Below are 56,558 nucleotides of genomic sequence, written 5' to 3'. Positions count from 1 at the left end.
GTTTATCTTCATTCCGCCCCAACAGAATGACGTGTGCGCCATGGCGGGCGTAAGTCAACGCCGCCTCACGGCCAATACCGTCGCTGGCGCCGGTGACCAGGATGATACGGTTTTGCAGTAGATCTTTTTTGGGTTGATAGTGCAAAGTCACTCCTCTGGCGCGCGTTGGCGCGGCCCATGCTGTGCGGTCTCTTTTCGGCTTTATGCCCGAAAGTGAGCAGGATATCAATCAGTCATCCGGAGAGTTCACTGTAAAATTAACAATTTGCAAACATTTTTCCGTGAAATGCCAATTCCTGAAGACGCCTCGCAAGGGTATCGTCAGGTGCGAGACGCCTGGCGAAGGCTGTTGTACACTGGGTGTGAAAACAAGTGGTTAAACCAAGGTGGACGCGTGGAATTACTTTCTGAATACGGTTTATTTCTGGCCAAAATAGCAACGGTAGTGATTGCCATTGCGGTGGTCGCAGTTCTGATTGTCAACCTGACGCAGCGTAAACGTCAGCGCGGTGAGTTGCGGATCACCCGGTTAAGCGAGCAGTACACGGAAATGAAGGAAGAGATGTCGGTGGCGCTGCTTGACCCGCATCAACAAAAGCTGTGGCACAAAGCGCAGAAGAAAAAGCTCAAGCTTGACGCGAAAGCGGCAAAGCAGAAAGCAAAGCAGGAGCATCGCGCCGAGGTGTCAAAACCGCGGGTCTATGTGCTGGATTTCAAAGGCAGCATGGATGCGCATGAGGTCTCCTCCCTGCGCGAAGAGATCACCGCCGTGCTGGCTGTGGCCAGAGCTGAAGACCAGGTTGTCCTGCGTCTTGAAAGCCCGGGTGGGGTGGTGCACGGCTACGGGCTGGCCTCCTCGCAGCTGCAACGCCTGCGTGACAAGCAGATCCCACTGACGGTGGCGGTAGATAAAGTTGCCGCCAGCGGTGGTTACATGATGGCCTGCGTGGCCGATAAAATCGTCGCCGCGCCTTTCTCTATTATTGGTTCGATTGGCGTAGTGGCGCAGATCCCCAACTTCAATCGTTTCCTGAAAAACAAAGATATTGACGTTGAGTTGCACACGGCGGGTCAGTACAAGCGCACCCTGACTCTGCTCGGTGAAAACACCGAGGAAGGGCGACAGAAGTTCCGTGAGGATCTTAACGACACGCACCTACTGTTTAAAAGCTTTGTGAAGCAGATGCGTCCAACGCTTGATATCGAGCAGGTGGCCACCGGTGAACACTGGTACGGCACCCAGGCACTGGAAAAAGGGCTGGTGGACCAGGTGGGGACCAGCGACGATCTGCTGTTGGGGCTGATGGAGGGCCGCGAGCTGGTAGGCGTGCGCTATATGCGACGGAAAAAGTTGATGGACCGCTTTACCAATAGCGCCGCAGAGAGTGCGGATCGTCTCCTGCTACGCTGGCTGCAGCGTGGACAAAAACCCCTGCTGTAAACAAAAACGCGAGGCCAGTGCCTCGCGTTTTGCTTTAATCGACCAGGTGATACTTTTCCGATAGCGCATGGGCCAGGTATTTAAACATGTTAAATACCGCCGTGCTGCGTGGGGTAGGTAGCCCCTGCTCATCGAGATAATACTCGCCGCTGAACACCAGCACGCCATTACGCTGTTCCACTCCAGTGGCTTCGATCCCTGCCAGAGTGTCTTCATGTTCACGAATGAGTTTATTTGCTTCGGCAAGTAACGTTGCGCGGTCAATTGGTTGGGTAGTTTGCTGCATTATCCCCTCCTTAAACAGTGATATTAGTCTACGCTGACGCGGTCCCGGGAGCAAATTTTCCCCGTTTTCGGGCATGCTGGGCAAGACGGACAGCGCTGGCGTGATTTGCTTTTGCATGCTAATAAAGTTGCGTAACGGATTTTATCAGGTAGAGTGTGCGCTTTCGTCATTCTGGCAATAGATTTGCTTGACATTCGACCTAAATCTCGTCGTGCAGTCACACCGGAGCGAGAAAAAGCCCGTAATCTCAACCACCTGGCTGAGGTCGTTTTTGGCGACTGGTCCGAATGGGGGTTGATATCCACTGATGACGTCGTTATATAGATGACTCGTCGCCAGTGGAAGGTGAACTCACGCGACGTATTCCTGGAAGAAACAAATTAGGTAAAGGTGAATATGGGTAAAGCTCTCGTTATCGTTGAGTCCCCGGCAAAAGCCAAAACGATCAATAAGTATCTGGGTAGCGACTACGTGGTTAAGTCCAGCGTCGGTCATATCCGCGATCTGCCGACCAGTGGCTCAGCCAAGAAGAGCGCCGACTCTACCTCCACCAAAGGGGCCAAAAAGCCTAAAAAGGATGAACGTAGCGCGCTCGTAAATCGCATGGGGGTTAACCCGTGGGATAACTGGCAGGCACAGTACGAGGTGCTGCCGGGTAAAGAGAAAGTCGTCTCCGAGCTGAAACAGCTGGCGGAAAAAGCCGACCACATCTATCTCGCAACCGACCTTGACCGCGAAGGGGAGGCCATTGCATGGCACCTGCGGGAAGTGATCGGGGGAGATGACACCCGCTACAGCCGCGTGGTGTTTAACGAAATTACTAAAAACGCGATCCGTCAGGCTTTTGAAAAGCCGGGTGAGCTGAATATCGATCGCGTTAACGCTCAGCAGGCGCGCCGCTTTATGGACCGCGTCGTGGGTTACATGGTCTCTCCACTGCTGTGGAAAAAGATTGCCCGTGGCCTGTCAGCGGGCCGCGTACAGTCTGTTGCCGTGCGGCTGGTGGTTGAGCGTGAACGCGAAATCAAAGCGTTTGTGCCAGAAGAGTTCTGGGAAATTGACGCCAGCGTGACCACGCCAGGCGGCGATACGCTGCCGCTGGAAGTCTCGCACCAGAACGATAAGCCGTTCCGCCCTGAAAACCGTGAGCAGACGATGGCTGCGGTTGCGGTGCTGGAAAAGGCCCGCTATCAGGTGCTGGATCGTGAAGACAAACCGACCAGCAGCAAGCCGGGCGCGCCGTTTATCACCTCCACGCTGCAGCAGGCGGCAAGTACCCGTCTGGGTTACGGCGTGAAGAAAACCATGATGATGGCTCAGCGTCTGTATGAAGCCGGTCACATTACCTATATGCGTACTGACTCCACCAACCTGAGCCAGGACGCAGTGAACATGGTGCGTGATTACATTGGCGATAACTTCGGTAAGAAGTATCTTCCGGAGAGCGCCAACCAGTACAACAGCAAAGAGAATTCACAGGAAGCGCACGAAGCGATTCGTCCTTCTGACGTTGCTGTGGTGGCGGAATCCCTCAAGGATATGGAAGCCGATGCGCAGAAGCTGTATCAGCTGATCTGGCGCCAGTTTGTTGCCTGTCAGATGACGCCAGCGCAATACGACTCCACCACCCTGACCGTCGGTGCGGGTGATTTCCGCCTGAAAGCGCGTGGCCGTATTCTGCGTTTCGATGGCTGGACCAAAGTGATGCCTGCGCTGCGTAAGGGTGATGAAGACAAAACCCTGCCAGCGGTCAACGCCGGGGATGAACTCTCTCTGGTTGAACTGACGCCAGCCCAGCACTTCACCAAGCCACCGGCTCGCTTCAGCGAAGCTTCGCTGGTGAAAGAGCTGGAAAAACGCGGCATCGGTCGCCCGTCCACCTATGCGTCGATCATTTCGACCATCCAGGATCGCGGCTATGTGCGTACGGAAAACCGCCGTTTCTATGCAGAGAAAATGGGTGAAATCGTAACCGATCGTCTGGAAGCTAACTTCCGCGAGCTGATGAATTACGACTTTACCGCGCAGATGGAAAACAGCCTGGACCAGGTGGCGAACCACGAAGCCGAGTGGAAGAAAGTGCTCGACAGCTTCTTCGGCGACTTCACCAACCAGCTGGAAAAAGCGGAAAAAGACCCTGAAGAGGGTGGCATGCAGCCGAACCAGATGGTGCTGACCAGCATCGACTGCCCGACCTGCGGCCGCAAGATGGGGATCCGTACCGCCACTACCGGCGTGTTCCTCGGCTGCTCAGGCTATGCTTTATCACCGAAAGAGCGCTGCAAAACCACCATCAACCTGGTGCCGGAAAACGAAGTGCTGAACGTGCTGGAAGGCGATGATGCGGAAACCAACGCATTACGCGCCAAGCGCCGCTGTAATAAGTGCGGCACAGCGATGGACAGCTACCTGATCGATCCGAAGCGTAAGCTGCACGTCTGTGGTAACAACCCGACCTGCGACGGTTACGAGATCGAAGAGGGCGAGTTCCGCATTAAGGGCTATGACGGCCCGATCGTGGAGTGTGAGAAATGTGGTTCTGAAATGCACCTGAAGATGGGGCGTTTTGGCAAGTACATGGCCTGTACCAACGACGACTGCAAAAACACGCGTAAGATCCTGCGTAACGGTGAAGTGGCACCGCCGAAGGAAGATCCGGTTCCCTTGCCGGAGCTGCCGTGCGAGAAGTCTGATGCCTACTTCGTCCTGCGTGACGGTGCGGCGGGCGTCTTCCTGGCGGCTAACACCTTCCCGAAATCACGTGAAACGCGTGCGCCGTTAGTGGAAGAGCTGTTCCGCTTCCGCGATCGCCTCGCAGAGAAGCTGCGCTATCTGGCCGATGCGCCACAGCAGGATCCTGAAGGCAACAAAACGGTTGTACGTTTTAGCCGTAAAACCAAGCAGCAGTATGTTGCTGCTGAAAAGGACGGTAAAGCCACCGGCTGGTCAGCATTTTATGTTGACGGCAAATGGGTTGAAGGCAAGAAATAAGCCTTAATTACCGTAACTTACCTGTAAAAGGGCCGGACATCCGGCCCTTTTTTATTGCCTGTTTATTATTTTTTGTTACGGGCTATACAGCAATGATATAAATGATATAGTGGTTATAGTTAATCCTTTTCTTATTATCAAATCGTCTTAAGCGATTGCCCGTGTGCGCTCAATCGGATGGTCCCGCATGAAACTACAGCAGCTTCGCTATATCGTTGAGGTGGTCAACCACAACCTTAATGTCTCCTCGACCGCAGAAGGTCTTTATACCTCCCAACCCGGTATCAGTAAGCAGGTCCGTATGCTTGAAGATGAGCTGGGGATCCAGATTTTCGCCCGCAGTGGTAAACATCTTACCCAGGTGACACCGGCGGGGCAGGAGATTATCCGTATCGCCCGCGAGGTGCTGTCGAAGGTCGATGCCATCAAATCCGTGGCAGGCGAGCATACCTGGCCTGACAAAGGCTCCCTGTATATCGCCACCACCCACACTCAGGCACGTTACGCCTTGCCGGGCGTGATTAAAGGTTTTATCGAGCGCTACCCTCGCGTGTCGTTGCATATGCATCAGGGCTCACCGACGCAGATTGCTGAGGCGGTCTCCAAAGGCAATGCGGATTTTGCTATTGCCACCGAAGCGTTGCATCTTTACGACGATCTGGTCATGCTGCCTTGCTATCACTGGAACCGCTCGATTGTAGTGACGCCGGAACACCCGCTGGCGGCCAAAACGTCGGTGTCGATCGAAGAGCTCGCTCAGTATCCGCTGGTGACCTATACCTTTGGCTTTACCGGCCGTTCAGAACTGGACACCGCTTTTAATCGTGCTGGGCTGACGCCACGGATCGTCTTTACCGCCACCGATGCCGACGTGATTAAAACCTATGTACGGCTGGGGCTGGGGGTAGGGGTAATTGCCAGTATGGCAGTCGATCCGGTAGCCGATCCCGATCTGGTGCGCCTGGATACCCAGGGGGTGTTCGGCCATAGCACCACCAAAATCGGTTTCCGTCGTAGCACTTTCCTGCGTAGCTATATGTATGATTTTATTCAGCGTTTCGCCCCACATTTAACCCGCGATGTGGTGGATACGGCAGTGGCGCTGCGTTCTAATGAAGACATCGAAGCGATGTTTAAAGATATTAAGCTGCCAGAAAAATAATACCCTGCGGTATCTTTCCTGCGGGAAGGATACCGTTATCCCTGCGTTTACCCGAATTAAAACCCCGCCTCACGCTTGCCATTCCTCAGAATAACCATAGAGTTTTAGCGCTTTCTGTACCTGTCCGTAACAAAAAGACAACCAAAATAGAAAATAAATAGCCGCTACGCAAATTCCTCGTTTCATTTATATATTTCCGCTCAAAAGATTAGATATTTCACGGTATACGATTGGTAAATTCGCTGGATTTTCAACTAAAGTTTCTTTAGGATTTATCTCAACCATGATTACTTATACCAATTGTTTGGTATCTAAATGATAAGCGATATCGATTGTATGAGGTTAGCAATGCCGTCAGGACGTCAGGATCCGCAACGGAACCCAGGACTTAAGCGTAAGGCCTGGCTGGCGGTGTTTCTCGGCTCCACGCTGTTTTGGGTGGTGGTGGCGTTACTGGTCTGGAAATTTTGGGGTTAACTATGACGGTACAGGGGCGCAGTGAAGCAGTGAAACCTATGTGTCAGCAACGTGACACTCGCCGCAAAGTCCGTAAAGAAGTTAAAGGGCAAGTGCCTGCTTCCTGGACACTGTCTCCGCAACAGCAAGCCTTCATTGATTCGTTCGCAGAAGACGATACCAAAAAACAATAATTCTGCCGCTCAGGCGTAGTGCATTAATAATCCAGTGCACTTTTGTACTCTTAAATAAATACACTTCAGCAATACCGAACTGAGCCAGACTCAGCCGTAAACAAATAAATAAAGACGGGTGTCACAATGATGAATAATATATCCGGAGTTAAATACTGGTCGTGGATCGCTGCGTTCTCCCTGTCGATTCTCTTCTGGTACCAGCTCATCTCCCTCACCTTACACTGAAAAATAAAGCCTCGCTAAAGCGGGGCTTTTTGTTTTTACCCTCTCCTGTAGTCTTAAATTTGTCCATTTGAGTTGTTATCAAATCGTTACGGTGACGATGTGTTATCTTTAATTACGGCCCTGATAAAGGTCAGGGTATCGCAATCCCGGTAATTAAGGAGGAGCTTATGTCGTTAACCTTACGCGAAGCCAGTAAGGACACATTGCAGGCCGAGAACAAAACCTATCACTACTACAGCCTGCCGCTGGCCGCCAGGGAGCTTGGGGACATCGCGCGTTTACCCAAGTCGCTTAAAGTGTTACTGGAAAACCTTCTGCGCTGGCAGGATGGGGACTCTGTCACCAGCGAGGATATCCACGCCCTCGCCGGGTGGCTGCAAAATGCCCATGCCGACCGGGAAATTGCCTATCGTCCGGCCAGGGTCCTGATGCAGGACTTCACTGGCGTCCCGGCGGTAGTCGATCTGGCGGCGATGCGCGAAGCGGTTAAACGCCTCGGCGGCGATACCGCCAAAGTGAACCCGCTTTCTCCTGTGGACCTCGTTATTGACCACTCTGTAACCGTGGACCACTTTGGCGACGATGAGGCCTTTGAAGAGAACGTGCGTCTGGAGATGGAGCGTAACCACGAGCGCTATGTGTTTCTGAAGTGGGGCCAGCAGGCCTTCAGCCGCTTTAGCGTTGTCCCGCCCGGCACCGGCATCTGCCATCAGGTCAATCTCGAATACCTTGGCAAAGCGGTGTGGAGCGAACTGCAGGATAAAGAGTGGGTGGCCTACCCGGATACCCTGGTCGGTACTGACTCGCACACCACCATGATCAACGGCCTTGGCGTGTTGGGCTGGGGGGTAGGGGGCATCGAAGCTGAGGCCGCCATGCTCGGCCAGCCGGTCTCGATGCTGATCCCTGACGTGGTCGGCTTTAAGCTGACCGGCAAACTGAGTGAAGGCATCACCGCAACCGATCTGGTGCTCACCGTGACTCAGATGCTGCGTAAGCATGGGGTGGTGGGCAAATTCGTTGAATTCTACGGTGACGGGCTCGATACGTTGCCGCTGGCTGACCGGGCCACCATCGCCAACATGGCGCCGGAATATGGCGCAACCTGTGGCTTCTTCCCGATTGATGGCGTAACGCTGGAGTATATGCGCCTCAGCGGGCGCAGCAGCGAGCAGGTCGCGCTGGTCGAGGCCTATGCCAAAGCGCAAGGAATGTGGCGTAACCCGGGTGATGAACCCGTGTTCACCAGCACGCTGGCGCTGGATATGGGCGAAGTGGAAGCCAGTCTTGCCGGGCCGAAACGTCCTCAGGATCGGGTGGCGCTGGCAGATGTGCCGAAGGCCTTTGCCGCCAGCACCGAGCTGGAGGTTAACACCGCCCACAAGGATAGCCGTCCCATTGATTATGTTATGAACGGCCATCAGTACCAGCTTCCGGATGGCGCGGTGGTGATCGCGGCCATTACCTCCTGTACCAACACCTCTAACCCCAGCGTGTTGATGGCGGCCGGGCTGCTGGCAAAAAAAGCCGTTACTCTTGGGCTGAAACGCCAGCCGTGGGTAAAAGCCTCGCTGGCACCGGGGTCCAAGGTGGTCTCCGATTATCTGGCCCAGGCCCGGCTGACACCGTACCTGGATGAGCTGGGCTTTAACCTGGTCGGCTACGGGTGTACCACCTGTATCGGGAACTCCGGGCCGCTACCGGAGCCTATCGAGACGGCCATCAAGCAGGGCGATATGACGGTAGGGGCGGTGCTCTCTGGCAACCGTAACTTCGAAGGCCGTATCCATCCGCTGATTAAAACCAACTGGCTGGCGTCGCCGCCACTGGTGGTAGCCTATGCCCTGGCTGGCAACATGAATATAAACCTCGCGACCGAGCCGTTGGGGCACGATCGCAAAGGAGATCCGGTTTATCTGAAGGATATCTGGCCGTCAGCACAGGAGATCGCCCTTGCGGTAGAAAAAGTCTCCACCGACATGTTCCGCAAAGAGTATGCCGAAGTGTTCGAAGGCACGCCGGAGTGGAAAACGATTGAGGTGGCGCGCTCAGACACCTACAGCTGGCAGGATGATTCGACCTATATCCGTCTGTCGCCTTTCTTCGACGAGATGCTGGCCGAACCAAAACCGCTGGAAGATATTCACGGCGCGCGGGTGTTAGCCATCCTTGGCGACTCGGTGACCACCGACCACATCTCCCCGGCGGGCAGCATTAAAGCCGATAGCCCGGCTGGACGATATCTGCAGAGTCGTGGCGTGGAGCGACGTGACTTCAACTCCTACGGTTCGCGTCGCGGCAACCATGAGGTGATGATGCGCGGTACCTTCGCTAATATCCGCATTCGCAACGAGATGGTGCCAGGGGTCGAAGGTGGGATGACCCGCCATCTGCCGGGCACGGAAGTGATCTCGATTTACGATGCTGCCATGAAGTATCAGCAGGAAGGCACGCCGCTGGCGGTCATTGCCGGGAAAGAGTACGGCTCCGGATCCAGTCGCGACTGGGCTGCAAAAGGACCTCGACTGCTGGGCGTGCGCGTGGTGATCGCTGAGTCGTTTGAGCGTATCCACCGTTCAAACCTGATTGGGATGGGGATTTTACCCCTGGAGTTCCCGCAGGGGACATCACGTAAAACGCTGGGGCTGACCGGGGAGGAGCGTATTGATATTGCGGATCTGCAAAGTCTGACGCCGGGTGCCACGGTATCGGTCAAACTGACGCGGGCGGACGGGCAAACCGAGATGGTGGAGTGTCGCTGCCGTATTGATACCGCGACAGAGCTGACCTACTACCAGAACGACGGCATCCTGCACTATGTGATTCGTAATATGTTGAATTAACGTGCTGTGACCAGCCCGGCATGCCTTGCGCTGCCGGGCTGTTATTTTTTATTCGCTAAGGAGATGCCCAAGCTTCGCCGCTTTGGTATCCAGATAGTGTTCGTTGTTCGGGTTGCGGCCCACGATCAGCGGCACGCGCTCAACGATGTTGATGCCAGCTTCGGTCAGGATCTCGACCTTACGCGGGTTGTTGGTCAGAAGACGCACTTCGTCCACGCCCAGCAGCTTGAACATATCGGCGCAGAGGGTGAAATCGCGCTCATCGGCAGCAAAGCCTAACTGATGGTTCGCTTCCACGGTATCGTACCCTTGATCCTGCAGGGCATAGGCGCGGATTTTATTCAGCAGGCCGATATTACGACCCTCCTGACGGTGATACAGCAGGATGCCACGGCCTTCTTCCGCAATGTGCGACAGGGCGGCTTCCAGTTGAAAACCACAATCGCAGCGCAGGCTAAACAGGGCGTCACCCGTCAAACACTCGGAATGGACGCGAGCAAGCACTGGCGTCTGCCCGGAGGTATCCCCGAACACTAACGCAACGTGATCCTGCCCGGTTGCCAGTTCTTCAAAACCCACCATCAGGAAATCGCCCCATGGGGTTGGCAGATTGGCTTCTGCCACACGTTTAAGCTGCATGTGATTCTCCAGAAAATGCTGACACGCCTTGTGTCTGTTGCCTGTTTGGCTGTCGGTATTGTCATATTTTGCCACAAGCTGCGCGGGTTCACCTAATCACCGCCAGCTTAACGAACGTTAAACGCACAATCCGACATTTTTACGCGGTTGTAATTTTTCGGTTATGATTGTGAGGCTTATCGAAAAAAGGAGACGACATGCTTTCTATTGCCCGCCGCACGGCAGTTGGTGCAGGGATATTACTCATTATGCCTGCGACGGTATGGATATCAGGCTGGCAGTGGCAGCCTGGCGCGGATAGCGGGTGGCTAAAGGCGCTGTACTGGATCACAGAGACGGTCACCCAACCCTGGGGCATTATTACGCATGCGCTGTTGTGCGGATGGTTTCTATGGTGCCTGCGTTTTCGCCTGCGGGCCGCCATTATGCTCTTTGCCATTCTCGCCGGCGTGATCCTGATCGGCCAGGGACTCAAATCCTGGGTGAAAGATCAGGTTCAGGAGCCGCGTCCGTTTGTCGTCTGGCTGGAAAAAACTCACCATGTCCCGGTCAACGACTTCTACAATTTAAAGCGTAAAGAACGCGGCGAGCTGGTGAAAGAACAGCTTACTGAACAACAGGCTGTTCCGACATTCTTACGTAAGCACTGGCAAAAAGAGACAGGATTTGCCTTCCCGTCAGGCCACACAATGTTCGCCGCGAGCTGGGCCTTGTTGGGGGTAGGATTGCTGTGGCCGCGTCGACGCACGTTCACTATCGCCATTCTGCTGGTGTGGGCGACGGGTGTCATGGGGAGCCGCCTGCTGCTCGGCATGCACTGGCCGCGGGATCTGGTGGTGGCCACCCTGATGTCGTGGCTGCTGATCACCTGTGCGACCTGGCTTGCTCAGCGCGTCTGTGGTCCACTCACGCCGCCAGTAGAAGAGAAGCGGGAAATAGCCGACAGGGACCAGGAAAGCTGACAGCGGTTGAAATTCTCATATTTAGCCGCAGATCTCACCGTGGCGCGATGCTTTTTCCGTTTCGCGCCCGTCCTTAAAATGGTAGTTTATAAGGCTGGCTACGCGATGTTGAACACTCTTTATTCGCTCAAACCACATAACGGGAAGTAATGTGAAATATTTACTCATTTTCTTACTGGTATTGGCGATTTTCGTCATTTCCGTCACATTGGGTGCGCAAAACGATCAACAGGTAACCTTTAATTATCTGCTGGCGCAAGGCGAATATCGGATTTCCAGCCTGCTGGCGGTACTCTTTGCGGCCGGGTTTGCGATCGGCTGGCTTATTTGCGGCCTGTTCTGGCTGAAAGTTCGGGTTTCACTTGCCCGTGCTGAACGTAAAATTAAACGTCTTGAATACCAGATTGCGCCCACGACCGACGTTCCGGTGAGTTCAGGTGTGCCGGTAGCGAAGGAATAATCAAAGATGCTGGAGTTGTTGTTTCTGCTTTTGCCTGTAGCCGCAGCCTATGGCTGGTATATGGGCCGCAGAAGTGCGCAACAAACAAAACAGGATGAAGCTAACCGCCTGTCACGCGACTACGTTGCCGGGGTTAACTTCCTTCTGAGCAACCAACAGGACAAAGCGGTCGACCTGTTCCTCGAGATGTTGAAAGAGGATACCGGCACCGTTGAGGCCCATCTTACTCTCGGCAATCTGTTCCGTTCCCGCGGTGAAGTTGACCGCGCCATTCGCATTCACCAGACCTTAATGGAAAGCGCCTCATTAACCTATGAGCAGCGTCTGCTGGCCGTACAACAGCTGGGTCGCGACTATATGGCGGCCGGGTTGTACGATCGCGCCGAAGAGATGTTTAACCAGCTGGTGGACGAAACCGATTTTCGCATCAGCGCCCTGCAACAACTCCTGCAGATTTACCAGGCCACCAGCGAGTGGCAGAAGGCGATCGACGTTGCGGAACGTCTGGTGAAGCTGGGTAAAGACAAACAGCGCGTCGAAATTGCCCATTTCTATTGCGAACTGGCTCTCCAGCAGATGGGCAATGAAGACATGGATAAAGCCATGGCGCTGCTCAGGAAAGGCGCTGCCGCCGATCGTAGCAGCGCGCGCGTCTCCATCATGATGGGGCGCGTGTACATGGCGAAAGGCGATTATCAGAAAGCGGTAGAAAGCTTGCTACGGGTCATCGAGCAGGATAAAGAGTTGGTCAGCGAAACTCTGGAGATGCTGCAAACCTGCTATCAGCAACTGGGTATGGCCGAAGAGTGGGTTGCTTTCCTGCGCCGCTGCGTGGAAGAGAACACCGGGGCGTATGCGGAGCTGATGCTGGCGGATGTCGTCCAGGAGCATGAAGGCAGTGACACGGCGCAGGTCTACATCACGCGTCAGCTGCAGCGTCATCCCACCATGCGCGTCTTCCACAAGCTGATGGATTATCACCTGCACGATGCAGAAGAGGGGCGTGCTAAAGAGAGTCTGATGGTGCTGCGTGACATGGTCGGCGAGCAGATCCGCAGTAAGCCGCGCTACCGCTGCCAGAAGTGCGGTTTTACCGCCTATACGCTGTACTGGCACTGTCCGTCCTGCCGCGCCTGGTCCACCATCAAGCCGATTCGCGGCCTCGATGGGCAGTAATTTTTAAAAAAATCTCATTTTAGTTACAACATACTCTAAGTCTGGCATCCAGGCTGGTCGGTGCGCGCTGCGGTCTGGCAGGAATGGAAATGGAACCTGTTAATTTCAGCGAGGCACAGGTAGAATGCACGCCGTTTATCATTCCCGCGCCGATGCGGCGCCCATCGACGAGAAGGTCCGGTCATGACGTCTGTAGCTCCCTCTTCTTCCCGCGCAGGTACTGAATCTCCTGTTGTTGTCGCTCTGGATTACAACAATCGCGATAACGCGCTTGCGTTCGTTGATCTTATTGACCCGCGCGACTGCCGCCTGAAAATCGGCAAAGAGATGTTCACGCTCTTTGGCCCGCAAATCGTGCGTGACATGCAGCAGCGCGGCTTTGATATCTTTCTGGATCTAAAATTCCACGATATTCCTAACACTACGGCCCATGCGGTAACCGCGGCGGCCGAGCTGGGCGTCTGGATGGTGAACGTCCATGCTTCAGGTGGGGCACGGATGATGACAGCCGCCCGGGTAGCCTTGCTGCCGTTTGGCAAAGACGCCCCCTTGCTGATTGCCGTCACCGTGCTGACCAGCATGGAAGCCAGCGACCTGCTGGATCTCGGCGTGACCCTGTCACCGGCTGAGCATGCCGAGCGCCTGGCGCGGCTGACCCATTCCTGCGGGCTGGACGGTGTGGTGTGCTCTGCTCAGGAAGCGGTGCGCTTCAAAAGTGCTATCGGTCAGGACTTTAAGCTGGTCACGCCAGGCATTCGTCCTCAGGGCAGCGATGCCGGCGATCAGCGCCGCATTATGACCCCGGAGCAGGCGCTGGCAGCGGGCGTAGACTATATGGTTATTGGTCGTCCGGTGACCCAGTCTGCGGATCCGGCTCAGACCCTGAAAGCCATCAACGCATCGCTTCACAAGGGGGTTTAATGCGCGATACCAACAGCCGCCTGGTCTATTCAACCGACACCGGGCGCATCGATGAACCGAAGGTGGAAGCTGAGCGCCCGAAAGGCGACGGCATTGTGCGCATTCAACGTCAGACCAGCGGACGCAAAGGGAAGGGCGTTTGCCTGGTGAGCGGCATTGATGCCGACGATGCCACCCTGACAGCCATTGCCGCCGAGTTGAAGAAAAAGTGCGGCTGCGGCGGATCGGTTAAAGATGGCGTGATTGAGATCCAGGGCGATAAGCGGGATCTGATTAAATCCCTGCTGGAAGCAAAAGGGATGAAAGTGAAATTAGCGGGCGGTTAATGCTTAGCAGAAACAAATAAGCCACGGTCGAGACCGTGGCTTATTGTTTTTATTTTGAGATAGCGCCAGAAACAACAGGGCGGTATCAAATGACTGCGGTGGTAATCTGTAAGTTATTTAACCTGGTGACCGATGATACCACCCACTGCAGCACCACCCAGGGTACCCAGCGTGCTACCGTCTGTTAAGACGGAACCACCGATTGCGCCTGCACCCGCACCAATCGCGGTATTACGATCTTGTCTGCTCATGCCGGAGCATGCGCTTAGTGATAACGCCAGCGTGACAGCCAGCATAGCAGCGGATAATTTTTTGCTGTTAATAGACATAACTCATTCTCCTGAAATAGTGATCCACGGAAATAGCTCTGCTTAAATAAGTGTAAAACTCTTAAGCCAGTTTTCCATGAAACTTGATTGCGCAGGCGTTACAAAATCACGCAGGTGATAGTTACTTCCTGTTATATCGCTAACAATAATTTTACGTCTTTATCACTGATCCGACAGGTAAATAGTCTTAAAGGCTGCGTCAGAATAATCTCAGAGCGAAAGGGCAGAAAAAACGCCCGACGAGGCGGGCGTAGAGGAGAGTCAGGCCGGTTTTTTGACGATATCGACGATCAGGCCTTCTTGCTGTAGCTTCTCGCTGTGGGTCGCTTTGATGCCCTCGTCAGTGATCACCCGATTGAAGCGGGAGACAGGGCCCATCGTGTAGGGATGCACTGCGCCAAACTTGGTGCTGTCGGTCAGCACAATGGCCTCAGCGCCTTTCTCAAGTACCGCGTTAACCACGTCAGAACGCATCATGTCCCGCCCGGTAAAACCAGTCTCCGGCTGCCAGCCATCAATACCGATAAAAGCCTTGCTGAAATGCACCTGCTGAACATACTGACGCGTCAGTGGGCCAACCATGCTTTCGCTTTTTTTCTGATAGATACCGCCCAACAAAATGACTTCGCTGCGCGTCTCTTTCAGGAGATGAGCAATGTAGCTGCTCACCGTCACGATGGTCACGTCCTCTTTCTGTTCAGCCAGCGTTCGCGCCAGCAGGGCATTACAACTGCCATTTTCGATAAACACCGTTTCGCCATTGTTGACCAGAGAAGCGGCAAACTCTGCCAGTTCACGTTTCAGGGCGTAGTTGTTCATCATGCGCGTTTCGACATCTTCGCTGTCCAGCGGCACGGCATAGCCATGTGCGCGGCGCAGATAACTCATCTTTTCCAGAAGATTGAGGTCCTGGCGGATGGTGACTTCTGATACGCCGGTGCTTTTAGCCAGATCAACGACGCTCATGCGACCCGTGTCGATCACCATCTGTAATATTATTTGTTGTCGGGAATTCATAGCATCCATATTAAAACGGCAGAGCCGTTAGTTGAAAACTGACATTACCATGTGGGCTGCTGCGACCCTTAAACTTCCCACGGCGATTTAGGCTGTGCTGCATCGCCGTTTTTCTGCGTGCCCGCCTGAGTCAGTAATTCTGATTTTAATATCTCGAGATTACGCAGAGCAGAGTTCACATCACCTGCAACCAGAATATCCAGCACAGTATCAATACGTTGGGCAACTTTCAGTGCATCGATATCAGACATAATCTCATCCCTAAATGAAAAGTGAATAAATTCAATGATGCAGAAATTGAAGGCAAAAGAGAAGGGAAAAAGTGTGCTAACGAAAGCACATTAATGGTAGTGATATTTTCGTACTTCTTTATACAGAGGACTTTAGTAGTGGATTAGTCTAATTCTGCGCGCAAGGCGCTTTTTTCTATGAGGAATTAGACTATGACAATTATCAATCAGGCTACCTGTAAACTGTTTACTGATTCTGTACGATTCACCCAACTCGCCGGTTACTACGAGGAGGAAAGACGCACCCTGTGGATGATGCTGCGAGCTCAGCCGCGCCCTTGCTTCAATCATGCCCTGATTGAGGAGATCATGAACCTGTCGTGGCTGGTCAGGCAGTCCGGGTTTGAGGTTGATTTTTGGGTAACCGGATCGCTGGTGCCAGATATCTACAACACCGGCGGGGATTTACGCTTCTTTGTTGAGTGCATAGAGAATGGTCGTCGCGAAGCGCTTCGGGCGTATGCTCGCGCCTGTGTGGACTGCGTCCATGCGGCGTCGCGGGGCTTTGATACCGGGGCGATCACCCTGTCGATGGTGGAGGGTAGTGCGCTTGGCGGCGGATTTGAGGCCGCGCTGGCGCACCACTTCCTACTGGCTCAGCGGGATGCGCGCTTAGGCTTTCCGGAGATCGCTTTTAATCTTTTCCCTGGCATGGGTGGCTACTCGCTGGTGGCGCGCCGTTCAGGCATGAAACTGGCAGAGGAGCTAATCTATAAAGGGGAGTCACACACGGCGGAGTGGTATGAGCAGCAGGGGCTGGTGGACGTGCTGTTCGAACCCGGTCAAGGCTACGTGGCGACACGGACCTTCATCGACACCTTACAACCTAAAATGAATGGCGTCAGAGCCATGCTGCGCGCCCGTCAACGGGTATTACAGTTGCCGCGCAGTGAGCTGATGGACATCACGGAAGATTGGGTGGACGCTGCATTCTGCCTGCAGCCGAAGGACGTGGCCTATATGCAGCGGCTGGTTCAGCTTCAGGATCGCCACACTGCATCAGGCCTGCGTAAAGCCAGCTAACGCGCGTTGCGTGCCTGGTAACGTTTAAACCATCGCTCGAATGCGACAGCGGGCATGGGCTTAGCAAACAGAAAACCCTGTCGTTCGTTGACGCCATTCTTCGTCAGAAAGGCGTCTTCTTTCGCACTCTCCACCCCTTCGGCAATGACCTGTAAATTCAGCGCCTGGGCAACGGCAACAATCGCGCGCACCAGCGATTGCGACACCGACTGCTTATGAATATCGCGGACAAAGGCCTGATCGAGCTTAATGGCATCGATGGGGAAGCGGGCCAGCTGTGATAGTGACGAATACCCGGTGCCGAAATCGTCGAGATGGATCTGTGCCCCCAGCTTGCTGAACTGCTGAATAACCGACAGCGCCAGCTCCTCGTTCTCAATCAGGCAGCTTTCCGTCAGCTCCACGTCAACCGGGCAGTACTCAAAGTCGAGATCCTTTAACGCCTGTTTCAAATCGCTAAAGATGGTTTGATCCGCCAACTGACGGGCAGAGACGTTGACCGCTACCCGCAGGTTGATGCCTTTATCACGCCATTTGGCGATCTGGCGCACCACGTCGAGCATAACCCAACGGCCCAGCGGTACGATGAGCCCGGACTCTTCCGCATAGGAGATAAACTCCAGCGGCGGGATCAGCCCGCGTTCCGGCGACTGCCAGCGAACCAGCGCTTCGAGGGTTCTGACCTCGCCCCGCCAGGTAATTTTGGGCTGATAGTGGATCACCAGTTGGTCGTTATCCAGCGCCTTGCGCAGGTTCGTGTCCAGCCACAGGTACTCAAAGACGCGCTGATTCATCTCCGGGGAGAAGACGCAGAACGTCCCGCGGCCGTTCTCTTTGGCGGTGTACATGGCGGTGTCGGCATTGCGGATCACGCTTTCACGGTCGGTTCCGTGCTGCGGGGCGAGAGAGATACCCAGCGAGCAGCCGGTATAGACTTCGATTAAACCAATCCGGAAGGGCTGGCGCAGTCGGGTCAGGATCCGCGAGGCCATGGCTTCCAGCGCGCCCTGGGAGGTGCCACTGGCCAGCACGATGAACTCATCCCCGCCAAGACGGGCCAGCACCTGCCCATCTTCCAGACAGCTGAGGATCGCCAGCGCCACGGCCTGTAACAGCTGATCGCCAAACATATGCCCGTAGGCGTCATTCACCTTTTTGAAATTATCGAGGTCAAGATAGACCACACCCACCTGGGTATCGCCGCGCGTGTCGATCGCTTCGGTGATCATATCGTGGATGGCATTGCGGTTTGGCAGGCCGGTGATGGTATCGGTATTGGCCAGGACCCGGAGTCGCTCCTGGGCGCGGCGCTCTTCGGTGATGTCCGTCCCGGAACAGATAAGGAAGATTTCGTTTTTACCGCTGCCGCTGTGCACGAATTTATTCCGAAACAGAAACAGGCGTTGCCCTTTGCGGGTTTTGATCCAGCGCTCCACTTCATAGGAGCTACCGTCGCGAAAAAAACCGCTGATATTGCGGCGGGAGGCGGCGGCTTCGCTGCGGCTCATAAACAGCTTGAAAACGTTCTGGCCGATGACCTCCTGCTCCTTCATCCCGGTGTACTCTTCGCTCAGGCGGTTAAAGCGCTGAATATTGCCGAGCCGGTCGAGGATGACAATCACCGAGTTGGCTTCGGAAACCACCTGTTCGGCAAAGGATAAACCCTGCGCCAGATCGCGGGCAACGGAGGGGGTATCATGCCAGGCGGAGGCGGTGCCAGCCCACTCTTTCTTGGTGATTTTACGGCCCACCAGATGCACCGGCACCTCGGTTCCGTACAGGGAGAGCGTCATGGTAATGCTGGAGGTGATCACCGTCATCTGGCGAATATGACTGGCCTGCTCATCGGAGAGCGCGACAACTTGCGTCGTATCGGCACTTTCACTGGCCGCAAGATGCAGAGCATTGCTGTCCGCCGTCAGTCGCCACCAGGGACTGTGGGTGCCCATGTAACGAAACAGCAAATTTTGCTCCAGATCGTCAATCATGCTCTCTCCCAGGCACACTTAATTGCACACATTGTGCATTTTCAGTCGGTTTAATCGCGTTAAAACGGCGGTGACCCCGAGCTAAACTTATTGTTTTTCCCAGTATTCTTAATAGTAGAACGAGAATAGCGAAAAAGGATACAGGCGAATGAATATTCTACAAATGCACCATAGCGTGAACCCGCCCGTCGCTAATAATTGTGATCGCTTTTTGTAATTTGTGGGAGGAAAAGGTCAGTAAAAATAGTGAGAATGGGTTTTAGTGGTAATAAAAAAGTCGGATCACCCGGGGTGGGTGAATCCGACTTTTTAGCAGACAATAATCAGACGGCTGGGCGGGCGATGACGCTGCGTGTTTCCATACGCACTTCAGCGATAGTGACGTCAATGACCTCGGTCACTTTAAAGGCCACTTCACCTTTGATCTGAACGGTGCCGTTCTCCTGGCTGCAGACCAGTTCATCACGCACGGCGTGCAGGAACGGAGCCGGAATGAAGGCCACAGCGCCGTTATCCACCAGACGAACGCGCATGCCGCCGCGGCTAATATCGATGATCTCGGCCGCAAAACGGGTATCAGTCCCGGCTTTGTCTTTCAGGAAGCGGGCATACAGCCAGTCACCGACATCGCGCTCCGCCATGCGGTTAAGGCGACGACGCTCCGCCATCTGCACGGTGGTTTCGTCCTGTGGACGGGCGATGGTGTCACCTTTAACGATCGCTTTCAGCAGGCGGTGGTTAACCATATCGCCATACTTACGGATCGGGGAGGTCCAGGTTGCATAGGCTTCCAGACCGAGGCCAAAGTGCGGGCCCGGTTCGGTGCTGATCTCAGCGAAAGACTGGAAACGGCGAATGCGGCTGTCGAGGAAGCCGGACGGCTGTGCATCCAGCTCACGACGCAGCTTGCAGAAGCCGTTCAGAGTCAGGACTTCCTGCGGATCAACGTGTACGTCGTGGGTCTTCAGCAGGGCAGCCAGCGTTTCGCTATTTGCCGGGTCAAAGCCGGTGTGCACGTTATAGATGCCGAAACCGAGTTTATCGCGCAGCACACGAGCGGCACAGATGTTCGCCGCAATCATTGACTCTTCAACAATGCGGTTAGCAATGCGACGCGGTTCAGCAACGATATCCAGCACTTCGCCTTTTTCACCGAGAATAAAGCGGTAGTCAGGGCGATCCTTGAACACCAGCGCATGGGTCTTACGCCACTCGCTGCGGCTCAGGCAGACGCGCTGCAACAGACGGATCTGTTCGGCAATGGCGTCACTGGCAGGCTGCCAGCTACCGCTGTTTTCCAGCCAGTCAGACACCTCGTCGTACACCAGTTTGGCTTTCGACTCGATGGTGGCGGCAAAGAACTCAATGTTCTCTTCGATGGTGCCATCGGCAGCAATGGTCATGCGGCAGGCGAGGACCGGACGCACTTCATTGGCGCGCAGGGAGCACAAGTCATCAGAGAGTTCGCGCGGCAGCATCGGGATGTTGAAGCCCGGCAGGTAGTTGGTAAAGGCGCGGATTTTGGCAGACTCATCCAGCGGGGTGCCTTCAGCAATCCAGGCCGTTGGATCGGCAATCGCCACGGTTAACAGCAGTTTGCCGTCAGCCTGCTCTTCCACATACAGCGCATCGTCCATATCTTCGGTGCTGGCGCTGTCGATGGTCACAAAATTGAGGGCGGTGAGATCGCGACGTTCCAGACCTTCGTCCAGCATCTCTGTCGCCGCGCCTTCTGGCGCTTCTTTTTCCAGATTATGGCGTGCCAGGGTGACCCACCATGGCACGAAGTGGTCGTCGCCAAAGGTAATAAACTGGGTCAGTTCGGCATAAAAACCGCGGTCGCCCTTCAGAGGGTGACGGCGCATCTCAGCTACCGCCCAGTCACCTTCTTTAAAATCATGCTCGACGCCGCGCTCGGCGCGGCAAGGGATGGCGTCTTTCAGCAGGGGATGGTCCGGGATGATGGACAGACGGTCATCTTTACGCTGCACCTTACCCACAAAGCGGGTCAGGAAGGGTTCAATCAGCTCTTCAGGCTCGGCGGATTCACGATCCTTTTGGCTATGGATCACGGCAGTAATACGATCGCCGTGCATCACTTTCTTCATCTGCGGAGGCGGAATGAAGTAACTTTTCTGTGCATCGACTTCAAGGAAGCCAAAGCCTTTTTCCGTGGCTTTTACCACCCCTTCAGCACGTGGCGTCTGGGAATGCAGTTGCTGTTTAAGCTGCGCTAGCAGCGGGTTGTCCTGGAGCATAGTGATCTATTTTCGTAGCCATTGAGCGGCTGACAGTTTTACGCGAATCTCACTGCTACAGCAAGCGCTCTTTAGGTAATTAGTATGGTTATTCGCCTCTGCCGATGGCGATTTTAAGCCGGTTCAACCAGCCGCAAAAAGCGCTCCAGGTCAGCAGGTTGATAGCCTGCGCCGGAGGGAGCCCCTCGTCTGTCAGCGGGGTAAATTGCGCAGCGCTGAACCGATCCGGGGAGCGCGCCAGCTGTTCCACGGCGCGTCTCACCGCCTCATCTGAAGCACCCGCTGGCTGGGCGGCATCGAGCCCGCTGACCAGGATTTCACCGGTGTAATCGAGGATCGCCGGTTCATGGCACAGCACCGGGGTGAGCTGCTGCAATAGCGGCTCGGCCTGCCAGCGTTCAAGGGAGGCCAGCTGTTGTGCATTGGCATTTCGTTGCTCAACGCCCGGGACGACTGGCTCCCAGGTATCCATGTTCAGCGCACTATCGTCAATCAGGGCGTGCGGCGGGATATGGTGCCCGGGCAGCCAGCGGACAGGATGGCCGAGCAGGGCCTGGAACACCGCCACCACCCGGGCCTGAAAGCCGACAAAGCCGATGATCTGGTTGATGGTCACAATGTCATACACCGTCAGGCCCACCTCATCGAGCTCCTGCTGCGCTTTGGTGTCGATCACGTCGGGTGAGCTGGCAAGCTGGCGGGCGTACTGGGTGATCTGGGCGAGACGGCGATTGCTTTCACGGGAGGAGTCGGGGCCGGGGAGCGGGGCGAGTAGCGCGGCGTAGTGATTACAGAGCCGCTGTACGCCACACACCTGGGCTACCGTCAGGGCGGTGCTGAATCGGTCATACGCGCTGAGCGTGCGCAGGCGATTGACCGGCACGGCGCGCGGGAAAAAGAGGTCGCACAGCGCCCGGGCCGGGGTCAACCAGCGTTCACAGGCCGCCAGCAGCGATGCCGGTATCGTGAGGTTCAGCAAAAAACGATCCGCGACCTGTGCGGCTTCGGGAACCAAAGGCAGGACTTCCGTCGGGCTGCTACTGGACTGGGTTTCGTGATACCAGTGGCCTTTGCCAGAAATACGGCGTTGTTCCATGTGCGTTCCTTGATCTCATAATGGCGATCAATATCCTGGCGTAAGGCGGATAAGCGGAAAAATATTGTTAGGTGATAACAAATAGCGGAACGGAATAACGAGGGGAAAAGCGGGGCGTAACAACAGGAAAACCTTCCCGCCGCAGCGGGAAGGTGACGAACTTATTTGATTTCCAGCTCGTTCATTGCAGCGATACTAAAACCGCCGTCAACGTGGACCACTTCACCGGAGATGCCAGCAGAGAGGTCAGAGCACAGGAAGGCCGCAGAGTTACCCACGTCTTCGATGGTGACGGTGCGACGGATCGGCGTAACCGCTTCGCAATGCGCCAGCATTTTACGGAAGTCTTTGATGCCGGAAGCGGCCAGGGTACGGATTGGACCCGCAGAGATCCCGTTCACGCGCACGCCTTCAGGCCCCATAGCGTTCGCCATGTAGCGCACGTTGGCTTCCAGAGAGGCTTTCGCCAGGCCCATCACGTTGTAGTTCGGGATGGCGCGCTCAGCACCCAGATAGGAGAGGGTCAGCAGGGCTGCGCCCGGGTTCAGCATGGTGCGGCAGGATTTTGCCATCGCCACGAAGCTGTAGGAGCTAATGTCGTGGGCAATTTTGAAGCCTTCACGGGTAACCGCGTTCACGTAGTCGCCATCCAGCTGGTCGCCTGGTGCGAAACCGATGGAGTGAACAAAACCGTCAAATTTCGGCCAGGTTTTTGCCAGCTCAGCGAACATGCCATCGATGCTTTCATCTTGTGCAACGTCGCATTCCAGAACAATGCTGGAACCCAGCTGCGCGGCAAACTCTTCTACGCGGCCTTTCAGCTTGTCGTTCTGGTAGGTGAATGCCAGCTCAGCGCCTTCGCGATGCATCGCCTGTGCGATGCCGTATGCGATGGAGAGTTTGCTGGCAACGCCGGTTACCAGAATGCGCTTACCGGAAAGAAAACCCATAGCTCTAATCCTTATAATCATTGTGGTGGCGGCTGCCGTCTTTCTGGGCACCCGTCGTTAAAACGCGGCGATAATAGCATGGGTCGCCAACAGAATTAATCCGACCACTCTGCAGAGCCGATCAGCGGTCTTTCCGCCAGGCGTCGGCGGTTAAGGCTTCGCCAAAATGCCCGGCAATTAAACGTTTGGTCAGATCGTGAAGCGGCGCGGCCAGCACCGACGCGGTACTGCCGCGTTCCACCACCGAGCCTTCATGCATCACCAGCACCTGATCGCTGATGTGCTTCATCATTCCCAGATGCTGGGTGACGTAAATATAGGAGATACCCTGTTTCTCCTGCAGCTCCAGCATCAGATTGATTAACTGAGAACGCATTGACATATCCAGCGAGGCCAGTGCTTCGTCAGCGATAATCACTTTAGGTCGCAGGATCAACGCGCGCGCCAGACCGAGACGCTGTTTCTGGCCCGGGGCCAGCATGTGCGGATAGTAGCTGACATGATCCGGCAGCAGGCCGACCATGCGCAGGGTTTCGATAATCTGCTTACGCCGCGCTTCAAACTCCAGATCGGTATTCAGACGCAGCGGGAAATCGAGGATCTGCGAGATACGCTGGCGCGGATTCAGCGAGGTCGAGGGATCCTGGAAAATCATGCGGATCCGCTGACTGCGGAACGAGTAATCGCCAAATTTCAGCAGATGGTCGTCAATCAATACTTCGCCATCGGAGGGTTCGATCATCCCGGCCAGCATTTTCGCCAGCGTCGATTTCCCCGACCCGTTCTCACCGATAATCGCCAGGGTTTGCTTCTCCCGCAGGGTAAAGCTCAGCGGCTTCACCGCTTCGACGGTCTGACGGTGGAATAAACCGGTGCGGTAGCGGAAGGTCTTACTCAGGTTGCGCACTTCCAGCAAGGTTTCGACCATGTCACTCTTTCTCCATGTTCAGCGGGAAATGGCAGGCAAACAGATGGTTTCTCGGCCCGGCAAGGCGCGGCGTTTCAATGCATTTTCGCTGGGCATACGGACAGCGTGGCCCCAGGCGACAGCCGATCGGCAGATGCTCCAGCAGCGGGATCGCCCCTGGCAGGGTGTTGAGACGGCTTTTATGCGGCATAGCGCTGCCAAAATCGGGGATCGCACGGATCAGCGCCTGGGTATAGGGATGATGCGGCATGGTAACCAGCTCTTCACTGCCGGCGGTTTCCACGGTCTGGCCGCAGTACATCACGTCAATCTTATCCGCCCATTTGCTCAGCATCTGCAGGTCATGGCTGATCAGCAAAATGGTGGTGTTGTTGTTCTGATTAAGCCTGGTGAGCAGGCGGAAAATCTGCGCCTGGGTAGTGGGCTCCATTGCGTTGGTCGGTTCGTCGGCAATCAGCAGGCGCGGCTGGTTGGCCAGCGCAATGGCGATCATCACTTTCTGACACTCGCCATCGGTCAGCTCATAGGGGAAACTGCGCATGGCGTCTTTGTGATCCTTGATCCCCACCCGGTGCAGCAGCTCGATGGCCCGGCGTTTGCGCCAACCAAAACGCTGCCACCAGCGGCCTTTATAGGTCCAGGCGGGAATGTTCTGCATCAGCTGTTTGCCGACACGCTCCGACGGATCGAGACAGGACTGCGGCTCCTGAAAAATCATCGACACGTTGTGACCCATCAGCTTGCGTCGCTCCCGGACGGAGAGGCGCAGCAGGTCGATATCGTCAAAGCGCATCCGGTCGGCGGTGACGCGCCAGTTATCTTTCGCCACGCCGCAAATCGCTTTGGCAATTAAGCTCTTGCCCGAGCCCGACTCACCTACCAGCCCGCGGATTTCGCCTTCGCTGAGAGTAATGCTGACGCGGTCGACCGCTTTCACCCAGCCTTCGCTGGTTTTAAATTCAATCGTCAGATTGCGAATATCCAGTAATGGCATTATTCCACCCCCGCCACGATGGCGCGACGAATGCCGTCGCCAAGCAGGTTCACCAGCAGCACGCTCATCATAATCGCCGCACCCGGCAGCATCACCGTCCAGGGAGCAACATAGATCAGTTCCAGCGCGTCGCCCAGCATCGCGCCCCATTCCGGGGACGGGAGCTGCGCGCCCAGATCGAGAAACCCGAGCGCGGCGATATCGAGGATTGCCATCGACAGGGCGCGGGTGATCTCGGTAACCATCCCGGAGGCGATATTGGGCAACACGGCGAACCACAGAATATTTAAGGTGGTAGCGCCATCCAGACGGGCGGCGACCACGTAATCTTTTTCCAGCTCATCGTGCACCAGGCTATAGACCGAGCGCACCATGCGCGGCAGCAGCGCCAGCCATACCGCAAACATGGCGTGGATCAGGTGCGGCCCGGAGAACGCCACCACGATGATCGCCAGCAGCAGCGACGGAATCGACAGCAGGGTGTCGAGAATGTGGTTCGTCACTGCCGAGCGCAGGCCGTGGGTTGAACCGGCGACAATGCCGAGCAGCAGACCGCACAGCGTGGCCGCCAGCGTCACCACAAAAGCACCGCCCACCGTTGGCGCCGCACCGCTCAGCAGGCGGCTTAAGAGATCGCGTCCGAGGTCATCGGTGCCGAGGAAGAAAGAGACTTCGCCGTAACGCGACCACGAGGGCGGTAACAGCTGATAGCCGAGGAACTGCTGGTCAATGCCGTAGGGGGCAAACCAGGAGCCCAGGATGCAGAGCAGCACCAGGCCGCCGCAGCCGTACAGGCCGATCATGGCGGTAGCGTCGCCGTAGAAGTTACGCCACGCGGTGCGCAACGCCCCGGGCGTGCGCTTTTCACTGTATACGCTATCGTAAGGCATACCATTCCTTATGTTTCAGCGGGTTAGCCATAGCGCCCAAAATATCGGATAACACGTTAACAATAATGACCAGCGCGCCAATCACCATCACACCAGCGGAGATCGCGGCGTAGTCCTGCTGGCGGATGGCGTTGATTAGCCAGCGGCCCAGGCCCGGCCAGCTAAAGACCATCTCGGTGATCATCGCCAGGGTCAGCATGGTGGAGAACTGCAGGCCAAGACGCGGGATCACTGGCGGGAGGGCGTTATGCAGAACATGGCGGCGTAAAATCGTCAGCCGCGACAGGCCGCGCGTGGCGGCGGCTTTAACATAGTTCTGATCAAACACCTCGATGGTGCTGATGCGCATCAGGCGGATCACCTCGGTGGTTGGCGCAACGGCCAGCGCCAGCACCGGCAATACCATGTGGCGCACGGCGCTGATAATCATCTCATGCCGCCAGACCGAATCTGAGAGCCAGGCGTCAATAATCGCGAAACCGGTCACCGTCTTCACCGTATACAGCAAGTCGAAACGACCGGACACCGGCAGCCAGCCGAGCGTCAGGGAGAAGAAGAGCGTCAGCAGCAGCGCCAGCCAGAACACCGGAACCGAGAAACCGAGCAGGGCAATGGCGCTGATTAGCTTATCCTGCCACTTGTTGCGGGTGATCCCGGCAAGCATCCCGACCGGGATCCCCACCACCAGCGCAAAGCCGAACGCCAGGATACACAGCTCCATAGTGGCGGGGAACACCTCTTTCAGCTGCTCGGCGATGGGCTGGCCGTTGATGCTGGAGACGCCAAAGTCCCAGTGCAGCACCCCTTCAAACCAGAACCACCACGCATTCCACAGGGAGGCGCCCTGCAGCGGCGCGTGGGGCGTGAAATAGCTCAGACTAAAGCCGACAAAGGTCAGAAAGAAGAGGGTGATCAGCAGCAACAGCAGCCGACGTAAGGTAAAAATAATCACGGTTTTTTCACCTCTTCTTGCTCTTCACGGGAGACGCCGGCAAAGGATGCGCTACCGAACGGGCTCAGCACCAGGCCTTTAATGTCGTAACGGTACGCCTGCAGACGGAGGGAGGAGGCCAGGGGCAGTACCGGCAGCTCTTTAGCCAGAATAATTTGCGCTTCGTCGTAGGCGTCGATACGCGCCGCCAGTTGCTGAGTCGAGAGGGCTTTGCGCAGCACATCATCGAACTCACGGTGGCACCAGTGGGCGTAGTTGGTCTGGGAGTCGATCGCCGCACAGCTCAGCAGCGGCCGGAAGAAGCTGTCCGGGTCGTTACTGTCGGTTGCCCAACCTGCCAGGGTTAAATCATGGTTCATGTCCATCAGGCGCGCCTCCTGAAAACGGCCTTCCACCGGAACGATCACCACCGTGACACCCACCTGGGCGAGGTCGGCCTGCAGCAGCTCGGCGGTCTTCAGCGGGCTGGGGTTCCAGGCCTGAGAGCTGGTGGGCACCCACAGCTGCAGGGTGAGGTTATCCGCCCCCAGCGCCTTAAGCTGTTCGCGGGATTTATCCGGATTATATTCGGTAATTTTAGCCTCGCTATCGTAAGCCCACGAGGCGCGGGGCAGGATGGAGGCGGCGGTTTCTGCGGTACCGTAATAAATGGACTGCATCAGACGCTGGTTATTGATCGCCAGCGCGAGGGCGTGCCGCACCGCCGGGTTATTCAGCGGCGGCTTATTGGTATTAAACGCCAGATAGGCGATGTTCATGCCCGGACGCAGGGTCAGGCGCAGACGCGGGTCGTCGCGCAGAATGGTCAGCTGGCTGGCGGCGGGCCAGGCCAGCACATCACACTCGCCGGTGAGCAACTTCGACAGGCGACCCGTTCCGCCGGAGCCTAAATCCACCACCACCTGGGGCATCAGCGGTTTGCCGCGCCAGAATTTTTCGTGGCGCTGCAGACGAACATACTGCCCGGCGCGATACTCCGCGATCTGGAACGGCCCGGTGCCCACCGGCTGGCGATCCATCAGCTCCTGTTTATCCTTCAGGGTCAGCTGGGTGGCGTACTCCGAGGACATCACCGAGGCGTAGTGCGTCGCCAGATGCCAGAGGAAAGAGGCATCCGGGCGGGCGAGGGTAAACTCGACGGTGCGGTTATCCAGCTTGCGCACGTTCTTTACCGTATCGGCAAATTGCAGGCTGTCGAAGTAAGGGAAACTGCCGCCGTTGACGTAGTGCCACGCATGGTCGCGGTTAAAAATGCGCTGGAAGGTGAAGACCACGTCATCCGCATTCAGTTTACGGGTGGGTTTGAACCATGGCGTGGTCTGAAAGTTCACATCGTCGCGCAGACGAAAACGGTAGGTCGCGCCGTTGTCCAGGACCTCCCAGCTTTCGGCCAGCTCCGGCACCAGGCGGTAGGTATAGGGATCGACATCCAGCAGGCGATCATAGAGCTGCGCGGCGAGGGTATCGACGATCAGGCCGCTGCTCGCTTTTTGCGGGTTGAAGGTGTTGACCTGCCCACTGACGCAGTAGACAAAGCCGCTGTCGCGAATATCGGCGCGATCTGCAGGCGTGGGCGCAGCAAAAGCCTGGCTACTTAACAGACCGAGCGCAATCAGGGACGAGAAAACCAGACGCATAATTTTTAAGGTTTTTAGTGACGATCTGCAAAGTGTATCGCACTTACACCTGCTTCGTAAAAATGTCTGCTGATAAGTGCTGATATTGTCAGCGCATCTGATGCTTTTTGAGCAATGCCCGCAATTGATGGTAGGTCAGCCCCAGCAGTTCAGCCGCCCGTTTCTGATTAAACTTGGCCTCCCGCAGACTCAGCTCCAGCAGCTGCTTTTCCTGCGCCTGCTGGAACTGACGTAAATCCAGCGGCAGGGTGGGGGAAGCGGCGTTGCGGGGCTTATCGACAGGTAATTGTGTGGGGCGATGGAAAGGATCGATGACAATCTCATCCAGCTCGGTTTCGCTGCTGCCATGACGATAGACGGAGCGCTCAACCACGTTTTTCAGCTCGCGGATATTACCGGGCCAGCGGTAGTCGAGCAGGGTTTCGCGGGCGTGCTGGCTAAAGCCGGGGAACAGCGGCAGGCCCAGCTCGCGGCACATCTGGATGGCAAATTGTTCCGCCAGCAGCATGATATCGCTGCGCCGCTCGCGCAGCGGGGGCAGGTTGACGACGTCGAAGGCCAGCCTGTCCAGCAGGTCGGCGCGAAAACGCTCCTGCTCGACCATCTCCGGGAGGTTGGCGTTGGTGGCGCAGACCAGTCGCACATTCACCTGTAACGGCTGGCTGCCGCCCACGCGCTCGAGCTCGCCATACTCAATGACGCGCAGCAGCTTTTCCTGCACCAGCATCGGGGCGGTGGCGAGCTCATCCAGGAACAGCGTCCCACCGTCGGCGCGCTCGAAACGCCCGGGGTGACGACGCTGGGCTCCGGTAAAGGCGCCCGCCTCATGGCCGAACAGCTCGGTATCGAGCAGGTTTTCGTTCAGCGCGGCACAGTTCAGGGAGATAAAGGGGCCATCCCAGCGCCCGGATAAATAGTGCAGACGATTGGCGATTAGCTCTTTCCCGGTGCCGCGCTCTCCGATGATCAGCACCGGTTTATTCAGCGGGGCCAGACGCGAAACCTGCTCCAGCACTTCGAGGAAGCTGTTGGCTTCCCCCAATAACGTATCTTTAAATTCAGCCATGATGAAATTAACCACTTATTGGTGTGATTCACTAAGCGAGAGTAGGGTGGAATGGGCGAAAAAGCAATCACCTTGCGTAAAATCAATAAGATAAAAAACTGGCACGGGATTTGTATTAGCTAAATAGCAGGGCTTAGCCCGATAACAGAACTATGAGGATTCAATTATGGGTATTTTTTCTCGTTTTGCCGACATCGTGAACGCCAACATCAACTCGCTGCTGGAAAAAGCGGAAGATCCACAGAAGCTGGTCCGCCTGATGATTCAGGAGATGGAAGATACGCTGGTCGAAGTGCGTTCAAACTCCGCCCGTGCGCTGGCCGAGAAGAAACAGCTTTCGCGCCGCATTGAGCAGGCGACCGCCCAGCAGAACGAATGGCAGGAAAAAGCCGAACTGGCGCTGCGTAAAGATAAAGACGATCTGGCCCGTTCCGCGCTGATTGAAAAGCAGAAGCTGACCGATATCGTCGCAACGCTGGAGCAGGAAGTGACGCTGGTGGACGAAACGCTCACCCGCATGAAAAAAGAGATTGCCGAGCTTGAGAACAAGCTGAGCGAAACCCGTGCCCGTCAGCAGGCGCTGACGCTGCGCCATCAGGCGGCAAATTCTTCCCGCGACGTGCGTCGTCAGCTCGACAGCGGCAAGATTGATGAAGCTATGGCCCGTTTCGAGTCATTTGAGCGCCGTATCGATCAGATGGAAGCCGAAGCGGAAAGCCACAGCTTTGGCAAACAGAAGACGCTGGATCAGCAGTTTGCCGATCTGAAAGCGGATGATGAAATCGGCGAGCAACTGGCCGCGCTGAAAGCCAGAATGAAACAAGACAATCAATAATAATATCTGCGGCGCCGGCTGGCGCCGCCACTCATCGTAAGACAAGGAGTAGACATGAGCGCGCTTTTTCTTGCCATTCCGCTGACCATTTTCGTGCTGTTTGTGTTGCCGATCTGGTTGTGGCTGCATTACAGCAACCGTTCTTCCCGAAGCGAGCTATCGCAAAGCGAACAACAGCGTCTGGCGCAGTTAACCCAGGACGCGAATAAAATGCGTGAACGTATTCAGGCGCTGGAAGCTATCCTGGATGCGGAACATCCGAACTGGAGGGATCGCTAATGGCCGGACTAAACCTGAATAAAAAATTGTGGCGTATCCCCCAGCAGGGGATGGTGCGCGGCGTCTGCGCCGGGCTGGCGCACTACCTCGACGTGCCGGTAAAGCTGGTGCGCGTGGTGACGGTACTCTCCATTTTCTTTGGCCTGGCGTTTATTACTCTGGTGGCCTATATCATTTTATCCTTTGTGCTGGATCCAATGCCGGACAGCGCGATGGACGATGAAAATGCCCCCACCAGCAGTGAACTGCTGGATACGGTGGATGCCCAACTGTCGGCAGGTGAGCAACGCCTGCGCGAGATGGAGCGGTATGTCACCTCTGATACCTTCTCGCTGCGAAGCCGTTTTCGTCAGCTTTAACGGAGAGAACTCATATGAATCAACGCTGGCAACAGGCCGGACATCGCGTTAAGCCGGGCCTGAAATTCGCAGGGAAGCTGGTTTTACTTACCGCACTGCGTTACGGCCCTGCAGGCGTGGCGGGGTGGGCAATTAAATCTGTCGCCCGTAAACCCGTCCGGATGCTGCTTGCGGTGGCGCTGGAGCCGATGCTGAAAAAAGTGGCTAACCGCGTCTCACGCCGATACTTCTCCCGCTAATTCCTCACCGCACCAGCCCTTTTCGCAATGAACGGGGCTGGCGACGTTTCTTCCTATTTCATCCTTTCTTTGCGTCAGTTCACATTAACGATCTGCGCGCCTTTATGATCGCGTTTTTCTGCCGCCTGGTCCGTTGACAGATATTTACCATGGGAGTAGATTGCCTTTCGTGGGACCGCTACCATGGAAAATAATGTGAACGACAAAATTAAAAACTTAATCAATCTTATTTACGGGAAAACGTTTTCTGAACGCCATGTTGAGATATTGTCAGAAAACATCGGTCGGGGCGCTTCTCTTATTAACGAGAGGCGTAAGCCAGGTTGGGATGAAAAAGATATCGTCCTGATTACCTATGCCGATCAATTCTTTGTGAAAGGGGAGAAGGCGCTGCCCGTTTTTACACGCTTTTATAATGCGTGGCTTGCACGCTCTTTTTCTCATGTCCATCTCTTGCCTTTTTATCCATGGTCATCTGACGATGGATTTTCCGTTATTGATTATCACCAGGTCGCGCCTGAAACAGGCACATGGCAGGATATTGCCGATTTAAAACAGTCGACCAGTCTGATGTTTGATTTTGTGTGCAACCATATGTCAGCCAAAAGCCAGTGGTTTGCGAATTACCTTAAACAAGCCCCAGGCTATGAAGATTTCTTTATTTCTGTCGCACCAGAAACCGATTTATCCGCCGTGACGCGCCCGCGGGCATTACCGCTCCTGACGCCTTTTACACTGGAGGATGGCAGCGTACGCCATCTGTGGACCACCTTCAGCGAGGACCAGGTCGATCTCAATTTCGCCTCGCCAGAGGTGTTGATTGCCATGGTGGACGTGCTCCTGCATTACCTGGCGGAAGGGGCCCGTTATATCCGCCTGGATGCGGTTGGCTTTATGTGGAAGATCCCCGGAACCACCTGCATCCATCTTGAGCAGACTCACCGCCTTATCCAGCTCTTCCGCGCCATTACTGATGCGGTCGCGCCTGGCACGGTGCTGATCACCGAGACCAATGTTCCCCATAAAGATAACGTTTCCTATTTTGGCGACGGGCAAAATGAGGCGCAGATGGTATATCAGTTCTCATTGCCTCCGCTTGTGCTGCATGCTATCCATCGTCAGGATGTGCGCGCCCTCTGTCAATGGGCAACAACGCTGGCTCTACCTTCAATCAAGACCACCTGGTTTAACTTTTTAGCTTCTCATGATGGCATCGGCCTTAATCCGCTGCGGGGTATTTTACCCGAGCCAGAGATCCTCTCCCTGGTAGAGAAACTCCAGCAGGAAGGGGCGCTGGTTAACTGGAAAAATAATCCTGACGGTACGCGAAGCCCGTATGAAATCAACGTAACCTATCTCGATGCATTAAGTTCAAAAGAGGCTGCAGAGGATGAACGCATTGCGCGCTTTATTCTGGCCCATGCGGTGCTATTAACTTTCCCGGGTGTGCCGGCGATCTATATTCAAAGCATCCTGGGTTCAGGTAACGATTATGAAGGGGTTAAACGTCTTGGCTATAATCGTGCGATTAATCGTAAGAAATACCCTGCCGGGCAGATTGATGCCGAACTGGAAAATAAACGTAGCCTTCGCCATAAGATTTATCATCAATTAAGCGATCTTATTGCCCTTCGTCGCACAGAAAAAGCATTTCATCCTGACAGTCAGGCTTTATTTGAAACATCAGGTGAACATACTCTTAAAATTACTCGTGTTGCCAATAAGGGTGAGCGGATAACGGCATTATTTAATTTTAGCGATCGTATTCAGTCTGTTTATTCGGAAAATTTATCCGGTACGGACCTGATTTCACACCAGGATATTCGCGGTACGGATCTGTCCCTGAATCCATGGCAGGTAATGTGGATTAAAGAACACTAAAAAGGACCCTAACAATGAAGACACCCAAAATTGTGCTGATCTCAGCACTGGTTTCGTGCGCCCTGTTGACAGGCTGTAAGGACGACAAAAAGTCTCAGGTCACCATCGAGTTTATGCACTCCTCAGTGGAACAGGAGCGCCAGGCGGTGATTACTCGTCTGATTGAGAAATTCGAGAAAGAGAATCCTGGCATCACGGTAAAACAGGTGCCGGTGGAAGAGGACGCCTACAACACCAAGGTCATCACCCTGGCGCGAACCGGCGCACTGCCGGAAGTGATCGAAGTCAGCCACGACTACGCCAAAGTCATGGACAAGGAGCAACTGCTTGATCGCGCCGCTATCAGCGACGCCATTAATGCTGTAGGGGAAGAGACCTTCTATGACGGCATCCTGCGCGTGGTGCGTACGGAAGACGGCGCGGCGTGGACCGGGGTGCCTATCAGCGCCTGGCTGTCCGGCGTCTGGTACCACAAAGACGTTCTCGCCGCTGCGGGCCTTGAGGAGCCACGCAACTGGGATCAATTGCTGAATGCCAGCCAGAGGCTCAACGACCCAGCCAACAAGCATTACGGCATTGCGTTACCCACGGCGGAAAGCGTGATGACGGAGCAGGCATTCTCGCAGTTTGCCCTCTCGGGTGGGGCAAATGTCTTTGATGCGAAGGGCGATATTGAAATTGATACGCCTGAAATGGCGAAAGCGCTGGCGTTTTATAAAGGGCTGGCGGCCACCACCATGCCGGGGTCCAACGATGTCATGGAGATTAAAGACGCCTTTATGAACGGCTCCGCGCCGATGGCCGTTTACTCCACCTACATCCTCCCGGCGGTGTTCAAAGACGGAAACCCTGCCAACCTGGGATTTGTCGTCCCGACGGAAAAATCCTCTGCGGTCTACGGCATGGTGACCTCCCTGACCATCACCTCCGGCCAGAGCGAAGAGGAGACCAAAGCCGCAGAGAAATTTGTCACCTGGATGGAGCAGGCCCAAAACGCAACCGACTGGGTGATGATGTCGCCGGGTGCGGCGCTGCCGGTTAACAAACTGGTGGTCGGGACCGAAACCTGGAAAAACAACGACGTGATTAAAGCCTTTGGGCATCTCCCTTATGAGCTAATCGCCCAGTTCCCTAATGTGCAGGTATTTGGTGCCGTGGGTGACAAAAACTTTACCCGCATGGGTGACGTCACCGGGTCCGGCATTATCAGTTCTATGGTGCATAACGTCACCGTGGGTCAACAGGACCTCAACGCGACGTTAAGCAGCAGCCAGAAGCGACTGACTGACCTGATCACACAACGATAGGCGCGCACTGCGGAAGGGAATTATGAAAACGTTGTTTTCTGGTCGTTCAGATATGCCTTTCGCCATGCTGCTGTTGGCCCCCAGCCTGATTTTGCTGGGGGGCCTGGTGGCCTGGCCGATGATATCCAACATTGAAATCAGTTTTTTACGCTTGCCGCTCAATCCGCGCATCGATGCGGTGTTTGTGGGGCTGGATAACTACATCCGCATTTTGAGTGATGCCGCGTTCTGGCACTCCCTGTGGATGACGTTCTGGTACACCGCGCTGGTGGTGATGGGCAGCACTGGGTTAGGGCTGGCGGTCGCCGTCTTCTTTAACCGGGAATTTCGCCTGCGTAAAACGGCGCGCTCCCTGGTGATTTTGTCCTACGTCACCCCGTCGATATCGCTGGTCTTTGCCTGGAAGTACATGTTCAACAACGGCTACGGCATTGTGAACTATCTGGGTGTGGATCTGCTGCATCTGTACGATCAGGCCCCGCTGTGGTTCGACAACCCCGGCAGCAGTTTTGTGCTGGTGGTGCTGTTCGCCATCTGGCGCTACTTCCCGTATGCGTTCATTTCGTTCCTGGCAATTCTGCAAACCATCGATAAGTCATTATACGAAGCGGCAGAAATGGACGGAGCCAATGCCTGGCAGCGTTTTCGCATCGTCACGCTGCCCGCGATTATGCCGGTGCTGGCCACGGTCATCACGCTGCGCACTATCTGGATGTTCTACATGTTTGCCGACGTGTATCTGCTGACCACCAAGGTCGATATTTTGGGCGTCTATCTCTACAAAACCGCCTTTGCCTTTAACGACCTCGGGAAAGCCGCGGCGATCTCGGTGGTGCTGTTCGTGATCATCTTTGCCGTCATTCTGCTGACCAGAAAAAGGGTAAATCTCAATGGCAACAAATAAACGCCTGCTGGGCCGGCTCGGTTTTTATCTGGGGCTGGCGGTGTTCCTGATTATCACGCTGTTCCCGTTCTTCGTGATGTTAATGACGTCGTTTAAGAGCGCGAAAGAGGCGATATCGCTGCACCCAACCATTTTGCCGCAGGCGTGGACCCTGCAGCATTACGTCGACATCTTCAACCCGCTGATCTTCCCGTTTGTGGATTACTTCAGAAACAGCATGGTGGTGTCGCTGACCTCATCGGTGATCGCAGTATTTCTCGGCACGCTGGGGGCATACGCCCTCTCTAAACTGCGGTTTAAAGGGCGGGCGACGATCAATGCCAGCTTCTACACCGTCTATATGTTCTCCGGAATTTTGCTGGTGGTGCCGCTGTTCAAAATCATCACTGCGCTCGGAATTTATGACACCGAGCTGGCGCTGATTATCACCATGGTGACCCAGACGCTGCCGACGGCGGTATTTATGCTGCGCAGCTATTTCGACACCATCCCGGACGAGATCGAGGAGGCCGCGATGATGGACGGCCTTAACCGCCTGCAGATCATCTTTCGCATTACCGTGCCGCTGGCGATTTCCGGTCTGGTGTCGGTCTTCGTCTACTGCTTTATGGTGGCGTGGAACGACTATCTGTTCGCCTCTATTTTCCTGTCCAGTGCCAGCAACTTCACCTTGCCGGTAGGGCTTAACACGCTCTTCAGCACGCCGGATTACATCTGGGGTCGCATGATGGCCGCCTCGCTGGTGACAGCACTTCCGGTGGTGATCATGTACGCGCTGTCGGAACGTTTCATTAAAAGTGGTTTGACCGCCGGGGGCGTAAAGGGCTGAGGCGGCCGATTTTAACAAGGAGTCAGTCATGAAGAAGTTAGTTGCGACAGCGCCCCGCATAGCGGCGCTGGTGGAATATGAAGATCGTCCGGTTGCCGTTCACGAAGTGAAGATTCGTGCCCGCTTTGGCGCACCGAAACACGGTACCGAGGTGGTGGATTTCCGGGCGGCGAGTCCGTTTATCGATGAAGAGTTTAACCCGGAGTGGCAGATGTTTACCCCCCGTGAAGAGGGTACGGCTCGTGGGATCGAATTCGGCAAATTCCAGCTGGGGAATATGATCGTCGGCGACATCATCGAGTGCGGCGCCGACGTGACGGATTACCAGGTCGGCGAGAGCGTCTGCTGCTACGGGCCGCTGCAGGAAACGGTGATTGTTAATGCCGTCAATAACTACAAGCTGCGCAAAATGCCGCAGGGCGCGTCGTGGAAAAATGCCGTCTGCTATGACCCGGCGCAGTTCGCCATGAGCGGCGTACGGGATGCGAACGTCCGGGTCGGGGATTTCGTGGTGGTAGTCGGGCTGGGGGCGATTGGTCAGATAGCCATTCAGCTGGCGAAAAAAGCCGGAGCATCCGTCGTTATCGGCGTCGATCCTATCGAACACCGCTGCGAGATTGCCCGCCGTCATGGGGCGGACCATTGCCTCAATCCGATCGGGACCGATGTCGGTCTGGAAATCAAAAAGCTGACCGGCAAGCAGGGCGCGGACGTGATCATCGAAACCAGCGGCTTTGCCGATGCGCTGCAATCCGCCCTGCGCGGGCTGGCCTACGGCGGAACAATCTCTTACGTTGCCTTCGCGAAACCCTTCGCAGAGGGCTTTAACCTCGGACGTGAGGCGCATTTTAACAACGCGAAAATTGTCTTCTCCCGCGCCTGTAGCGAGCCTAATCCGGATTACCCGCGCTGGAGCCGCAAGCGGATCGAAGAGACCTGCTGGGAATTGCTGATGAACGGATACCTCAACTGCGAGGATCTGATCGACCCGGTAGTGACCTTCACCACCAGCGCTGAAAGCTATATGCAGTATGTCGATCAGCACCCGGAACTGAGCATCAAAATGGGCGTCACTTTCTGAGCTAAGGAGAGCACACAATGAAAATCGCAACGCAAAACCAGGCCTTTTTCCCGACCAACATCCTGGAGAAATTCAGGTTCATCAAAGCGATGGGGTTTGACGGCTATGAGATCGACGGCAAGCTGCTGGTGGAGAATCTGGATGAGGTGAAAGCCGCCATTAAAGCCACTGGGTTACCGGTGACCACCGCCTGCGGCGGCTACGACGGCTGGATCGGTGACTTCATCGAAGAGCGTCGCCTGAACGGGTTACATCAGATTGAACGCATTCTTGAAGCGCTGGCTGAGGTCGGAGGAAAGGGCATTATCGTTCCTGCCGCCTGGGGGATGTTTACCTTCCGCCTGCCGCCGATGACCTCCCCGCGCAGCCTCGACGGTGACCGCAACGCGGTGAGCGCCTCGCTGCGCTGGCTGGATGAGGTGGCGGCGCGTACCGGGACCACCGTCTACCTGGAGCCGCTGAACCGCTATCAGGATCATATGATCAACACCCTGGCGGATGCGCGCCGCTATATCAAAGAGAACGCCCTGAAGCACGTGCAGATCATCGGCGATTTCTATCATATGAACATCGAAGAAGATTCGTTGACGGAGGCGCTGCATCACAACCGGGATCTGCTTGGGCACGTGCATATTGCCGATAACCACCGTTATCAACCAGGCAGCGGCAGCCTGGATTTCGCCACTCTGTTCGATCAACTGCGTGCCGACAATTATCAGGGCTACGTGGTGTACGAGTGTCGCGTTCGTGCTGACGATCCTGCGCAGGCTTATCAGGACTCCCTCACTTATTTGCGTGAATGCTAAGGATGACGAGCGTGATAAGTGCTTCAACAGCTTTGCCTCTGCGCGTCGCCATCATCGGCGCAGGGCAGGTTGCAGACAAAGTGCATGCCTCGTATTACGCCACGCGCAGTGATGTTCAGATGGTGGCTGTCATGGACAGCCGCCTGGAGCAGGCTCAGGCGTTTGCGGAACGTCATGCTATCCCTTCGGCATGGCAGGATGCGCACCAGATGCTACAGGCGGTCAAGCCGGATGTGGTGAGTGTTTGTTCGCCCAACCGCTTTCATTATGAACATGTCATTGCGGCCCTGGCGGCCGGATGTCATGTGATGTGTGAAAAACCGCCCGCCATGACCCCACAGCAGGCCGATGAGATGCGTCTTGCTGCCCGCAGGGCGGGGAAAGTGCTGGCCTATGATTTTCACCACCGTTTTGCCCTGGATACACAACTGCTACGTGAGGCCGTGCAGAGCGGCACCTTCGGGGAAATCTATTTCACAACGGCCCAGGCGCTGCGCCGCTGCGGTGTGCCGGGGTGGGGCGTGTTTACCAACAAATCCCTGCAGGGCGGCGGACCCTTGATTGATATCGGCATTCATATGCTGGATGCCGCGATGTATGTGCTGGGGTTCCCGGCGGTAAAACGGGTGACGGCGCACAGCTTTCAGAAGCTGGGAAATCGTAAAAACCGGGGGCAGTTCGGCGAGTGGGATCCCGCTCAGTTTACGGTTGAAGATGCCCTGTTCGGGACGATTGAGTTCTGCAATGGCGGCGTTCTGCGGCTGGACACCTCCTTTGCGCTGAATATCCGCGAGCAGTCGATCATGAATGTCTCCTTCTGCGGTGAAAAGGCCGGGGCAACGCTGTTCCCGGCCCATATTTATTACGACGAAGCCGGGGTATTACAGACAATCGCGCAGCGCGAAGAGGCGGACGATCAGCGGCATCTGCGCAGCATGGATGCCTTTGTTCGCCACCTGCTCGGTGAGCCGGTGATGATCGCCGATGCGGAGCAAGGGCTGGTGATCCAGCAGCTGGTCGCCGCGCTGTATCAAGCGGCGGAAACAGGGGAAAGCGTGACCTTATGTTGAACCTGTCTGTATTAACCGATCCGGGCTTCTGCCCGCATAGCCTGAATAAATACGCATCCATTATGGCTGGCGGTAATGGCTACATGGGGGTTCGCGCCACGCATGAAGAAGATTACACCAGGCAAACGCGCGGTATGTATCTTGCCGGTCTCTATCATCGCGCAGGCTGTAACGAGACTAACGAACTGGTCAATCTGCCTGATGTGGTTGGAATTGATATTGAGCTGGATGGCGAGAATTTTACCCTGCTAGCAGGGGAGATCCTGAGCTGGCAGCGAGAACTGGCTTTCGCCAATGGGGAATTGCGTCGCAGCGTCCTCTGGCGCTCGCCGGGAGGGAAACGCTACCGGCTGGAGAGCCGTCGGTTTGTTTCGCTGGATCAACTCCCGCTGGTGGCAATGCAGCTCTCCATTACGCCGGTAGATGACGCTTCGCAGGTGGTGTTAAAGACCGGCATTGATGCGACCCAAACCAATACCGGCAGGCAGCATCTGGATGAGATGTCGGTCAGAGTCTTCGACCAGCACTACCTGCAGGGGGGGTATGAGACGCAGGACCATGCCGCAGAGGTGGTGATGTCGGCATACTGCCGCCTGTCGACGGAGAGCGACAGCTTTTTTACCGCAAAAAATCGACGTATTACGGCCCACCAGGCATTCAGCATCCCGCAGGGTGACACTGTCACGCTGGAGAAGCTGGTATGGGTCGCACACCGCAGGGACAAAGCCCTTTCACAGGAGGCTTTCGCCCGGAATGCGCTGGCAGAGCTGAAAGTCTGTGCGGTGAAAGGCTACGCCGCCTTGCTGAAAAGCTCTGCCGATGCATGGGGAAAAATCTGGCGTGACGGGCGGGTGGAAGTGGCTTCCACGGAACCTCAGGACCAGATCGCGCTCGATTACGCCGTCTGGCATCTGACGGCCATGACGCCAGCCCATGACGAGCGCAGCAGCATCGGGGCCAAAGGACTCACCGGGGAAGGGTATAAAGGACACGTGTTCTGGGATACGGAAATTTTCCTGCTGCCTTTCCATCTCTTTACCCGGCCTCAGATTGCCCGCAGCCTGCTGCGTTATCGCTGGCTCAACCTCCCGGGGGCGCGAGAAAAGGCCCGCCGTAATGGCTGGCCAGGCGCGCTGTTCCCATGGGAAAGCGCCGCCAGCGGTCAGGAAGAGACGCCGGAGTTTGCGGCGATCAACATCCGCACCGGGACGCGACAGAAAGTGGCCTCTGCGCTGGCTGAACACCACATTGTGGCAGACATTGCCTGGGCCGTTGTCGCCTACTGGCAGGCGACGCACGATGATGACTTTATGCGCAATGAAGGCCTGAAACTGCTGATGGAAACCGCGACGTTCTGGATGGGGCGCGCCACAGAGGTTAACGGTCGTCTGGAAATCCATAACGTGATCGGGCCGGATGAATACACGGAACACGTGAATAACAACGCTTATACCAACTATCTGGCCTGGCATAACGTCGCCAGCGCTTGTCAGTTTATGGCGAGGTTTAAGCGTGAGGAGAGGCGTTTTACGGAAAATGCCAGCCGTTTCCTGGAACGTTTATGGCTTCCGGAGGCCGATGCCGACGGGGTGATCCCACAGGATGACAGCTTCCTGGCGAAACCGGTTATCGACCTGAGTCGCTACAAAGCGCAGGCGGGCAAACAGACCATCCTGCTCGATTACTCCCGGGCGGAAGTGAATGAGATGCAGATCCTGAAGCAGGCGGATGTGGTGATGCTCAACTACCTGTTACCGGAACGGTTTACCCCTCAGCAGTGCGCCGCCAATCTGGCGTTCTACGAGCCGCGCACCATCCACGACTCTTCTCTGAGCAAGGCTATCCACGGGATTGTTACCGCCCGCTGTGGCGACACGGAAGGGGCATACGCCTTCTGGCGTGATGGGATCGCTATCGATCTGGGGGACGATCCGCACAGCAGTGACGACGGCATCCACGCCGCCGCCACCGGCGCAATCTGGTCCGCCGTGATTCAGGGTTTTGCCGGATTGCAGATCGTGGAAGGGGAACTGCACCTTGCCCCGCGCATCCCTGCCCACTGGCAAAAGCTCACATTCCCGTTACGGTGGCGAAATGCGCGCATGCATTTCACCTTTGAGAATGCGGTGTTAACCATCGAAACCTCGGCTCCCGTCACCTTAACGCTGTGGGGCAAAACCCTTATGACTTCAGGTCGGCAAGTCTGGTCGCAGAAGGATTTTATAACGCCTGATGCTGGGACCGCTACCACGGAGGGAAGCCATGACGCCTGACGCCGTTGTGTTTGATTTGGACGGGGTGATCACCGATACCGCGCATCTGCATTTCCTTGCCTGGCGAGCCGTGGCGCAGGAGATCGGCATCACCTTTGACGAAAACTTTAACGAACAACTGAAGGGGATCAGCCGCATGGACTCCCTGCAGCGGATCCTGCAACACGGCGGGAAAGCCGGGGCGTTTAGCGATAAGCAGCGTCTGGCGTTGGCCGGGAAGAAAAACGATCTCTATGTCCGGTCGCTGGCATCGCTGACGCAAGCGTCACTCCTGCCGGGTATCCGCGAGGTGCTGGCGGAGATCCGCGCCGCGAAGGTCAAAATTGGGCTGGCTTCGGTTTCCCTTAATGCCCCGGGAATAGTGCAGGCACTGGGGGTACACAAGGCGTTTGATTTTTGCGCCGATGCGTCCCGTATTGCCTGCTCAAAACCCGACCCGGAGATCTTCCTCGCGGCCTGTGCCGGGCTGAAGGTACGCCCTGAAAGCGCCATCGGGATAGAAGATGCCGCAGCAGGTGTTGAAGCGATCAACGCGGCGGGCATGTTGTCGGTGGGGATTGGCTCGGGTCTGGAGCAGGCGGGACTACAACTTCATTCAACGCGGGAACTGACCTGGAAATGCCTGACCGATTTCTGGGCGTCCCGGCCGGTATTGATAAGGAACTAACAATGGCTCAACTCTCCCTGAAACACATTCAGAAAATCTACGATAACCAGGTCCACGTGGTGAAGGATTTCAACCTCGAGATTGAGGACAAAGAGTTCATTGTCTTCGTTGGGCCGTCGGGGTGCGGTAAATCGACCACGCTGCGCATGATTGCCGGTCTGGAGGAGATCAGCGCCGGTGAACTGGTAATCGACGGCGTCTGCATGAATGACGTCCCGGCCAAGTCGCGTGACATCGCGATGGTCTTCCAGAACTATGCGCTCTATCCACATATGACGGTGTACGACAACATGGCCTTTGGCCTGAAGATGCAGAAAATCGCGCCCGCGGTGATTGAAGAGCGGGTTAGCTGGGCGGCGCAGATCCTGGGCCTGCGCGACTACCTCACGCGTAAGCCCGGGGCGTTATCCGGCGGCCAGCGCCAGCGTGTGGCACTCGGCAGAGCGATCGTACGCGAAGCGGGGGTGTTCCTGATGGATGAACCGCTCTCAAACCTCGACGCCAAGCTTCGGGTACAGATGCGCGCCGAAATCAGCAAGCTGCACCAGAAGCTCAACACCACCATGATCTATGTTACCCACGATCAGACCGAAGCCATGACCATGGCGACCCGTATCGTGATCCTCAAGGACGGTATCATTCAGCAGGTGGGGGCGCCGAAGCAGGTCTATAACGAACCGGCCAATATGTTTGTGGCAGGCTTTATTGGTTCGCCAGCAATGAATTTTATTCGCGGGGCGATAGACGACCGCTATTTCGTGACCGAAACGCTGCGGCTGGCGATCCCTGCGGACCGGCTCGCCAGACTCAATGCGCTGGGATACCAGCGCAAAGCCGTGGTCTTTGGCATTCGGCCAGAAGATATTTTCACGCTTCAAAACGCTGGTGAGGATATTACGGCAAAAGTCAGCGTTGCGGAGCTGACGGGCGCGGAGTTTATGCTCTATGCCACCGTGGGCGGGCATGAACTGGTGGTCCGCGCTGGTGCGGCAAATGACTATGCCGCCGGAGATAATATCGGCATCCAGTTCGATATGAATAAGTGCCATTTCTTCGACGCTGAAACTGAAGCGGCTATTAGATAAGAAAGGTCTTCGCCGGGAATATTCATTTCCGGCTTTTTTGTGTGTAAATGATAAAGGACTATTTTAATGAGTACTCTACTAAAACGTGCTGCGCTCGTTCTGTGCGCAGGGATCGGCTGCGCGCAAGCAACCGAAACAGCTAAACAGTGGGAATTTAATATTGGAGCCATGTATGAAATTGAAAACGTCGAAGGGCAGGGTGACGATAAAGATGGATTATATGAGCCTTCCGTCTGGTTTAATGCCACATGGGACGCCTGGACGCTCTCGCTTGCCATGTATCAGGAAGGGCCCGTTGATTACAGCAGCATGACGCGTGGCACATATTTCGATCGGCCTGAGTTCGAATTACGTTATCGCTTTATCCGTTCTGATGACTTTACGCTGGGCCTGACCGGCGGGTTCCGTAATTATGGTTATCACTTTAAAGATGAACACGGCGCGAAAGACGGCAGCGCAAATATGCAGCGCTATAAAGTTCAGCCGGACTGGGATCTTAAATTAACCGACGACTGGCGCTTTGGCGGCTGGTTAGCCCTGTATCAGTTTGCCAACGATCTGGAGAAAACGGGGTATGCCGACAGCCGGGTTGAAACAGAAACCGGGTTTACCTGGGCTATTAACGAAACGGTCTCCGCGAAAGTAAATTATTATCTGGAGCGCGGATTTAATATGGATAGTTCGCGTAATAACGGTGAGTTTTCCACCCAGGAGGTTCGCGCCTATCTGCCCATTGCACTGGGGCAGACCACATTAACCCCTTATACCCGACTGGGCCTTGACCGCTGGTCGAACTGGGACTGGCAGGACGATCCGTCGCGGGAAGGGCATGACTTTAACCGTCTGGGCCTGCTGTACGCCTATGATTTCAATAATGGTTTATCCATGACGCTGGAGTATGCTTACGAGTGGGAAAACCATGACGAAGGCGACAGCGATCGCTTCCACTATGCCGGTATCGGCGTTAACTACGCGTTCTGACAGACGGATCCCCAGGGGCTCATGGCCCCTGGTGTTAACGCGCGACGTCGGCGAACGTTAAATGGGTATCCACCAGCACCTTACGTGGGGCGGGCTTACCTGCGATGCGCTTGAACAGAAGGTCGCAACTCTCTTCTCCCAGCTTACGCGTTGGGATATCAAAGCCTCCGGGTGCAGGGGTCAAAATGAGCGACAGCATCGGGTCACTGTAACCTGCCACCGCCACCTGTTCAGGGAGTACCAGCTTTAGTTCATCCGCTGCGCGATACAGGCTGAGCAACTTCATGCTGTCAGTCGCAAATACCGCGTCCGGCGGCGTGGCTGACGACAGTAATTCACGGGCCGCAGCAAGCGCACTTTCATGGGTATATCCCCCATCGATGATCCACTCCGGGTTAATCGCAATATTATGCTTTTCCAGGCTGGCTTTATAACCCGCCAGACGATCAACAGAGACGTGATAATCGAGAGGAGCATGCAGACAGGCAATGTTACGGCGCCCGTTCTTAATAAAATTATCCGTCAGTGTGGCGCTGTCGTGAAAATTATCGGTATCGACAGAGTAGATATTCTGATATTCACCTTCCACTTTCCCGATAACCACCACCGGTACGCCATAAGGGTCCAGCGTTGAGAAAAAGGATTCATCTGCCGGAGAGCTCAACATAATGATCCCTTTGATCATCTTTTGTTTTATTTTGTTCACGCATTTCAGCAGATCGTCTTCACTGCTTTTTGACGTTTGCAAAATGACGTCAAACTCTTCCTCTTCTGCTTTTGCAGTAATGGCATGCAGAACATCGGAGAAAAAAGGATTGCCGGCGGTGGTTTTAGTTGAGCGGGTCGAAATAACCATAATGGCGTCAAAGCCAGAAGAGGTCAGGGCGCGGGCCACTTTATTGGGCTGATAATTTAATTCTTCGATCGCCTTCAGCACTTTTTCCCGCGCTTCAGGGGAAATATTCGTTTGCTTATTCAGAACCCGGGACACGGTTGATTTCGATACGCCAGCAACGCGCGCAATATCATAGATGGTGGGTGACATACACCTTACTCACTCCGATAGACGGCAATGAGGGCCATCTTACTGGAGAAAAAACGGCAATAGCAATAATTATGAATTGATAATCAACGAACTGCCCCAATTTACTGTATTCTGAGGCAAGTGATTTCAGGCTTCCAGGCAATGAAGGATGACGATGAAGCGACTTAAAAATGAACTCAATTCTCTGGTCAATCGTGGGGTTGACCGTCATTTGCGCCTGGCGGTCACCGGACTGAGCCGCAGCGGCAAAACCGCGTTTATAACGGCGATGGTCAATCAACTCCTCAACCTGCACGCCGGGGCGCGTTTACCTCTGCTGAGCGCCGTGCGCGAAGAGCGGCTGTTGGGCGTAAAGCGCGTGCCGCAGCGCGATTTTGGCATTCCCCGTTTTACCTACGATGAAGGGCTGGCCCAACTCTATGGCTCTCCGCCCACCTGGCCGACGCCGACCCGTGGGGTGAGCGAGATCCGTCTGGCGCTGCGCTTTCGCTCCAACGATTCGCTGCTGCGTCACTTTAAAGAGACCTCCACCCTCTATCTGGAGATCGTCGATTATCCGGGTGAATGGCTACTCGATCTGCCGATGCTGACCCAGGATTATCTGAGCTGGTCGCGACAGATGACCGGTTTACTGCAGGGGCAACGCGCGGAGTGGTCAGCCCGCTGGCGTACGCTGTGCGAGGGGCTGGATCCGCTGGCCCCTGCTGATGAAAACCGGCTGGCGGCCATCTCAGAAGCCTGGACCGATTATCTGCATCAATGCAAAAAAGAGGGGCTGCACTTTATCCAGCCGGGCCGCTTCGTGCTGCCGGGCGATATGGCCGGTGCTCCGGCGCTGCAATTCTTCCCCTGGCCGGACGTGGACGCCGTTGGCGAATCTAAGCTTGCCCAGGCGGATAAACAGACCAACGCCGGAATGCTGCGGGAACGTTTCAACTACTACTGCGAAAAAGTGGTGAAGGGGTTCTACACCAACCACTTCTTACGCTTCGACCGCCAGATCGTGCTGGTGGATTGCCTGCAGCCGCTCAACAGCGGCCCGCAGGCCTTCAACGACATGCGTCTGGCCCTCACCCAACTGATGCAGAGCTTCCACTACGGGCAGCGTACGCTGTTCCGTCGCCTGTTCTCTCCGGTGATCGACAAACTGCTCTTCGCCGCCACCAAGGCGGATCACGTCACGGTGGATCAGCACGCCAATATGGTGTCGCTCCTGCAACAGCTGGTGCAGGATGCCTGGCAGAACGCGGCGTTCGAGGGCATCAGCATGGACTGTCTGGGCCTGGCCTCGGTGCAGGCCACCCAGAGCGGATTGATTGACGTCAATGGCGACAAAATCCCGGCGCTGCGCGGACACCGCCTGAGCGATGGCGCCCCGCTGACGGTCTACCCCGGCGAGGTGCCCGCCCGGCTGCCCGGCCAGGCGTTCTGGCAAAAGCAGGGCTTCCAGTTCGAAGCCTTTCGCCCGCAGACAATGAACGTTGACCAGCCGCTGCCGCACATCCGTCTCGATGCCGCGCTGGAGTTTTTAATTGGAGATAAATTGCGATGACCGAACCCTTAAAACCGCGGATGGATTTCAGCGGGACGCTGGAGCAGGAACAGCAAGAGGCCTTCAAGGCGTCACAAACTTTCGATGCGGCGCAGGCTGAGCAGTTTGCCCCGGTGGTGACTGACATGCTTCCCGCTGAAGAGGGACAGGCCGAAGCCGTGGTTGAGGCAGCCCTGCGCCCAAAACGCAGCCTGTGGCGCAAAATGGTCAGCGCCGGGCTGCTGCTGGCTGGCGTCACGGTGGTGGGACAAGGCGTACAGTGGGCGATGAACGCCTGGCAAACCCAGGACTGGGTGGCGCTGGGTGGATGCGCGGGCGGGGCGCTGATCGTCGGCGCAGGCGTGGGCTCCATTGCCACCGAATGGCGACGCTTATGGCGACTGCGCCAGCGCGCGCACGAGCGTGACGAAGCCCGGGATCTGCTCAATAGCCACGGCACCGGTAACGGACGGGCGTTTTGCGAAAAACTGGCGAAACAGGCCGGGCTGGATCAGTCTCACCCGGCGCTACAGCGATGGTATGCCGCGATCCATGAAACGCAGAACGACCGGGAAGTGGTCTCGCTGTATGCTCATCTGGTTCAGCCGGTGCTCGATGGCCAGGCGCGTCGGGAGATCAGCCGCTCGGCGGCAGAGTCGACCCTGATGATCGCCGTCAGCCCGCTGGCACTGGTGGATATGGCCTTTATCGCCTGGCGTAACCTGCGTCTGATCAACCGCATCGCCGCTCTGTACGGCATTGAACTGGGCTATTACAGCCGCCTGCGTCTGTTTCGTCTGGTGCTGCTGAATATGGCCTTTGCCGGCGCCAGCGAGGTGGTGCGCGAAGTGGGAATGGACTGGATGTCGCAGGATCTGGCCGCACGCCTCTCGGCCCGCGCGGCCCAGGGGATTGGCGCCGGATTGCTGACCGCGCGGTTGGGGATCAAAGCGATGGAGTTGTGCCGTCCTCTACCGTGGACAGCGGACGATAAACCACGCCTGGGCGATTTCCGCCGGGAATTAATCGGCCAGCTGAAAGAAACGCTCAATAAAAAACCGCAGTAGCCCTTCCGCCTCGCACATAATTCCGCCTCTCGCTTCACAGGCTGTCAATATTTGTTGACAGCCTTCTTCCCGATTGCCGATATCTGGCTTATCATTTCAGAGTTACTGTTTATAGAGTGATTTTCCCATGCGTCTGGAAGTGTTTTGTAAGGACCGTCTCGGCCTGACTCGCGAGTTACTCGATCTCCTTGTTTTGCGTAGCATTGACCTGCGTGGAATTGAGATCGACCCTATCGGGAAGATTTACCTGAACTTTGCCGAAATTGCATTCGATACATTCAGCAGCTTGATGGCTGAAATCCGCCGTATCGCTGGCGTTACGGATGTGCGCACCGTGCCATGGATGCCCTCCGAGCGCGAGCATCTGGCCCTCAGCGCGCTGCTGGAAGCGATGCCGGAGCCGTTCTTGTCCCTGGATCTGAAGGGCAAAATTGACCGGGCCAACCTGGCGAGCTGTCAGCTGTTTGCCCAGGAGCAGGACAAGCTGAGCAGCCACAATGCCGCCCAGTTGATCCCCGGCTTCAACTTCCAGCGCTGGCTGGAGAGCAACCCACGCTCGACCCATAGCGAGCATGTGATCATCAACGGGCAGAACTTCCTGATGGAGATCACCCCGGTCTACCTGCAGGGTGACAACGACGACCGCACTCTGACCGGGTCGGTGATCATGCTCCGCTCCACGGTGCGTATGGGGCGTCAGCTGCAAAATCTGTCCAGCCAGGATGTCGGCGCCTTCAGCCAGATCATCGCCGTCAGCCCGAAAATGCGCCACGTGGTGGAGCAGGCGCGCAAGCTGGCGAATCTGGCGGCGCCTCTGCTGATTACCGGCGATACCGGCACCGGCAAGGATCTGCTGGCCCATGCGGTACATCAGGCGGGCCCGCGCGCGGCTAAACCTTACCTGGCGCTGAACTGCGCCTCTATCCCGGAAGATGCCGTTGAAAGTGAGCTGTTCGGCCACGCCCCGGAAGGCAAAAAAGGCTTCTTTGAGCAGGCCAACGGCGGCTCGGTGCTGCTGGATGAGATCGGTGAAATGTCACCGCGGATGCAGGCCAAACTGCTGCGTTTCCTTAATGACGGTACGTTCCGCCGGGTGGGGGAAGATCATGAGGTGCATGTGGATGTACGCGTGATCTGCGCCACCCAGAAGAATCTGGTGGAGCTGGTGCAGAAGGGTGTCTTCCGGGAGGATCTCTATTATCGCCTTAACGTGCTGACGCTGAATATCCCGCCACTGCGCGATTGTCCGCAGGATATCATGCCGCTGACCGAGCTGTTTGTGGCGCGCTTTGCCGACGAGCAGGGCATTCCACGGCCTAAGTTTTCGGCCGATCTTAATACAGTGCTCACCCGTTACGGCTGGCCGGGAAATATTCGTCAGCTGAAGAATGCAATTTATCGCGCGCTGACCCAGCTTGAAGGCTATGAGCTGCGGCCGCAGGATATTTTGCTGCCGGATTATGACGCCGGTACGGTGGCGGTGGGCGAAGAGGCGATGGAAGGGTCGCTGGATGACATTACCAGCCGCTTCGAACGCTCGGTGTTAACGCAGCTGTACCGCAACTATCCCAGCACCCGCAAGCTGGCGAAACGGCTGGGTGTTTCGCATACCGCGATTGCGAATAAATTGCGTGAGTATGGACTGAGCCAGAAGAAGGGTGACGAGTAAAAGAAAAAGCCTCCGTAGGGAGGCTTTATTTTTGGTCTCAGGCTTTCAGCGCTTCCAGCGCGGCAGCATAGTCCGGCTCGGTGGTGATTTCATTCACCAGGTGGCTGAACACGACGGTGTCGTTTTCGTCGATCACCACAACTGCGCGGGCAGCCAGGCCTTTCAGGGCGCCTTCAGCGATGCCCACACCGTACTGCTCCAGGAATTCCGGGTTACGCAGGGTGGAGAGGGTGATAACGTTGCTCAGGCCTTCAGCACCGCAGAAACGGGACTGGGCAAACGGCAGGTCGGCGGAGATGCACAGCACAACGGTGTTGTCCATTTCAGTCGCCAGCTGATTGAATTTACGCACAGATGCGGCACATACGCCGGTATCGATGCTTGGGAAAATGTTCAGTACTTTACGTTTGCCGGCAAACTGGCTCAGCACGACGTCAGACAGATCTTTTGCCACGAGCGTAAACGCCTGCGCTTTGCTGCCAGTCTGAGGAATGGATCCTGCAACAGAAACCGGGTTGCCCTGGAAATGAACGAGTTGTGACATAGTTATCTTCCTGTTTACATATAGTTAACGTCGCCGGTAGTGTATGTCATCAGCCAATAACACAGCAAACCCTATTTACGCGAAGCCGCTATACAGGAGTGAGTGATGAGAACCCTCAAGGTTTATGAAGAAGCCTGGCCATTGCATACGCCGTTTGTGATCTCCCGGGGAACCCGGAGCGAGGCCTGCGTGGTGGTAGTCGAAATAGAGGAAGAGGGTGTCAAAGGGGTGGGGGAATGTACCCCGTACCCGCGGTATGGTGAAAGCATCGCCTCGGTGATGGCGCAGATTATGGCGCTGGGGCCGGAACTTGAGCAGGGGCTGAGCCGGGAAGCACTGCAGACGCTGCTGCCACCCGGTGCGGCGCGCAATGCCGTTGACTGCGCCCTGTGGGATTTAGCCGCGCGCCAGCAGGGGATCCCGCTGGCCGCTCTGGCCGGGGTGACGCTGCCGCAAACGGTGGTGACCGCCCAGACGGTGGTGATCGGCGAACCCGCGCAGATGGCCGCCAGCGCCAAAGCCCTGTACGCCGCCGGGGCGCGCCTGCTAAAAGTGAAGATGGACGATCGCCTGATCAGCGAAAGGATGGTCGCCATTCGCGGTGCAGTTCCTGAGGCTACGCTGATCGTCGATGCTAACGAATCCTGGCACAGCGAAGGGCTGGCCGCGCGCTGCCAGCTGCTGGCGGATCTGGATGTCGCCATGCTCGAGCAACCCTTGCCTGCGGGTGACGATGCCGCGCTGTCGAATTTCATTCACCCGTTGCCCATCTGCGCCGACGAAAGCTGCCATACGCGCGCGAGCTTGCCCGCCCTGAAAGGGCGCTACGAGATGGTGAATCTTAAGCTGGATAAAACGGGCGGGATCACTGAAGCGCTGGCGCTGGCCGCCGAGGCGCGGGAGAACGGTTTTGCGCTGATGCTGGGCTGTATGCTCTGCACCTCACGCGCCATTAATGCGGCGTTACCCCTGGCGGGCGAGGTGCAGTTTGCCGATCTTGATGGCCCGACCTGGCTGGCGGTGGACGTCTCACCGGCGCTGCATTACACCACCGGCGTGGTTCATCTCTGAGGTTCCCAGCGCAGCAGATCGGTCATCGCTCTCAGGTATTTCTCACTGGCCTCGTCGGAGGAGATCGGCGGGAACTCAGCGGTGATGCAGTGCAGGCTTAAATCAGCGCACCAGCTGCCGAACGATCCCGGGGTTTCATACCCGACGCTGGTGACCAGCGGCAGCGAAAACGCATCAGCCAGCCAGCGTCCCAGTGCGGTATGGGCCGGATCCTCAATGCAGGCCAGCGGATCGTGAAACGACACCACCCAGACCGGATGCAGCTTATGGATCAGGTGACACAGCGCTTCCGTTTCCGGCTCTGAGCCCGGTTTGTCACCGGTCAGCAATACCACATCCCGGTCCTGGGCGGCACTGTTCCAGCGGTAAACCGTCTCGCCTTCACGCCAGTTGGCCGCCGGGAAGTTACGATTTAAATCCACACCGCGGGCGTTGGCGCGCAGCCCCAACTGACAGCCGTCCGGGTTGACGGTTAATATGACATGGTGACGACGAAGATCCGGGGCGAGGGTGCGCAGGGCGCAGGAGAGGGTCACTATCGATGAGTTTTCATCCCCGTGGGTCCCGGCAATGATCAGGCCGCTGTTGCGATCGGCCTGCGGCGCAGGGAACCAGATCAAGGGCGCACCGAGGAACGAGCGGCCATAATGTTCGGTTCCAGGCGGGAAAGCACCACGTTCCGTTCTTGGGCGAGTAAGGGACATAGATGTTCCTGAATCAAAGTTATACTACTGGCAGTGTTGTGCAAAACACACGGTTAATCAAATAGTTTCAGTGCCGGGGCAAAACCGGCCGATATCAACTTTCCGACGGAAGTTGTTTGCATTTCACTGTTCTGAAACAAATAATTACGCATCTGCTCGTTACCCATCATTTCAAAGGGGATCTCATGAAGCATCCGGTTTCGTTGATTTGTTCTGCCCTGTGGTTGTGTGGCTTCTCTTCTTATTCCTTTGCTGCGGATGTGCCTTCCGGGACGACGCTGGCGCCGAAGCAGGAGCTGGTGCGTCATATTAAAGATGAACCGGCCTCGCTGGATCCCGCCAAAGCGGTGGGGCTGCCCGAGATTCAGGTGATCCGCGATCTGTTTGAAGGCCTCGTCAATCAGAACGAAAAGGGTGAACTGGTTCCAGGGGTTGCCACCCGCTGGCAGAGTAACGATAACCGCGCCTGGACCTTCACCCTGCGCGAGAACGCCCGGTGGTCTGATGGTACCCCCGTCACCGCACAGGATTTTGTCTACAGCTGGCAGCGCCTGGTGGATCCGAAAACCACGTCGCCGTTCGCCTGGTTTGCAGCGCTGGCGGGGATCAGCAACGCGCAGGCCATCATCGATGGCAAGGCTACGCCGGATAAGCTGGGCGTGACCGCAGTGGATAACAGAACCCTGCACGTACAGCTGGATAAACCGCTGCCGTGGTTTGCCAACCTGACGGCGAGCTTCGCCTTCTACCCGGTACAAAAAGCTAACGTGGAGAGCAGCGCGGAGTGGACCCGGCCCGGTGCGCTGGTGGGCAATGGGGCATACATTCTGAAAGACCGGGTGGTCAATGAGAAACTGGTTGTTGAGCGCAACACTCATTACTGGGATAACGACAAAACGGTGCTGCAGAAAGTGACCTTTATCCCGATTAACCAGGAGTCGTCCGCCACCAAGCGCTACCTGGCGGACGATATCGACATCACCGAGTCATTCCCGAAAAACCTCTACCAGAAGCTGCTGAAGGACATTCCGGGCCAGGTCTATACCCCGCCGCAACTCGGCACCTATTATTATGCTTTTAACACCCAGAAAGGGCCAACGGCGGATGCGCGGGTGCGTCTGGCGCTGAGCATGACCATCGACCGGCGGATTATGGCCGAGAAAGTGCTGGGCACCGGTGAGAAACCGGCATGGCATTTCACGCCGGACGTCACCGCAGGCTTTACCCCTGAGCCATCTCCCTTCGAGCAGATGAGTCAGGAAGAGATGAATGCGCAGGCCAAAACGCTGCTGCAGGCAGCGGGCTACAATGCACAGAAACCGCTTAAGCTGACACTGCTGTACAACACCTCGGAAAACCACCAGAAAATCGCTATCGCGGTGGCATCAATGTGGAAAAAGAATCTTGGCGTCGATGTGAAGCTGCAAAATCAGGAGTGGAAAACCTATATCGACAGCCGTAACACCGGTAATTTCGATGTGATCCGCGCTTCGTGGGTGGGGGATTATAACGAGCCGTCGACGTTCCTCTCGCTGTTGACCTCCACGCATACGGGTAATATCTCCCGCTTTAACGATCCGGCGTATGACAAGGTAATTAACCAGGCGTCGCTTGAGACTACCGTTAAGGCCCGCAATGCGGATTACAATACGGCGGAGAAAATCCTCGCCGAAAAAGCGCCAATTGCGCCGATCTATCAGTACACCAACGGGCGCTTAATCAAACCCTGGGTGAAGGGGTATCCGATCAACAACCCGGAAGATGTGGCGTACAGCCGCACAATGTATATCGAGAAGCATTGACGGGGCCTGCGTAAGACAGACTCTGCTGTAACCGGAACTGGCGCGATTATCAGCGCCAGTTTTCATTTAACAGTCAATTATAACTGCGCCCATTCTGATTTTTATTTTCCCTTATTAAATTCGCTGCGGCATCTATAAACCTCATTCATTTAACAAAGAAGAAGTATTGAGTATGAAAATAATACCCTGCTTTTTGTGGGGGACGTCTCTTTTTCATTCCGGCGAGAATGATTAAAGCCCTGAATATATAATTGCTATTTGATATTGCGTGTTGTGGGAAATTAACGATATCTGTTAGAGGGAAGTCTAGTTTTGGACCACGAGTTAGTTGATTCATTCTAATTAATTGGTCTAATATCGACCCCGGCGAACAAATGTAGATTTACTTAATAACTATTCCTTAAGGAAAAGGGACTGCTATGGCTGATACATTTCAGAATGAGGTGCCCAAGGCACGCATAAATTTAAAACTAGCCCTCCACACCGGCGGCGCTCAAAAGAAAGTCGAACTGCCGCTGAAGCTTCTTACTGTTGGGGACTTCAGTAATGGTAAAGAAAACCGGCCGTTATCCGAACGTGAGAAGATAAACGTCAATAAAAATAATTTTGACAGCGTACTTTCGGAATTTAACCCGGAAATTAACCTGGATGTGCAGAACACGCTGGCGGGTGAGGGTTTAGAAGAAAATATCCGACTGCAGTTTTCCAGCATGAAAGATTTCGAGCCAGAACAGGTTGCCCGTCAAATTCCTCAACTTCGCGCCATGCTGGCGATGCGTAATTTATTACGTGATTTGAAATCCAATCTCCTTGATAACGCCACTTTCAGAAAAGAACTCGAGAAAATTCTCAAGGATCCGGCGCTGTCTCAGGAATTACGCGACGAAATGAGTGCGCTTGCCCCGAAATAAAATGCGGGCATCTCTTTTAATGGATTAACCGGGAATATGCTGATGTCTGTGAATACTGAAACTGGCTCTGCTCAGGGGCAAACCACCGTACTGGAAAAAGAGGGCGTTTACGCCTCCCTGTTTGAAAAAATTAACCTCACCCCGGCGTCCAGCCTCGGGGATATTAATACGTTTCTGGATGATGCCGCGCTGGCCGATGCGCCTGCGGGCGAGCGCCTGACGGCCGCCATGCAGGTGTTTATGGACTGTATCCGTAAATCTGGCCAGCAGGTGGAAAAGCTCGACAAAACGCTGATCGATCACCATATAGCCGAACTGGACTTTCAAATAAGCCGCCAGTTGGATGCGGTGATGCATCATGAAGAATTCCAGAAGGTAGAGTCCCTGTGGCGCGGCCTGAAACAGCTGGTGGACAACACCGACTACCTGACCTGGCGCCGTGACCCGCTGCAGGCACATTTCTTCGGAACCCTGAACGCCGGTGAGGAACTGTGGGAACGGATCCGCACCCTGCTGAAAGAGACTGCACCGGACACGGCCGTGCTGACCTGCATGTACCGGACCCTGCAGCTAGGGTTTGTTGGTCAGTATCGCGCTCAGCATGATGAGCGTCGTGAAGATATTGTTCGCGCACTCGCGGAACGGGTGCCGGCCTTCACGCTTGCACAGGATGCTCCCATTGTTGCCCGGGCATCACGCCTGCGCAGCGGTCTTCGCGGGTACTGGCTGACCTGGGTTGTGGCCGCTGTCGCCTTGGTGGCGCTGTGGTTCTTCCTTTCGTCCTCGCTTACCAAACTGGTAAGCCAGATCGTCAGGCCGGGGTAAGCGATGCGGGATGCGTACCGAAGTCTGTTAACTGCCCTGGGTGCCGTGCTGGTGCTGTGGCTCATTCTGGGATTCTGGCCACTGTCCACGGGTAGCCGTGTGGCACTCAGCCTGCTGGTTGTTCTGGTGTCGGGGGTATGCGTACCATCGTGGAAATGAAGCTGTCACAGGTCAGCCAGCGCTTACACCGCCACTACGGCCTGACTACCCACATCGATGAATCGCTGTATGACGCGCTGACCGCCGCCTGCCTGCTGCCGGATACCGGCGCACGCAACGTCGACAGCCTGCTCAATCAACAGATTCTGCCGGTGCTGAGCCAGCAGCTGCTGACCCATATGGCGGCGAAGCAAAAGCCGCAGTCTCTGACGCTGGGATGGAATGATGAAGAAGGGATTGTGCTGGAGTTTGCCAATGTCTGAAGAAACTCAGGATCAATTCAATATAAAAGAAGGTGGTATCAGACTACTCACTCTTGGTGAGATAAAGTTGGCTCAATCTGTTTTTCTATCCACTATTGATTATTCGAAAGTATGGATCCACAGAGAGAGTTATCTTCCTTTCAATTTACAGGATAAGAATACGGCGATGACCCCAAATGGGGAGATCTATTTTCGTGATTTATATTTCGATGATTTCTCACAGACAACCGACAGTTTTCAGCATCTTTTCATCCATGAAATGAGTCATGTCTGGCAGCGTGAAAAAGGAATGAATGTGATCTTCAGAGGGCTGGTGAGCTGGATGGTGAGTTACCGTTATACCCTTGATGGTCGTCTCTTAAGCGAATATCCGATGGAGCAGCAGGCGCAGATTATTGCAGATAATTTTGTTTTACAGACATTTGGGTATGAAATCTGGAGTCACCTTGAAAATAAAAGATATCCCGATATTACGCTCGACGGGGATACTTCTGAGTCGGTGATACGTGAGGGATATAAAAATGCTTTGAGGGGTTTTCCATGGTGAGAAGTAACTATTTTATTAAGCTTAACTCTTTGTTGTTAGCGTTTTTTTGTCTTCCAATCCTGACGGGATGCCCTGGACCAGGTGACAGATTTCGTTTTGATGAAACTGCACTGGTGAGTAAAAAGGGTGATAATGTTTGCGTGAATATTGATAATGCACAAGATTATCAGCCAGTAGATATGGGTATCAATCTGCGAGGGACGCCTTCAAAGGAAAAAGATTTTAATTTTTCTCCCGGCCTTAAGGTTATTGAAGGTGAATTATGTATTCCTCCATCTTATTTTCATTTTGAAAATGGTAGCAAGTATATTGTTGAGTTTG

At 55.6% G+C, this 56,558-nt stretch carries 56 protein-coding genes and 1 pseudogene (2 of these 57 only partly in view); 38 read left to right on the top strand and 19 right to left on the bottom strand.

Annotation, left to right across the window (positions count from 1 at the left end; translation table 11 throughout):
* A protein-coding gene (locus G7090_RS12825; RefSeq protein WP_166182683.1) for a YciK family oxidoreductase crosses the window boundary here: on the bottom strand, positions 1-145 show its 5' end (the start). 617 nt of this gene lie to the left of the window's left edge; only the first 145 of its 762 coding nucleotides appear in the window; the start codon lies at positions 143-145; its stop codon lies beyond the left edge, outside the window.
* A gap of 249 nt (positions 146-394) precedes the next feature.
* On the opposite strand from G7090_RS12825, the gene sohB reads away from it, so the two are divergent.
* Positions 395-1,441, top strand: a complete 1,047-nt coding sequence (sohB, locus tag G7090_RS12820; RefSeq protein WP_166182682.1) for a protease SohB — start codon at positions 395-397, stop codon at positions 1,439-1,441.
* 34 nt (positions 1,442-1,475) lie between these two features.
* Here sohB and G7090_RS12815 read toward each other — a convergent pair whose 3' ends face one another.
* Positions 1,476-1,727, bottom strand: a complete 252-nt coding sequence (locus G7090_RS12815) for a YciN family protein (RefSeq protein WP_106993154.1) — start codon at positions 1,725-1,727, stop codon at positions 1,476-1,478.
* A 396-nt stretch (positions 1,728-2,123) separates the two neighbouring features.
* On the opposite strand from G7090_RS12815, the gene topA reads away from it, so the two are divergent.
* The 5 genes from topA (at position 2,124) to acnA (ending at position 9,601) form a co-directional block, all read left to right on the top strand.
* Positions 2,124-4,718, top strand: coding sequence for a type I DNA topoisomerase (gene topA / locus G7090_RS12810; protein ID WP_106993153.1), 2,595 nt, complete (start codon positions 2,124-2,126; stop codon positions 4,716-4,718).
* Between the two features lie 187 nt (positions 4,719-4,905).
* A complete protein-coding gene (gene cysB, locus G7090_RS12805; protein WP_032611190.1) occupies positions 4,906-5,880 on the top strand; it encodes an HTH-type transcriptional regulator CysB in 975 nt (324 codons plus the stop codon).
* A gap of 336 nt (positions 5,881-6,216) precedes the next feature.
* Entirely contained in the window at positions 6,217-6,357 is a 141-nt protein-coding gene (locus G7090_RS12800) for a YmiA family putative membrane protein (RefSeq protein WP_225758618.1), read from the top strand.
* A gap of 299 nt (positions 6,358-6,656) precedes the next feature.
* Positions 6,657-6,758, top strand: coding sequence for a small membrane protein YmiC (gene ymiC / locus G7090_RS23785; RefSeq protein WP_225758619.1), 102 nt, complete (start codon positions 6,657-6,659; stop codon positions 6,756-6,758).
* A 167-nt stretch (positions 6,759-6,925) separates the two neighbouring features.
* Positions 6,926-9,601, top strand: coding sequence for an aconitate hydratase AcnA (gene acnA, locus G7090_RS12795; protein ID WP_166182680.1), 2,676 nt, complete (start codon positions 6,926-6,928; stop codon positions 9,599-9,601).
* Positions 9,602-9,649: 48 nt separating this feature from the next.
* On the opposite strand, the gene ribA is transcribed toward acnA, so the two are convergent.
* Positions 9,650-10,240 (bottom strand): GTP cyclohydrolase II, encoded by a 591-nt coding sequence (gene ribA / locus G7090_RS12790; protein WP_106993149.1) that lies wholly within the window; start codon positions 10,238-10,240, stop codon positions 9,650-9,652.
* 197 nt (positions 10,241-10,437) lie between these two features.
* On the opposite strand from ribA, the gene pgpB reads away from it, so the two are divergent.
* From pgpB to yciH, 5 genes are all read left to right on the top strand, one after another.
* The gene (pgpB, locus tag G7090_RS12785) at positions 10,438-11,202 is read left to right on the top strand and encodes a phosphatidylglycerophosphatase B (protein ID WP_166182679.1); all 765 of its coding nucleotides are present in this window, start codon (positions 10,438-10,440) and stop codon (positions 11,200-11,202) included.
* Between the two features lie 151 nt (positions 11,203-11,353).
* Positions 11,354-11,662 (top strand): LapA family protein, encoded by a 309-nt coding sequence (locus G7090_RS12780; protein WP_106993147.1) that lies wholly within the window; start codon positions 11,354-11,356, stop codon positions 11,660-11,662.
* Positions 11,663-11,668: 6 nt separating this feature from the next.
* Positions 11,669-12,838: a lipopolysaccharide assembly protein LapB gene (gene lapB / locus G7090_RS12775; protein WP_106993146.1), complete on the top strand. Its 1,170-nt coding sequence runs from the start codon at positions 11,669-11,671 to the stop codon at positions 12,836-12,838.
* Between the two features lie 183 nt (positions 12,839-13,021).
* Complete coding sequence (pyrF, locus tag G7090_RS12770; protein WP_166182678.1) at positions 13,022-13,759, top strand: orotidine-5'-phosphate decarboxylase; 738 nt, start codon at positions 13,022-13,024, stop codon at positions 13,757-13,759.
* On the top strand, positions 13,759-14,085 hold the full coding sequence (gene yciH, locus G7090_RS12765; protein WP_166182677.1) for a stress response translation initiation inhibitor YciH: 327 nt from the start codon (positions 13,759-13,761) through the stop codon (positions 14,083-14,085). The genes pyrF and yciH overlap by 1 nt, the downstream gene beginning before the upstream one ends.
* 113 nt (positions 14,086-14,198) lie before the next feature.
* On the opposite strand, the gene osmB is transcribed toward yciH, so the two are convergent.
* From osmB to G7090_RS12745, 3 genes are all read right to left on the bottom strand, one after another.
* Positions 14,199-14,414: an osmotically-inducible lipoprotein OsmB gene (gene osmB, locus G7090_RS12760; RefSeq protein WP_106993143.1), complete on the bottom strand. Its 216-nt coding sequence runs from the start codon at positions 14,412-14,414 to the stop codon at positions 14,199-14,201.
* Between the two features lie 261 nt (positions 14,415-14,675).
* On the bottom strand, positions 14,676-15,431 hold the full coding sequence (locus tag G7090_RS12750) for a DNA-binding transcriptional regulator YciT (RefSeq protein WP_166182676.1): 756 nt from the start codon (positions 15,429-15,431) through the stop codon (positions 14,676-14,678).
* Between the two features lie 68 nt (positions 15,432-15,499).
* The gene (locus G7090_RS12745; RefSeq protein ID WP_166182675.1) at positions 15,500-15,682 is read right to left on the bottom strand and encodes a hypothetical protein; all 183 of its coding nucleotides are present in this window, start codon (positions 15,680-15,682) and stop codon (positions 15,500-15,502) included.
* Positions 15,683-15,874: 192 nt separating this feature from the next.
* Here G7090_RS12745 and G7090_RS12740 point away from each other — a divergent pair, with 192 nt between their 5' ends.
* Positions 15,875-16,744, top strand: coding sequence for a crotonase/enoyl-CoA hydratase family protein (locus tag G7090_RS12740; RefSeq protein WP_106993140.1), 870 nt, complete (start codon positions 15,875-15,877; stop codon positions 16,742-16,744).
* Here G7090_RS12740 and pdeR read toward each other — a convergent pair.
* The 10 genes from pdeR to pspF all read right to left on the bottom strand — a co-directional run bounded on the left by pdeR (position 16,741) and on the right by pspF (position 29,503).
* Positions 16,741-18,732, bottom strand: a complete 1,992-nt coding sequence (gene pdeR / locus G7090_RS12735; protein ID WP_166182674.1) for a cyclic di-GMP phosphodiesterase — start codon at positions 18,730-18,732, stop codon at positions 16,741-16,743. The genes G7090_RS12740 and pdeR overlap by 4 nt on opposite strands.
* Positions 18,733-19,055: 323 nt before the next feature.
* Positions 19,056-20,990: an exoribonuclease II gene (locus tag G7090_RS12730; RefSeq protein WP_106993138.1), complete on the bottom strand. Its 1,935-nt coding sequence runs from the start codon at positions 20,988-20,990 to the stop codon at positions 19,056-19,058.
* An 88-nt stretch (positions 20,991-21,078) separates the two neighbouring features.
* Positions 21,079-22,086 (bottom strand): CMD domain-containing protein, encoded by a 1,008-nt coding sequence (locus G7090_RS12725; protein ID WP_166182673.1) that lies wholly within the window; start codon positions 22,084-22,086, stop codon positions 21,079-21,081.
* 161 nt (positions 22,087-22,247) lie between these two features.
* Complete coding sequence (gene fabI, locus G7090_RS12720) at positions 22,248-23,036, bottom strand: enoyl-ACP reductase FabI (RefSeq protein WP_166182672.1); 789 nt, start codon at positions 23,034-23,036, stop codon at positions 22,248-22,250.
* A 121-nt stretch (positions 23,037-23,157) separates the two neighbouring features.
* The gene (gene sapF / locus G7090_RS12715) at positions 23,158-23,964 is read right to left on the bottom strand and encodes a putrescine export ABC transporter ATP-binding protein SapF (protein ID WP_106993135.1); all 807 of its coding nucleotides are present in this window, start codon (positions 23,962-23,964) and stop codon (positions 23,158-23,160) included.
* A gap of 1 nt (position 23,965) precedes the next feature.
* Positions 23,966-24,958, bottom strand: coding sequence for a putrescine export ABC transporter ATP-binding protein SapD (sapD, locus tag G7090_RS12710; protein WP_166182671.1), 993 nt, complete (start codon positions 24,956-24,958; stop codon positions 23,966-23,968).
* Positions 24,958-25,848, bottom strand: a complete 891-nt coding sequence (gene sapC, locus G7090_RS12705) for a putrescine export ABC transporter permease SapC (protein WP_106993133.1) — start codon at positions 25,846-25,848, stop codon at positions 24,958-24,960. The genes sapD and sapC overlap by 1 nt, the downstream gene beginning before the upstream one ends.
* Positions 25,835-26,800 (bottom strand): putrescine export ABC transporter permease SapB, encoded by a 966-nt coding sequence (sapB, locus tag G7090_RS12700; RefSeq protein ID WP_166182670.1) that lies wholly within the window; start codon positions 26,798-26,800, stop codon positions 25,835-25,837. The genes sapC and sapB overlap by 14 nt, the downstream gene beginning before the upstream one ends.
* Positions 26,797-28,437 carry an ABC transporter substrate-binding protein SapA gene (gene sapA / locus G7090_RS12695; RefSeq protein WP_166182669.1) on the bottom strand — a complete coding sequence of 547 codons (1,641 nt, stop codon included), beginning with the start codon at positions 28,435-28,437 and terminating at the stop codon, positions 26,797-26,799. The genes sapB and sapA overlap by 4 nt, the downstream gene beginning before the upstream one ends.
* Positions 28,438-28,525: 88 nt before the next feature.
* Positions 28,526-29,503 (bottom strand): phage shock protein operon transcriptional activator, encoded by a 978-nt coding sequence (gene pspF, locus G7090_RS12690; RefSeq protein WP_166182668.1) that lies wholly within the window; start codon positions 29,501-29,503, stop codon positions 28,526-28,528.
* Between the two features lie 166 nt (positions 29,504-29,669).
* Between pspF and pspA the strand changes: the two genes are divergently transcribed.
* The 15 genes from pspA to G7090_RS12615 all read left to right on the top strand — a co-directional run bounded on the left by pspA (position 29,670) and on the right by G7090_RS12615 (position 44,099).
* Positions 29,670-30,338: a phage shock protein PspA gene (pspA, locus tag G7090_RS12685; protein WP_106993129.1), complete on the top strand. Its 669-nt coding sequence runs from the start codon at positions 29,670-29,672 to the stop codon at positions 30,336-30,338.
* A 54-nt stretch (positions 30,339-30,392) separates the two neighbouring features.
* Positions 30,393-30,617, top strand: coding sequence for an envelope stress response membrane protein PspB (pspB, locus tag G7090_RS12680; protein WP_106993128.1), 225 nt, complete (start codon positions 30,393-30,395; stop codon positions 30,615-30,617).
* The gene (gene pspC, locus G7090_RS12675) at positions 30,617-30,976 is read left to right on the top strand and encodes an envelope stress response membrane protein PspC (protein WP_166182667.1); all 360 of its coding nucleotides are present in this window, start codon (positions 30,617-30,619) and stop codon (positions 30,974-30,976) included. The genes pspB and pspC overlap by 1 nt, the downstream gene beginning before the upstream one ends.
* Positions 30,977-30,990: 14 nt before the next feature.
* The gene (pspD, locus tag G7090_RS12670) at positions 30,991-31,215 is read left to right on the top strand and encodes a phage shock protein PspD (protein WP_106993126.1); all 225 of its coding nucleotides are present in this window, start codon (positions 30,991-30,993) and stop codon (positions 31,213-31,215) included.
* A gap of 183 nt (positions 31,216-31,398) precedes the next feature.
* Positions 31,399-33,096 carry a sugar phosphorylase gene (locus G7090_RS12665; RefSeq protein ID WP_305848659.1) on the top strand — a complete coding sequence of 566 codons (1,698 nt, stop codon included), beginning with the start codon at positions 31,399-31,401 and terminating at the stop codon, positions 33,094-33,096.
* A 14-nt stretch (positions 33,097-33,110) separates the two neighbouring features.
* Positions 33,111-34,403, top strand: a complete 1,293-nt coding sequence (locus G7090_RS12660; protein ID WP_166182666.1) for an ABC transporter substrate-binding protein — start codon at positions 33,111-33,113, stop codon at positions 34,401-34,403.
* A 22-nt stretch (positions 34,404-34,425) separates the two neighbouring features.
* A complete protein-coding gene (locus G7090_RS12655; protein WP_106993123.1) occupies positions 34,426-35,307 on the top strand; it encodes a carbohydrate ABC transporter permease in 882 nt (293 codons plus the stop codon).
* Positions 35,294-36,136: a carbohydrate ABC transporter permease gene (locus G7090_RS12650; RefSeq protein ID WP_166182665.1), complete on the top strand. Its 843-nt coding sequence runs from the start codon at positions 35,294-35,296 to the stop codon at positions 36,134-36,136. Before G7090_RS12655 ends, G7090_RS12650 begins: the two co-directional genes overlap by 14 nt.
* Before the next feature lie 28 nt (positions 36,137-36,164).
* Positions 36,165-37,217, top strand: coding sequence for a zinc-binding alcohol dehydrogenase (locus tag G7090_RS12645; protein WP_166182664.1), 1,053 nt, complete (start codon positions 36,165-36,167; stop codon positions 37,215-37,217).
* Between the two features lie 17 nt (positions 37,218-37,234).
* Positions 37,235-38,023 (top strand): sugar phosphate isomerase/epimerase, encoded by a 789-nt coding sequence (locus G7090_RS12640; protein WP_166182663.1) that lies wholly within the window; start codon positions 37,235-37,237, stop codon positions 38,021-38,023.
* 11 nt (positions 38,024-38,034) lie between these two features.
* Positions 38,035-39,093 (top strand): Gfo/Idh/MocA family protein, encoded by a 1,059-nt coding sequence (locus G7090_RS12635; RefSeq protein WP_166182662.1) that lies wholly within the window; start codon positions 38,035-38,037, stop codon positions 39,091-39,093.
* Entirely contained in the window at positions 39,087-41,366 is a 2,280-nt protein-coding gene (locus G7090_RS12630) for a glycoside hydrolase family 65 protein (RefSeq protein ID WP_166182661.1), read from the top strand. Before G7090_RS12635 ends, G7090_RS12630 begins: the two co-directional genes overlap by 7 nt.
* Complete coding sequence (gene pgmB / locus G7090_RS12625; protein WP_166182660.1) at positions 41,356-42,033, top strand: beta-phosphoglucomutase; 678 nt, start codon at positions 41,356-41,358, stop codon at positions 42,031-42,033. The genes G7090_RS12630 and pgmB overlap by 11 nt, the downstream gene beginning before the upstream one ends.
* 2 nt (positions 42,034-42,035) lie before the next feature.
* The gene (locus G7090_RS12620) at positions 42,036-43,118 is read left to right on the top strand and encodes an ABC transporter ATP-binding protein (RefSeq protein WP_166182659.1); all 1,083 of its coding nucleotides are present in this window, start codon (positions 42,036-42,038) and stop codon (positions 43,116-43,118) included.
* Positions 43,119-43,184: 66 nt separating this feature from the next.
* Entirely contained in the window at positions 43,185-44,099 is a 915-nt protein-coding gene (locus G7090_RS12615; protein ID WP_166182658.1) for an OmpG family monomeric porin, read from the top strand.
* A gap of 34 nt (positions 44,100-44,133) precedes the next feature.
* Here the strand turns inward: G7090_RS12615 and G7090_RS12610 are convergent, their stop codons facing one another.
* Complete coding sequence (locus tag G7090_RS12610) at positions 44,134-45,144, bottom strand: LacI family DNA-binding transcriptional regulator (RefSeq protein ID WP_166182657.1); 1,011 nt, start codon at positions 45,142-45,144, stop codon at positions 44,134-44,136.
* A gap of 154 nt (positions 45,145-45,298) precedes the next feature.
* Between G7090_RS12610 and G7090_RS12605 the strand changes: the two genes are divergently transcribed.
* From G7090_RS12605 to tyrR, 3 genes are all read left to right on the top strand, one after another.
* A complete protein-coding gene (locus G7090_RS12605; protein ID WP_166182656.1) occupies positions 45,299-46,696 on the top strand; it encodes a YcjX family protein in 1,398 nt (465 codons plus the stop codon).
* On the top strand, positions 46,693-47,742 hold the full coding sequence (locus tag G7090_RS12600) for a YcjF family protein (RefSeq protein WP_166182655.1): 1,050 nt from the start codon (positions 46,693-46,695) through the stop codon (positions 47,740-47,742). The genes G7090_RS12605 and G7090_RS12600 overlap by 4 nt, the downstream gene beginning before the upstream one ends.
* A gap of 127 nt (positions 47,743-47,869) precedes the next feature.
* A complete protein-coding gene (gene tyrR, locus G7090_RS12595) occupies positions 47,870-49,411 on the top strand; it encodes a transcriptional regulator TyrR (RefSeq protein ID WP_106993113.1) in 1,542 nt (513 codons plus the stop codon).
* A gap of 37 nt (positions 49,412-49,448) precedes the next feature.
* Here the strand turns inward: tyrR and tpx are convergent, their stop codons facing one another.
* Entirely contained in the window at positions 49,449-49,955 is a 507-nt protein-coding gene (gene tpx, locus G7090_RS12590; RefSeq protein ID WP_032611112.1) for a thiol peroxidase, read from the bottom strand.
* 105 nt (positions 49,956-50,060) lie between these two features.
* Between tpx and ycjG the strand changes: the two genes are divergently transcribed.
* Positions 50,061-51,026 (top strand): L-Ala-D/L-Glu epimerase, encoded by a 966-nt coding sequence (gene ycjG, locus G7090_RS12585; RefSeq protein WP_106993112.1) that lies wholly within the window; start codon positions 50,061-50,063, stop codon positions 51,024-51,026.
* On the opposite strand, the gene mpaA is transcribed toward ycjG, so the two are convergent.
* Positions 51,017-51,730 carry a murein tripeptide amidase MpaA gene (gene mpaA, locus G7090_RS12580; protein WP_166182654.1) on the bottom strand — a complete coding sequence of 238 codons (714 nt, stop codon included), beginning with the start codon at positions 51,728-51,730 and terminating at the stop codon, positions 51,017-51,019. The two genes, ycjG and mpaA, sit on opposite strands and share 10 nt — an antisense overlap.
* Before the next feature lie 185 nt (positions 51,731-51,915).
* Here mpaA and G7090_RS12575 point away from each other — a divergent pair, with 185 nt between their 5' ends.
* The 7 genes and pseudogenes from G7090_RS12575 to G7090_RS12545 form a co-directional block, all read left to right on the top strand.
* Positions 51,916-53,532, top strand: coding sequence for an ABC transporter substrate-binding protein (locus G7090_RS12575; RefSeq protein WP_166182653.1), 1,617 nt, complete (start codon positions 51,916-51,918; stop codon positions 53,530-53,532).
* 419 nt (positions 53,533-53,951) lie between these two features.
* Positions 53,952-54,443: a type VI secretion system contractile sheath small subunit gene (tssB, locus tag G7090_RS12570; RefSeq protein WP_166182652.1), complete on the top strand. Its 492-nt coding sequence runs from the start codon at positions 53,952-53,954 to the stop codon at positions 54,441-54,443.
* 42 nt (positions 54,444-54,485) lie between these two features.
* Positions 54,486-55,268 carry a DotU/TssL family secretion system protein gene (locus G7090_RS23780; protein ID WP_242685321.1) on the top strand — a complete coding sequence of 261 codons (783 nt, stop codon included), beginning with the start codon at positions 54,486-54,488 and terminating at the stop codon, positions 55,266-55,268.
* Positions 55,269-55,271: 3 nt separating this feature from the next.
* Complete coding sequence (locus G7090_RS12560) at positions 55,272-55,427, top strand: hypothetical protein (protein ID WP_166180979.1); 156 nt, start codon at positions 55,272-55,274, stop codon at positions 55,425-55,427.
* Positions 55,406-55,690, top strand: a pseudogene (locus tag G7090_RS12555) (type VI secretion system ATPase TssH); the annotation flags it as partial. The gene G7090_RS12560 and the pseudogene G7090_RS12555, both read left to right, overlap by 22 nt.
* The gene (locus tag G7090_RS12550) at positions 55,683-56,237 is read left to right on the top strand and encodes a type IV secretion protein Rhs (RefSeq protein ID WP_166182650.1); all 555 of its coding nucleotides are present in this window, start codon (positions 55,683-55,685) and stop codon (positions 56,235-56,237) included. The pseudogene G7090_RS12555 and the gene G7090_RS12550, both read left to right, overlap by 8 nt.
* Positions 56,231-56,558, top strand: partial view of a putative T6SS immunity periplasmic lipoprotein gene (locus G7090_RS12545; RefSeq protein WP_242685320.1) — the 5' portion only. 140 nt of this gene lie beyond the right edge of the window; the window shows 328 of its 468 coding nt (coding positions 1-328); its start codon is at positions 56,231-56,233; the stop codon falls past the right edge of the window. The genes G7090_RS12550 and G7090_RS12545 overlap by 7 nt, the downstream gene beginning before the upstream one ends.

The organism is Leclercia sp. 29361 (assembly GCF_011290365.1).
Classification (GTDB): domain Bacteria; phylum Pseudomonadota; class Gammaproteobacteria; order Enterobacterales; family Enterobacteriaceae; genus Enterobacter; species Enterobacter tamurae.
The sequence above is the reverse complement of the archived record's forward strand: the minus strand, read 5'-3'. Positions and strand labels throughout refer to the sequence as shown.

Excerpts from the sequence above, each read along its gene's own strand:
- tssB (WP_166182652.1), top strand. The coding sequence starts at position 53,952 with ATGGCTGATACATTTCAGAATGAGGTGCCCAAGGCACGCATAAATTTA.
- pspF (WP_166182668.1), bottom strand. The coding sequence starts at position 29,503 with ATGGCTGAATTTAAAGATACGTTATTGGGGGAAGCCAACAGCTTCCTC.
- G7090_RS12575 (WP_166182653.1), top strand. The coding sequence starts at position 51,916 with ATGAAGCATCCGGTTTCGTTGATTTGTTCTGCCCTGTGGTTGTGTGGC.
- G7090_RS12610 (WP_166182657.1), bottom strand. The coding sequence starts at position 45,144 with ATGTCACCCACCATCTATGATATTGCGCGCGTTGCTGGCGTATCGAAA.
- G7090_RS12600 (WP_166182655.1), top strand. The coding sequence starts at position 46,693 with ATGACCGAACCCTTAAAACCGCGGATGGATTTCAGCGGGACGCTGGAG.
- G7090_RS12655 (WP_106993123.1), top strand. The coding sequence starts at position 34,426 with ATGAAAACGTTGTTTTCTGGTCGTTCAGATATGCCTTTCGCCATGCTG.
- pdeR (WP_166182674.1), bottom strand. The coding sequence starts at position 18,732 with ATGATTGACGATCTGGAGCAAAATTTGCTGTTTCGTTACATGGGCACC.
- G7090_RS12665 (WP_305848659.1), top strand. The coding sequence starts at position 31,399 with ATGGAAAATAATGTGAACGACAAAATTAAAAACTTAATCAATCTTATT.
- pgpB (WP_166182679.1), top strand. The coding sequence starts at position 10,438 with ATGCTTTCTATTGCCCGCCGCACGGCAGTTGGTGCAGGGATATTACTC.
- tpx (WP_032611112.1), bottom strand. The coding sequence starts at position 49,955 with ATGTCACAACTCGTTCATTTCCAGGGCAACCCGGTTTCTGTTGCAGGA.
- G7090_RS12620 (WP_166182659.1), top strand. The coding sequence starts at position 42,036 with ATGGCTCAACTCTCCCTGAAACACATTCAGAAAATCTACGATAACCAG.
- pspA (WP_106993129.1), top strand. The coding sequence starts at position 29,670 with ATGGGTATTTTTTCTCGTTTTGCCGACATCGTGAACGCCAACATCAAC.
- pspD (WP_106993126.1), top strand. The coding sequence starts at position 30,991 with ATGAATCAACGCTGGCAACAGGCCGGACATCGCGTTAAGCCGGGCCTG.
- yciH (WP_166182677.1), top strand. The coding sequence starts at position 13,759 with ATGCGCGATACCAACAGCCGCCTGGTCTATTCAACCGACACCGGGCGC.
- G7090_RS12815 (WP_106993154.1), bottom strand. The coding sequence starts at position 1,727 with ATGCAGCAAACTACCCAACCAATTGACCGCGCAACGTTACTTGCCGAA.
- ymiC (WP_225758619.1), top strand. The coding sequence starts at position 6,657 with ATGATGAATAATATATCCGGAGTTAAATACTGGTCGTGGATCGCTGCG.
- pgmB (WP_166182660.1), top strand. The coding sequence starts at position 41,356 with ATGACGCCTGACGCCGTTGTGTTTGATTTGGACGGGGTGATCACCGAT.
- G7090_RS12745 (WP_166182675.1), bottom strand. The coding sequence starts at position 15,682 with ATGTCTGATATCGATGCACTGAAAGTTGCCCAACGTATTGATACTGTG.
- G7090_RS23780 (WP_242685321.1), top strand. The coding sequence starts at position 54,486 with ATGTCTGTGAATACTGAAACTGGCTCTGCTCAGGGGCAAACCACCGTA.
- osmB (WP_106993143.1), bottom strand. The coding sequence starts at position 14,414 with ATGTCTATTAACAGCAAAAAATTATCCGCTGCTATGCTGGCTGTCACG.
- G7090_RS12750 (WP_166182676.1), bottom strand. The coding sequence starts at position 15,431 with ATGAATTCCCGACAACAAATAATATTACAGATGGTGATCGACACGGGT.
- ribA (WP_106993149.1), bottom strand. The coding sequence starts at position 10,240 with ATGCAGCTTAAACGTGTGGCAGAAGCCAATCTGCCAACCCCATGGGGC.
- sapD (WP_166182671.1), bottom strand. The coding sequence starts at position 24,958 with ATGCCATTACTGGATATTCGCAATCTGACGATTGAATTTAAAACCAGC.
- G7090_RS12560 (WP_166180979.1), top strand. The coding sequence starts at position 55,272 with ATGCGGGATGCGTACCGAAGTCTGTTAACTGCCCTGGGTGCCGTGCTG.
- sapA (WP_166182669.1), bottom strand. The coding sequence starts at position 28,437 with ATGCGTCTGGTTTTCTCGTCCCTGATTGCGCTCGGTCTGTTAAGTAGC.
- acnA (WP_166182680.1), top strand. The coding sequence starts at position 6,926 with ATGTCGTTAACCTTACGCGAAGCCAGTAAGGACACATTGCAGGCCGAG.
- G7090_RS12550 (WP_166182650.1), top strand. The coding sequence starts at position 55,683 with ATGTCTGAAGAAACTCAGGATCAATTCAATATAAAAGAAGGTGGTATC.
- G7090_RS12605 (WP_166182656.1), top strand. The coding sequence starts at position 45,299 with ATGAAGCGACTTAAAAATGAACTCAATTCTCTGGTCAATCGTGGGGTT.
- cysB (WP_032611190.1), top strand. The coding sequence starts at position 4,906 with ATGAAACTACAGCAGCTTCGCTATATCGTTGAGGTGGTCAACCACAAC.
- topA (WP_106993153.1), top strand. The coding sequence starts at position 2,124 with ATGGGTAAAGCTCTCGTTATCGTTGAGTCCCCGGCAAAAGCCAAAACG.
- G7090_RS12725 (WP_166182673.1), bottom strand. The coding sequence starts at position 22,086 with ATGGAACAACGCCGTATTTCTGGCAAAGGCCACTGGTATCACGAAACC.
- pspB (WP_106993128.1), top strand. The coding sequence starts at position 30,393 with ATGAGCGCGCTTTTTCTTGCCATTCCGCTGACCATTTTCGTGCTGTTT.
- G7090_RS12660 (WP_166182666.1), top strand. The coding sequence starts at position 33,111 with ATGAAGACACCCAAAATTGTGCTGATCTCAGCACTGGTTTCGTGCGCC.
- tyrR (WP_106993113.1), top strand. The coding sequence starts at position 47,870 with ATGCGTCTGGAAGTGTTTTGTAAGGACCGTCTCGGCCTGACTCGCGAG.
- ycjG (WP_106993112.1), top strand. The coding sequence starts at position 50,061 with ATGAGAACCCTCAAGGTTTATGAAGAAGCCTGGCCATTGCATACGCCG.
- pspC (WP_166182667.1), top strand. The coding sequence starts at position 30,617 with ATGGCCGGACTAAACCTGAATAAAAAATTGTGGCGTATCCCCCAGCAG.
- pyrF (WP_166182678.1), top strand. The coding sequence starts at position 13,022 with ATGACGTCTGTAGCTCCCTCTTCTTCCCGCGCAGGTACTGAATCTCCT.
- G7090_RS12740 (WP_106993140.1), top strand. The coding sequence starts at position 15,875 with ATGACAATTATCAATCAGGCTACCTGTAAACTGTTTACTGATTCTGTA.
- mpaA (WP_166182654.1), bottom strand. The coding sequence starts at position 51,730 with ATGTCCCTTACTCGCCCAAGAACGGAACGTGGTGCTTTCCCGCCTGGA.
- fabI (WP_166182672.1), bottom strand. The coding sequence starts at position 23,036 with ATGGGTTTTCTTTCCGGTAAGCGCATTCTGGTAACCGGCGTTGCCAGC.
- G7090_RS12800 (WP_225758618.1), top strand. The coding sequence starts at position 6,217 with ATGAGGTTAGCAATGCCGTCAGGACGTCAGGATCCGCAACGGAACCCA.
- G7090_RS12630 (WP_166182661.1), top strand. The coding sequence starts at position 39,087 with ATGTTGAACCTGTCTGTATTAACCGATCCGGGCTTCTGCCCGCATAGC.
- G7090_RS12640 (WP_166182663.1), top strand. The coding sequence starts at position 37,235 with ATGAAAATCGCAACGCAAAACCAGGCCTTTTTCCCGACCAACATCCTG.
- sapC (WP_106993133.1), bottom strand. The coding sequence starts at position 25,848 with ATGCCTTACGATAGCGTATACAGTGAAAAGCGCACGCCCGGGGCGTTG.
- G7090_RS12650 (WP_166182665.1), top strand. The coding sequence starts at position 35,294 with ATGGCAACAAATAAACGCCTGCTGGGCCGGCTCGGTTTTTATCTGGGG.
- sapF (WP_106993135.1), bottom strand. The coding sequence starts at position 23,964 with ATGGTCGAAACCTTGCTGGAAGTGCGCAACCTGAGTAAGACCTTCCGC.
- G7090_RS12645 (WP_166182664.1), top strand. The coding sequence starts at position 36,165 with ATGAAGAAGTTAGTTGCGACAGCGCCCCGCATAGCGGCGCTGGTGGAA.
- G7090_RS12615 (WP_166182658.1), top strand. The coding sequence starts at position 43,185 with ATGAGTACTCTACTAAAACGTGCTGCGCTCGTTCTGTGCGCAGGGATC.
- G7090_RS12730 (WP_106993138.1), bottom strand. The coding sequence starts at position 20,990 with ATGCTCCAGGACAACCCGCTGCTAGCGCAGCTTAAACAGCAACTGCAT.
- lapB (WP_106993146.1), top strand. The coding sequence starts at position 11,669 with ATGCTGGAGTTGTTGTTTCTGCTTTTGCCTGTAGCCGCAGCCTATGGC.